Raw genomic sequence first — 51,506 nt, 5'->3', positions numbered from 1 at the left:
GAGGGGCGCCCCCCGCCGGCCCCTCCGCGCCGAGTGCGGCCATCAGCGCATCGGCGTCGATCAGCCGCCCCTGCAGCGCCGCCTCGACGCGCAGCCTGGGCGCCGGCGTGACCGTCAGCGTGCCGCCGAGATCCGACCCGGCGGCCTTCAGCGCGAGGTCGCTGACGATCACCTGGCCGCGGTTGCCCGGTCCGCGCACCCGGCCGGCCGCCGCGAGATCCTTCAGCGGCGGCAGCGCCGTCCCGGCGAGGCGCGAGAGGGCGGCCAGATCGGGCACGCGGAGATCGAGCGTGACATCCGCCGCCGGCGAGGACGAGGCGAGGTTCAGCACCTGGCCCTTCACTGCCGCCTGCGCGCCCGAGGCCGTCAGCGTCACGTCGACGGGCCACGGCCGGTCGGCGCCTCCGCCCGGAATCAGCGCCGCGAGCGGGCCGAGCGTGCCGTCGAGCCGGGTCGGCGTCTCGTTCACCACCACCTCGCCGGCGACCCGGATCGGGCTCGCCGTGTCCGGGGCGGCGACCTCGATGCGCCGCACCGCAACCCCCGGCGCGATCGCCGACAGGTCGCTCTCGCCGAGCCTCAGGGCGATCGCGCGCAGCTCCGGAACGGGCGCGCCGGTGTCGCGGGCGGACACTGCGAGTTCGAGCCCGCGCAGCGCCGGCACCGAGGGCGCGCCGGGCATGGCGGCGGCGAGCCGGGCGAGGTCGGGCACGCGCGCCTCCACCGCGAGGTCGTAGCCCTTGCCGGTCATCGGCTCGGCGATCGTGCCCTTGAGTGCGACGCGCGCATCCGCGAGACGCAGGGTGAGATCGATCGGATAGGGCGTGCGCGCGGCCGGATCGAGCAGTCGGGCGAGCGGGCCCGCGGTGCCCGCGACCGCGACCGCAGTGCCGTCGAGCGCGGCGTCGAGGTCGAGGCGCATCGGCTGCCCCGCCGGGATCGCGGCCTCGAGCCGCGGGATCGACAGCGTCGTGGTCCCGCCGCTCCGGCCGTCGCGGAACGCGACCGTGCCGCGCTCGATGCGCAGGAGATCGACCGCGACCTGCGGCGGCGCACGGCGCTCCCCCGGCGGCGCGCCGGGCCGAGGCGCCGCTGGCTCGGCCGCGCGCGGAGCGACCTCCCAGTTGCCGCGCCCCTCGGCATCCGTCTCCAGCAGGATGTCGGGCTCGACCAGCACGAGCCGCTCGATCGCGATCTCGCCGCGCAGGAGCGGCAGCACCGCGAGCGCCACCTCCATCGCCGCGAGCCGCGCCATCGCCGGCCGGCTGCCCCACTCGGCATTGGCGAAGGTCACGTCCTTGACCTCGAGCGTCGGCCGCAGCGAGGGCTTGAGCCGGATCGGACCCGCGAGCGTCAGTTCGCGCCCGGTCGCGTCGCGCGCCGCCGCCTCGATGCGCGGCTTGTAGTCCTCGGCGTCGAAGGTCGCGAGGAACACCGCCACCGCCGCGACGGCGAGCAGCAGCACGGCGCCGAGGCCGATGAGCACGTAGCGCAGGATGCGCATGGCGGGTCTCCTCTGATGCCGGCTCGCAGAGTAGCGCGGCCGCGGTCCGGGACGTCAGCCGCGCCGCCCCGCCACCCGCGCGGGTTTGATGGGGCGCGGTGCCGCGAAGCCGAACGCGGCGAAGGTCGCGCGCATGTGCGCCGGCAGCGGGGCTTCGGCCCGCAGCACCCCGCCCTCGGGATGCGGGATCGCGATGCCGCGCGCGTGCAGGTGGAGCCGGTCGGGGAAGCCTTCCAGCATCGCCGCCGCGCCGCCGTACTTGGCATCGCCCAGGATCGGGCAGCCGAGGCCGACGCAATGCACGCGGAGCTGATGCGTCCGGCCGGTGAGGGGAGAGAGTTCGAGCCAGGCCGCCCGTCGCCCGGCGGCATCGAGCGTGCGGTAGTCGGTGATCGCGCGCGCGGCATCGTCCTCGTCGTGCCCGGCGAGCGCGACGCGCTCGCCGCGCTGCCCGGCGCGCTTGGCGAGCGGGGCGTCGATCCGCCCCTCGCGCGGGCTGGGCACGCCGACGGTCACCGCCCAGTAGGTCTTCTCCGCGTCGCGCGAGCGGAAGGCGGCGGCGAGTCGGCTCGCGGCCCCGGCCGTGCGCGCGACCACGAGCACGCCGGTGGTGTCGCGGTCGAGCCGGTGCACGAGCCGCGGTCGTTCGTCCGCGCCGAAACGCAAGGCGTCGAGCAGCGCATCGAGGCTCTTGACGATCCCGGGCCCGCCCTGCACGGGCAGGCCGAAGGGCTTGTCGAGCACGATCACGCTCGCGTCGCGGTAGAGCACGAGGCGCTCGAGCTCCTTCGCCTCGCGCGGATCGACCTCGAGGGCGCGCCTCGGCCGCGGCGGGTCGAGTGCACCGAGCGGCGGGATCCGCACCGCCTGTCCGGGCGCGAGCCGCGTGCCGATCTCGGCGCGCCTGCCGTCCACGCGGATCTGCCCGGTGCGCAGCAGCTTGGCGAGCACGCCATGGGGGATGCCGGGGAAGTGGCGGCGGAACCAGCGGTCGAGCCGGATCTCGGCCTCGTCCTCGGCGACGGTGCGGGTCTCGACGGTGCTCATGGGCGCCGTTTCTGCCGGAGCCGATCCCATTCGGCGAGCCGCTCGGCGATCGCCGCCTCGCGGCCGCGCGTGGTCGGGCGGTAGAAGCGCGGGCGCTCCATGCCCTCGGGGAAGTAGTCCTGGCCCGAGAACCCCTCCTCGGTGTCGTGATCGTAGGCGTAGCCCTTCGCGTAGCCGAGCTCCCGCATCATCCGCGTCGGTGCGTTCAGGATGTGCTTGGGCGGCATCAGCGAGCCGGTCTCGCGCGCCGCGCGCTGCGCCGCCCCCCAGGCGACATAGGCGGCGTTGGATTTCGGTGCGCTCGCGAGATGCAGCACGGCCTGGGCGATCGCGAGTTCGCCCTCCGGGCTGCCGAGCCGCTCATAGGTCTCCCAGGCGGCGAGTGCGGCATGGATCGCGGTCGGGTCGGCCAGCCCCACATCCTCGGAGGCGAAGCGGAGCACGCGGCGGGCGATGTAGCGGGGGTCCTCGCCGCCCACGATCATGCGCGCGAGCCAGTAGAGCGCTGCGTCGGGGTCGGAGCCGCGCATCGACTTGTGCAGGGCGGAAATGAGGTTGTAGTGCTCCTCGCGGTCCTTGTCGTAGAGCGCGGCGCGCCGCTCCAGCACGCGCGCGAGCCCGTCGGGGCCGAGCGGTTCCGTCTCGGCGGGCAGCGCGAGAAGCTGTTCCGCAAGGTTGAGCAGGTAGCGGCCGTCGCCGTCGGCCATGGCGCAGAGCACCGCGCGCGCCTCTTCCGTCACCGGCAGGGGATGACCGGCGAGACGCTCGGCGCGGGCGAGCAGCGCCTCGAGCGCCGCCTCGTCGAGCCGCTTCAGCACCAGGACGCGGCAGCGCGACAGCAGCGCCCCGTTCAGCTCGAAGGAGGGGTTCTCGGTGGTCGCACCCACCAGCACCACCGTGCCGTCCTCCACCACCGGCAGGAACCCGTCCTGCTGGGCGCGGTTGAAGCGGTGGATCTCGTCGACGAACAGCAGCGTCCGCTGTCCGGCGGCCCGCCGGCGCCGTGCCTCCTCGAAGGCGCGCTTGAGGTCGGCGACACCGGAGAACACCGCCGAGAGGGAGACGAAGGCGAGGCCCGCACGCGCCGCGAGCAGCCGCGCGATCGTCGTCTTGCCGGTGCCCGGCGGGCCCCAGAGGATGATCGAGGAGAGGCTCGCCTGCGCCAGCATGCGCGTGATCGCGCCCTCGGGCCCGGTGAGGTGATCCTGGCCGACCACCTCCTCCAGCGTCTGCGGCCGCAGCCGGTCGGCGAGCGGGCGGGCAGGATCGTCGCGCTGCGGCGGCGGCGCGGCATCGGTGCCGAAGAGGTCGGCCTCAGCCGGCAAGCGTCGCCTCCATGACCCGACCCTCGCGCCGGATCGCGACGCGCAACGGGCCGGGCCGCCGGCGCTCGAGTGCGCCCTGTGCCGCCTCGACGCTGCCCACCTCCTGTCCGGCGATGCGCAGGATGATGTCGCCGGGACGCAGGCCCACGCGCGCGGCGGGCGAACCCTCGCGCACCTCGATCACGGCCACGCCGCGCTCGAGCAGGTCGAGGCCGAGCTCGTCGGCAAGCGCGGGCGAGAGGTTGCCAACCACCGCACCGGCCAGCGCATGCGGGCCGCGCAGGAGCGTCGCCCGGCGCGGCGGATCCTCGGGTGGCGGCTCGAGCGGCAGGGTGAGCGCGGTCGGCCGCCCGCCGCGCAGCACCGTCACTTGCGTGCTGCCGCGCGTCGGCTGGGTGGCGATGCGGAAGCGCAGCGCCTCGGCGTCCTCGACCGGCCGCCCGTCGATCGCCGTGATCACGTCGCCGCGGCGGATGCCGGCGCGCGCGGCCGGGCTGCCGGGAGCGACCTCGGCGACGATCGCGCCCGAGGGGCGGGCGAGGCCGAGCGCCTGCGCCATCTCGGCGGTGACGGTGTCGGCGCGCAGGCCGAGCCAGGGCCGTGCGAGCCCGCCGCCCGTGAACCCGGCCACCACCCGGCGCACCATGTTCGAGGGGATCGCGAAGCCGATGCCGATCGAACCGCCGGAGCGGCTGAAGATCGCGGTGTTGATGCCGACCAGTCGGCCGTCGGTGGTGACCAGCGCACCGCCCGAATTGCCCGGGTTGATCGCCGCGTCGGTCTGGATGAAGAACTTGTAGTCGCTGATCCCGACGCCGGTGCGCGCGAGCGCCGAGACGATTCCCTGCGTCACCGTCTGGCCGACGCCGAAGGGATTGCCGATCGCGAGCACGATGTCGCCCACCTCGATCTCGTCGGAGTCGCGGAAGGCGAGCGTAGGCAGGCGCTCGCGGCCGGGATCGATGCGCAGCACGGCGAGATCGGTGCGCGGATCGCGCCCCAGGATGCGCGCGGCGAACTCGCGCCGGTCGGCGAGCACGACGGTGATCTCGTCGGCCTCGCCGATCACGTGGTTGTTGGTGACCACCACGCCCGAGGGATCGACGATCACACCCGAGCCGAGGCTGGTCTGCACGCGCTCCTGCGGCGCGAAGGGACCGTCGGGGTCGAGGCCGAAGAAGCGGCGGAAGAACGGGTCGGCGAGCAGCGGCGGCGCGGTGCGCACCACGCGGCGGGTGTAGATGTTGACGACCGCAGGCGCGGCCGCGCGCACCACGGGCGCGAAGGTGACGGCGAGGTCGGCGCGCGTTGTCGGCACGCGCGGGGCAGGCGCCTGGGCGAGTTCCAGCACGGCCGTCCGGGCCGTATCCGGGACAGGCGCCGGCTCGGCCCGCATGGCGGGTGCGCCGGCACAGGCCACCGCGACCAGCGCGGCGACGATCGGGAGAGGCCTCTGCGTCATGTGCCCAAGATAGTGCGTCCGGGCTGCGTGGTCAGGCCGCGACGCCGACGAACTGGGCGCCCAGCCTGGCGAGACGCTGCGCCTGCGGCCCAGCTTGGCGCACCGCCACGCGCAGGCGGCGCATGCGCGCCTCGCCGAACAGCCGGCTGAGCCGCGCCTCCGGCACCGGCTGCAGCGCCGTGCCGTCGAAGACGAGCAGTGAAAAAGGGCCGAGCCCCGGCGGCAGCGGCGGCAGGGCGGGCGTCGCGGTCGCGATCCCGAGCGCCCCGAACAGGGGGGCCAGATCCTGTCCGAACTCGACGAGGCGCTGCGGATTGACACCGGGCGGCATCCCGTCCAGCACCGGTGTCAGTCCCTCGCGCGCCCCGGCCGGCAGGGCGCGGCAGGCGGCAAGCAGGGCGCGTCGGCGCCCGGCGACGGCCACGGTCTCGAAGGAGACCGGCACCGCCCACGGCAGGCGCTCGCCGCGCGCGAGCGCCGTCAGCACCTGCTCGGCGGCCGCGCCGAGCAGGACGAGGTCGGGGTCCGGCAGTCCTGCGGCGTCGCGCTCCTCGGCCAGCGCACGCGCCGCCTCGATCCGCCGCACGAGTTCCGGCGCGAGCGCGGTCCAGATCAGCCCGGTGGCGCCGTCGGGGGTCACCAGCCGCTCCTGCACCATCGCCGGCGCGGCGAGCGCGACCTTCAGTCCCGCCAGCACCTCGGCGCGCAGCGCCGTCTGGCGCGCTGCCAGCCGCTCCATCAGGGTCGAGGCGAGGGTCTCGGGTCCGGGCGGCACTTCGATGTCCTGTGCCGGCACCCAGGCGGCATGGCCCCGGATCTCCGGCGCCACGCCCTCGTCCAGCGCACCGATCAGACGGATGCGGATCGCGCGCGTGATGGCGGCGATGCGGTCCGCTTTTTCGGTCTCGTTGCCGCGCGCGAACCATACCGCGAAGCCGCCATCGGGCGTGCGGGCATAGACGTCGCCGCTTTCGAGCCGACGCTTGAGCACCTGTTCGGCGAGCATCATCAGCCGCGCCTCCACCTGCGGCCAGCGCGCGCCATAGGCCTCCTTCAGCGGGTCGAGCCGGATCAACCCGACCTTGCCCACGACGAGCTGACGCCGCGCCTCGGGTTCCGCCGCTCGGTCATCCTTCCGGTGCAGGGTAACGACACGGAACCGGGTGCCCTCGTACTCCACCGCCACGGCGTGGAGTTCCACCGGCAGCACGCTGCCGTCCTTGCGCCGCAGCGCGAGCGGCATGCGATAGGCCTCGCCCGTCCGGCGCAGTGCGGCGCGCAGCCGGCGTGCCTCGTCGCGGCTCTCCGGCGCGGTCAGGCGATCGACCGACATCCCCTCCAGGTCGCGCTGGCCGTAGCCGGTAAGCGCGGCATAGGCCGGATTGGCGGCCAGAATGCGGTCGTCCGGCAGGATCACTGCGGCGGCGACGTCGATGCTGCGGAAGACCAGCGCCAACACGGCCTGGACGGTGGCCTCCTCGCGCGCGCGGCGGCGCCGTTCGGTGATGTCGCGGCCCATCAGCAGGACGGACGGGCCGGCGTCGGCGACCGCGCCGAGCGGGATCACCGTGAAGCCGAACCAGAACCGCGAGCCGTCGGCGCGCGCCCAGCAGATCTCGCCGCGGAGTTCGGAACCGGCGGCGATCGCCCGATCGAGCGCGGCGAGCGTCGCCGGCTCCGTCTCCGACGTCACGAGCAGGCCGAGGCCGCGCTCGCGCAGCAGCGCCGCGGGATGGCCGGAGAGCTGCGACAGCACGGCATTGCTGGCGATCACCCGCCGATCGGCGCAGGCAATGAGCGCAAGCGCGAGACCGTCGCGCTCGAGCGCAGGAAGGGCAACCTCGAGCATGGCGACGCCGTCCTCCGGCGTGCGGTTCCTCAACGAGGTCGACGGTAGCGCGGATCGCCGCCGCCCGGCCAGGATGGCGCGCGGGCCCGAGACCGACCCGGCGAAGCGCGCGGCCTCGGCTGGCGGAGATCAGCTGTTCGGGCCGCGATCCATCGCATAGGGCTGCCAGCGCTTGAGGCCGCTGCCCGGCAGCACGGTCGGGTTGACGCAGGACATCGGCCAGCGCCCCGAGAGCACGAGCGCGAGCTCCTGGCCGACGCGGCGCTTGCGCGCCGGATCGAAGCGCGAGGAAGCGGAGGCGTTGTGCGGCGAGAGGATCACGTGCGGCATCTTCAGCAGAGGGTTGTCGGGCCTCGGCGGCTCGACCTCGAACACGTCGAGCCCGGCGCCGGCGATCTGTTTCGTCTCGAGCGCGCGGATCAGCGCCGCCTCGTCCACGGTCGGGCCGCGGCCTGTGTTGATGAAGATCGCCGTCCTCTTCATCTGCGCGAAATGCGCATCCGTCAGCATCTTCCGCGTATGCGCCGTGTCGGGCGCGTGCATCGAGACGAAGTCCGACCGCTGCAGCACCTCGGCGAGCGTGGCGGGCTCGACCCCGTAGTCGGACATCACGAGCTCCTGCACGAAGGGATCGTAGGCGAGCATGTGCAGGCCAAAGGGGCGCGCGCGCCTGGCCACCTGGCGCGCGACCCGGCCGAAGGAGATGAAGCCGAGGGTCAGCCCCATCAGGCGCGGGATCTGCAGGAGCTGCGGACGGCCTTCGCCCCAGCGTCCCTCGCGCACCATGCGGTCCTGCTCGATGCAGCGGCGATGGGCGGCGAGCAGCAGCATCATCGCATGGTCCGCCACCTCCTCGATGAAGGTATCGGGGCAGTTCGTGACCGGGATGCCCTTGGCCGTCGCGGCATCGACATCGACGTAGTCCACACCCACCGTGCCGAGCACGATCGCCCTGCACTTCGTCAGCGCATCGATCATGCGCTTCGTGAACTTCATCCCCTTGGCGTAGACCGCATCGGCACCCGGCGCGGCGGCGATGAACCCCTCCTCGGTCGCGGGGCATTCGACGATCGCGGCGTCCATGCCCGCGAGCGCCTCCATCTCGTAGTCGTAACCGCCGCCTGCGGTGGTGAAGGACGCGCCGGCGGGCGTGAGGATGGTGTACTTGGCCAAGGTCGGTCTCCTGGATGGTCGGATGGTCAGACGGTCAGGTGCGGAACGGGCGGACGCCGAGGGCGGCCTCGCCAGGGTCGGGACGCGATCCTGCGCCGCATCGCGGGGCGCGTTCGTCTGCGGCGCGCCGGACCGGCGAGAGGCGATCGGTCATGCGCGCGGGGAGCACGGCACCGCACTGCACCGCATGCGCAGCCCGACGCCTCGGCCGGGCGATCCGCATCCGCTCCCTCATTCCTTCACCGCCCCCGTCAGCGAGGAGACGTAGTAGTCGACGAAGAACGAGTAGAAGATCGCCACCGGCAGCGAACCGAGCAGGCTGCCCGCCATCAGCGCCCCCCACTGGTAGACGTCGCCGGTGACGAGCTCGGTCAGGATCGCGACCGGAACGGTCTTCTTCTCCGAGGACTGGATGAAGGCGAGCGCGTAGATGAACTCGTTCCAGGAGAGGGTGAAGGAGAAGATGCCGGCGCTGATCAGCCCGGGGGTCGCGAGGGGCAGGGTGATCTTGGTCAGGATCTGCAGCCGGGTCGCGCCGTCGATCAGCGCGCACTCCTCGAGCTCGTAGGGGATCGACTTGAAGTAGCCGATCAGCAGCCAGGTGCAGAACGGGATCAGGAAGGTCGGATAGGTCAGGATCAGCGCGAAGGGACTGTCGAACAGGCCGAGCTTGAACACCATTGCCGCGAGCGGGATGAACAGGATCGAGGGCGGCACGAGATAGGCGAGGTAGATCGCGAGCCCGACATACTGGCTGCCGCGGAAGCGCAGCCGCTGGATCGCGTAGGCCGCGAGCGTGGCCGCGAACAGCGACAGGAAGGTCGAGGCGACGGCGATCATCATCGTCGTGAGCAGCCACGACGGATAGGCGGTGTTGAAGAGCAGGTGATGGATGTGATCGAGCGTGGGCGAGCTGATCCAGAGCGGGTTGTAGTCCCGCATGTTGTAGAGCTCGTTGTTCGGCTTGAACGCCGTGATCGCCATCCAATAGAACGGGAACAGAAGGATGAACACGAAGCAGGCGAGCGGCACGTAGATCGTCACCACGCGGCGGGTGCGCGTGTCCCACGACATCATCTCCGGCACGACGGTGGCGCCCTGCTTGCCTTCCACGGCGGCGGCGTCGCTCATCGTCCTCCTCCGGCCCGTTCAGTCGTTGCTCTCGCCCTGCTGCCACTTCCGCCGCGCGAGCGCGAAGTAGCTGAACAGGGTCGCGAACACCAGGAACGGAACCATCGCCACCGCGATCGCCGCTCCCTCGGCGAGCTGGCCGCCCGGGATGCCGCGCTGGAATGCCAGCGTCGCCATCAGATGCGTCGAGTTGACCGGGCCTCCCCGGGTGATCGCGTAGACGAGCTGGAAGTCCGTGAAGGTGAAGATGATCGAGAACGTCATCACGATCGCGAGGATCGGCAGCAGGAGCGGGAAGGTGATGTAGCGGAAGCGCTGCCAGCCGGTCGAGCCGTCGAGGAGCGCCGCCTCGTAGAGCGAGGGCGAGATGGTCTGCAGCCCGGCGAGCAGCGTGATCGCGACGAACGGGATGCCGCGCCAGATGTTCGCGGCGATCAGCGACCAGCGCGCCGGCCAGGTCGAGCCGAGGAAGTCGAAATAGGTGTCGCGCAAGCCCAGCACGTCCACCACGAACCACGAGATCACCGAGAACTGCGCGTCGTAGATCCACCAGAACGCGATCGCCGAGAGCACGGTCGGCACGATCCAGGGCAGGAGCACGATCGCGCGCAGCAGGCTCTTGAACGGAATGTGGTTGTTGAGCAGCAGCGCGAGCCACAGCCCGAGCCCGAACTTCCCGACCGTCGCGACCGCCGTGTAGAACACGCTGTAGAACACCGAGGACCAGAAGATCGGGTCCTCGGCCAGCCAGATGAAGTTCTCGAGCCCGACCCAGCGCCCGTCGCGGCCGATCGTCGCGTCCGTGAAGGCGAGCCAGATCCCGAGCCCCAGCGGATAGGTCAGGAACACCATCAGGAGCCCGACCGCGGGCAGCATGCAGGCGAAGATCAGGAACGGCTTCCAGTCGAACAGCCGGACGAGCCACCAGGGCTGGGCCCGTTCCCTCGTCCAGGCGATCGCCGATGCGGTGGCGTCCATGGTATCCTCGCGCGGCTGGCGCCGCCGGCGCGATGCCGGCGGCGCCCTTCTCGCTTCAGCGGAAGATGCGCCTCGCGCGCCGTTCCGCCTCCTGCACCGCCTGCTGCGGCGTCGCCTGGCCCGCGGCGACCGAGGCGTACATCTGCACGAGCACATACTCGGAGGCGGCGGTGCCGGAAGCCGCCGTGATCGGCCCCTTGTAGCCGGACCAGTAGCGGTAATCGAGGCCACGGCGATAGAGCGCGATCTTCGGGTCGCTGGTCCAGACCGCGCTCGCGTCGTAGGCCTTCAGCGGGTGCGACCAGTAGCCGAGGCAGGCGGTCAGCCAGGGGTTGTACTGTTCGGCCTCCATCATGAACTGGATGTAGGCCTTGGCCGCGTTCGGGTAGCGCACGCTCTTGAACACCATCGCATTGATGATGGTGGCCGACTGCGGCGCATCGGGCGCGAGCCCGCGCGGCAGGTTGGCGTGGTCGGTGTCCTCGGCGATGTGGCGCGTGTTCGGATCGTTCTTCAGCGCGAAGTAGAGCGATACGCCGTTCGGCGTCATCCAGCATTCCTGCGCGGCATAGGCGCGGTTGTTGGTCGGATCGAGCCAGGAGAGCGTGCCCGGCACGAAGGTCGGATAGAGCTCCTTCAGGTACTCGAGCGCCCGGATGGTCGCCGGCTGGTTGATCGCGACCTTGCCGTCCTCGTCGGTCAGGAACGAGTTGAACGACCAGGTGAGCCAGTTCGCGGTGCCGTTGCCGTCGCCCACCGCGTTGCCGAGCGCGAAGCCCGCCGGCTTGCCGATCTCCTTCATGCGCTTGCAGAGCTGCAGGAAGCCGGCGTGGTCCTCGGGGATCTTGTCGAACCCGGCCTCCTTCACCGCCGAGATCCGGTACACCAGCGGCCCGGTCGAGCCGCCGAGCGGGATCGCGATCCAGTTGTTGGTGCGATGGCGCTTGCCGTACTTCTCGGCGAGGAACTGCCAGCCGCCGTATTTCTTGCCGAGATACTCGGCGACGTCGGAGAGGTCGTGCAGCTTGTCCGCGTAGATGTGCGGATCGTCCGACCAGCCGATCACCACGTCCGGGCCGGTGCCCGTGTTCGCCAGAACCGCCGTCTGCGGCCGGATGTCCTCCCACCCGACGAAGTCGACGCGCACCGGCACGTTGAACTGCTTGGAGAACTTCTCGGTATTGGCGCGGAAGAACTCCTCGTCGGGGGCGACGAACCGCGCCGGGCGGATCACGCGCAGGGAGGCCCCGCTCTCGATCGGCAGGCGCGGCGGGTCGGCCGGCTGGGTCGGGATCTGCTGCGCGGCCGCCTCCTCGCGCAGGGCCATCATGGCGGCTGCGCCGGCCCCCAGGGCCAGCGCGCCGCGTCGCGTGATGATGTGGACCATGTCCTCTGCTCCTCCCTTGTTCGCTCTGTTGCCTACTGGATCCGCCGGCCCGATCGCCGGTCGAACAGATGGATCAGCGCCGGGTCGGGCGAGATCGGCAGGACCTCGCCCGGGCGCGCCGAGACGCGCTCGCGGAACGCGCCGATCATGTGCGCCTTGCCGGCGCGCAGCAGCACCTGCGTCTCCGATCCCGTCGGCTCCACCACCTGCACGGTGGCGCGGATGCCGTCCGGGTCGAGGCGGAGATGCTCGGGACGGATGCCGTAGATCGCCTCGCCGCGGTGACGCGCGGCGCCATTCGCCGGCAGCGGCCAGCGCATGCCATCCTCCGCCAGGAAGGCACCGTCCTCGATCCGCCCCGCGATCATGTTCATGGCCGGGCTGCCGATGAAACCGGCGACGAACAGGTTCGCAGGCCGGTCATAGAGTTCGAGCGGCGGACCGGCCTGCTCGACATTGCCGCTGTTCATCACCACGATCGTGTCGGCCATGGTCATCGCCTCGATCTGATCGTGGGTCACGTAGACCGTGGTGACCGCGAGCCGCTGGTGCAGCTCCTTGATCTCGGCCCGCATCGCGACGCGCAGCTTCGCGTCCAGGTTCGACAGCGGCTCGTCGAACAGGAACACCTGCGGGTTGCGCACGATCGCGCGTCCCATGGCGACGCGCTGGCGCTGCCCGCCCGAGAGTTGGCGCGGATAGCGGTGCAGCAGCTGCTCGAGCCCGAGGATGGTCGCCGCCCGACGCACCTCCTGCTCCATCACCGCCTTCGGCGCGCCGGCGAGCTTGAGCGAGAACGCCATGTTGTCGAACACGGTCATGTGCGGGTAGAGCGCATAGTTCTGGAACACCATGGCGATGTCCCGGTCCTTCGGCGGCACGTTGTTCACCACCCGCCCGCCGATCACGATCTCGCCCGAGGTGATGTTCTCGAGCCCGGCGATCATGCGGAGCAGCGTCGACTTGCCGCAGCCCGAGGGGCCGACCAGCACCACGAACTCGCCATCGGCGATGTCCACCGACACGCCGTGCAGCACCTCGGTGGATCCGAAGGACTTCCTCACGTTGCGGATCTCGACCGACGCCATTCTTCCTCCCCGTCCGGGCCGCGCGGCCTTCGGCCTTCAGCGTGCGGCCCCCGCATCATGCAACATCGCTAGGTCGGGCGCGAGACTTCCGTCTCCTTGGCCGTGATGAACTCCAGAAGAGCGGGCACGCCGTTGCGGGTCTGCTCGATCCCGCGCCGGATCGCCGGAACGATGTCCTCGGGCCGCTCCACCCGCTCGCCGTAGCCGCCGAAGGCGCGCGCCATCGCCGCGTAGTCGCCGGAGATGTCGGTCGAACGGTACTTCTCGGTCGAGATCTGCATGATCTTCAGCTCGATCGCCATCGAGAAGTTGTTGAGCAGGATCGACAGGATCGGAATCCGCTCGCGGACCGCGGTCTCGAAGTCCATGCCCGTGAAGCCGATCGCGGCGTCGCCCCAGACGTTGATGCAGAGCTTGTCGGGCCGGGCGAGCTTCGCGCCCATCGCCAGGCCGAGCCCGTAGCCGAGCTGCGTCGTCTTGCCCCAGCCGAGATAGGAGAGCGGCTCGGTCGCGACCCAGAACGGCGAGAGCTGGTCGCGCGGGCTGCCCGCGTCGTGGGTGATGATGGTGTTCGCGACGTCCACCGTGCGCATCAGGTCGCGGATCACGCGATAGGGCGAGAGCGGCACCGCGTCGCTGTCGAGCTTGGCCGACCACCTCTCGAGCCAGGGCCTGCGCACCGCGGCGATCTCCGCGGCCACCGCGGCACCGTCCCGGGCCTCCCTGATCCTGTCCTTCAGCGCCGCGATCAGCGCCTCGAGCGTGAGCGCCGCATCGCCGATCAGGCCGAGCGCGACCGGCACATCCTTGTTGAGGTGGTTCGGATCGAGCGTGGCATGGATGATCCGCTTGCCCTTGGGCATCGGCACCGCGAAGCTCGATTCGGTGAAGCTGCAGCCCACGCCGAGGATCACGTCGGCCGCCTTCAGCACATGCGGCATGGTGGCCGGCGTGGCCACGCCGCCCGATCCGGCCGAGAGCGGATGGGTCTCGGGGAAGGCGCTCTTGCCTCCCAGGCTGGTCGTCACCGGGGCGGCGAGCAGCTCGGCGAGCGCCCTGAGCTGCGGCCAGGCGCGCGCCCAGTGCACGCCCGTGCCGGCATAGATCACCGGCCGCTTCGCCTCGGCCAGCATCGCCGCCGCGCGCTCCACGTCCACCGGATCGGGCCCGTAGCGGGTGGACACGACCGGCGTGTAGTCGAGCGGCTCCGGGACCTCCTCGTTGAAGATGTCGGACGGGATCTCGACCAGGCACGGCCCGCCGCGGCCGTTGCGCAGCCGCGTGAAGGCGCGCCGCAGCACGTTCGGCGTCTCCTGCGGCAGCCAGATCGCCTCCGCCGACTTCGTCACGCTGCGCATCGCCTGGGTCGCGTTGAAGTTCGGCTCGAGCTGCGCCAGCCGCCGCTGATAGCCCATCGGCAGCACCAGCACCGGGACCGACTCGCCGAAGCACTGGGCGACGCCGCCATACGCGTTCTCGGCCCCCGGCCCGTGCTGCATGCAGAACGCGCCCAGCTTGCGCCCCGAGGACAGCCTGGAGATCGCATCCGCCATGTGCAGGCCGATCCGCTCCTGGCGCACCATGATCGGGCGGATGTCGATCGCGGCGGCGAACTCGATCAGGTGATTGACGGGATAGCCGCAGAGGATCTCGATCCCCTCGCGCCGCATGATCTCGGCGATCGCCTGGCCGACCTTCACCGCCCCGTCCCCTCCGTTGTTGTACCGTTTCGACACGCCTGATGCATCAGCCTAGGCACGCCCGGCGCAGCGCCGCAACCCCCCGCGCGGCGCGGACGCCGCACGGCGGCGGCGGACGTTTCGCCTCCGCCGGCGCGCGCGTGCATGGCTGGCCGCGCGGCGGGCAATAATGCGATTGACTCTCATTTGCATTTCATTGATGAAGACCCCGGGGATGCACCTTCCGCAACCCTGAACCACGGCCGGCACGGGAGAGACCGGGCACCGACGCCGAACACGTCCCTCCAGCCCCCGCCGAAGGGGGCCGGCCGCCCCTGACTGAGGTCCAACACAGCCATGACGTCGTCCGCTCCGACCGGCGTGCGCGCCGTCCGCCTGGGCGCCTGCGCGCTCGCGCTCCTTCCCCCCCTCGCCCGGCCGGCCTTCGCGCAGGCCCCCATCGAACCGACGGCGCTGCCGCCGGTGGTGGTCACCGGCGAGCGCATGTTTCCCGAGGCGGCGCGGATCGGCGAGCCGGTGCCCGAGGTCCAGCTCCGCCGCGAGGACTTCACCCGGCTGCCGGCCGACCGTGCCTCCGACATCATCCCGCGCCTGCCCGGCGTCGTGCTGTCAGGCCCGCCGGGAGAGAAGAAGAACTTCGGCCTGCGCGGGCTGACCCCCGACTTCACCCGCGTGCAGGTCGACGGGCTGCAGCTTCCCTCCGGCGCCGGGGCGCGCAGCCTGGAGCCGACCACGCTCCCCGGCTTCCTGCTGCAGTCGGTCGGCATCCTGCGCAATCCCTCCGCCGAGTACGAGGCGGACGGCATCGGCGGGCGCATCCTGATTGAGACCCGTCCCGTGCCGCCGCGCGACGCGCTCGAGTTGCGCGGCGCGCTCGGCGGCAACGACGCGCTGATCGACGGCCGCAACCAGCAGGCCGGGGCGCTGGTCGCGCGCCGCTTCTCCGACGGCTTCGGCCTGCTCGGCGCGATCAATGTCGATCGCCGGCGCATCTGGAAGATCAAGGACTTCAGCGAACGCACCTTCCAGGGCGGGCCGGGCGGTCAGGGCCAGATCGTCGATGAGCGCGATCCCAAGGACTTCACGAACATCGACGCGCTCGGCCAGCTCGGCTGGGTCTGGGACGGCGGCAGGCTGACCCTGCGGCAGACGCTGCTGCATTCGCTGATCGACAATCCGCGACGGCGCGACACCTACCGCCGCGACACCGGTGTGCAGCTGAACCGCCAGCTCGCCGAAGGCGAGGAGCGTCTGACCGTGGCGAGCCTCGCGGTCGGCCTGGAGCAGAGGCTCGCCGAACGGCTCACCCTCGCGCTGGATGCCGCGCTGAGCACGGCCCAGCTCGGCAAGGACGGGCTGACCCGCACCTTCAGCCCCGCCGGCGCGTTCCAGAACGCTTCGGCCGAGGAGAGCAGCGTGCGCGACTGGCAGTGGGATCTGGGCGCGAGCCTCGCCTGGCGGCTCGACCAGCCCTTCGCCACCGAACTGAAGTCGGGCCTCAAGCTGCGGCGTGTCGATCGGCGCAACAATGCCGAGCTCTTCACGGTCGCCGCCAACGGCAGCCGCTCGCAGACCGCGGCGGACATCCTGCGCTCCACGGAAGCCGACTACACCGCCTCCGAGACCTACCTCGCCGGCTACATCCAGAACCGCATCGAGTTCGGTCGCTGGACGCTGATCCCGGGGCTCCGTCTCGAGCACGTGGGCTACGATCTCGACGGCGGCCGCGGCAGTTCGACCCCCGGCTTCACCGATGTCCTGCCCTCGCTGCCGGTCTCCTTCCGCCTGACGGAGGGCCTCTCCCTGCGCGCCGCCGTCTCGCGCCAGGTGAACCGGCCCAAGCTCGAGGAGATCGCGCCCGGCACGACGCGGCGGGGGCCGCGCGTGTTCTTCGGCAATCCCGATCTCAGGCCCGCCCGCGCGTGGTCGTTCGATGTCGGCGCCGACTATGCCGGCCAGCACGTCTTCCTCGGCGTCAACCTGTTCCATCGCAGCATCACGGACGTGATCGACGCCAACGAGTTCGCGCCCAACCAGTTCGAGTACCGCAACGCCGGCGACGGTCGCGTGCGCGGCATCGAGTTCGAGCAGCGGCTGAGCGGCGGCATCACGGGGCTCGACTGGCTGGCGCCGTTCGGCCTCAGGCTCAACCAGACGCTGCTGGAGAGTCGCGTCAACGACCCGATCACTGGACCGCGCCGCTTCTCCGAAGTGCCGCGCTTCGTCGCCAACACCGTGCTGGAATGGAACGACGAGGCGCGCGGCACGCTGGTCTCGGTCGGCGTCAACTACGTCACGACGCGCATCATCCTGAGCAACGAGGGCAACGGCGCGCTGCGCTACAAGGAGCTGGAGCCGACCACCTTCGTCGATGTCTATCTCGAGCAGCGTCTCGTGCCCGGGCTCGCGGTGTTCGCGAGCGGCGAGAACCTGACCAACCAGAAGCGCGACGAGTTCGAACGCACCAACGGCGTGCTGAGCCGCCAAGCCATCATCGACAGCGGCCGCGTCTTCTTCCTCGGGCTGAAGGCGTCGCTGTGATGCGGATTGCGATTGACTCGCAAGTAGGGCCGGTGGCAGAACCCGCCGCGGGGATGCAGAGCCGCAACCCTGAACCGGCCCGGTGGTGCGCGATGCACGCGGGCCATCCATGGACCCCTGACATGACTGTGAGTTCCAACATCGACGCCTTCGCGCGCGCCGAGGTGAAGGCGACGCTGCGCGTCGGCGACCGCGTGTGGCTCGCCACCGAGGCGGGCCTCTGCCGCCGCGACCCGGGCGACATCCTGCGCCCGGCAGGCGCGCTCGCGGACGCCTCCGTCCAGGCGCTCGGTCCCGCCCCCGGCGGCATGGTGGCGGCGGTCGGTCGCGAGATCGTGCTGCTGGACGGCGCCGGGGCCGAACGCAGCCGGCGCGCCGGTCCCGCAGGCGAGAAGATCGCGACCGTCAGTGCCGCCGCGGACCGCATCCTCGTCGGCACCAAGAACGGGCTCTATGCGGCGCAGGAGGATGGCTGGGTGCGCCTGTTCGGCGGGGCCGGTTGCGAGGTGATCGGCATCCACGAGCTTCCCGGACGGCTGATCCTGCGCATCAAGAAGCAGGGCGACCGGCGGCTTCCCGCGCTCGCCGAGAGCGGCGATGGCGGCGCGACCTGGACGATGACCGAGATGGGCCACTACGGCGACGTCCCGGTCGCCGCCGATCTCCGCCACGTGGTGACCCGCTGGCACGGCGCCTTCCGGCGTGATGGCCGTCGCGGCGGCTACAAGAAGCATCCGATCACGGCGGCGGAACTGGCGGCCGACGGCACGGTGCTCGTGCTGGACGGGGACAAGGCCGAGATCGTCGGACCGGGACGTCGGCATCTCGAGGCGTTCCATCCGGCGATCGCCGAGGCCGAGTTCGTCCACCTGCTGCCGGACGGCATCCTCGCCGCCGGCGTACAGGGCGCGATGCTGTTCGATCCGCTCCGCGGGTCGGTCGTCGATCTGGCGGAGGCGGTCGGCGCCGATCGGCGCGCACGGCTCGGCAAGCGCAAGAAGCTCTTCGCGCTCGACCGTGGCGCCGTCCTGGCGACGTGCAGCTTCGGAACGTTCCTGAGCGAGGACGGCGGCGCCACATGGCGGCCCGCGGATGCCGAATGGAACGTGCTCGACGCGGAACATATCGCGCGCGCGCCCGATGGCCGCTGGTTCCTCCTCTGCCAGCGCGGCCTCTTCGTCAGCGCCACGAACGGGGCGCGCTGGGACTACGTCAAGCCGAAGCTGCCGGCCGGCGTGCGGCATTACGGCGAGTTCCGCACCCTCGCCATCGCGGCGGAGAGGCTCTGGCTCGGCACCAAGGGCGGGCTGTTCGCGGCGCCGCTGGCCGATGCCGAACGCCTCGCCCCGGTGGACGCCGTACCCGCGGCGGCGGTCGAGGCGCTCGCACCACGACGCGAGGGCACGCTCCTGGTCGGCCTGGAGGGACAGGGACTGTTCGTGTTCGATCCCGCATCCGGCAGCCTCGCCCCCCTCGCGCCCCAGGCCGTGCACGAGGCGCGCATCGTCGCGGATGGCGACCGCCTCCTCGCCGCCGTCGAGGATCGCCTGATCGCGATCCGGGCCGACGTGGCCGACGCGACACCGGCTGCCGCCACCGGAGCGATCGGGATCGCCGCCAATGACGAGCGCGTGCTGGTCTGGGACCGCAAGCGGGCCTGGATCAAGCGCCAGGGGGAAGGCGACTGGACCGCGCTGGCCGGGTGGCCGGAGGCCGCGCGCAGCGCCGCCCTGCTCGATCGCGCGGTCCTCGTCACCGACAGGACGCGGATCGTGGCGATGGCCCTGCCGGATGCGGCCTGATGTGCTGGGGATGCCCGTCATGGGCATCCCCGTCACGCGCCCGCTCGCGGGCGAGATGGCGGCGACGCTCTGGAGTCTGCGCGGCTTCCTCGCCGCCCTGATGGCAGCGCTCGCCGCCAAGGCCGCCGTCATGCCCGCCTATGCCTGGGCCACGGGCCGCCTGGTCGAGGCGATCCGCGCACCCGAGGCGACGATCCTCGGCGTGATCGCCGCGATCGGCCCGCTCTTCGCCGCGATCATCCTCGCCGTCGCGGTCGTCGAATTCGGCGAGAAGGTCGCCTCCAAGGCGATGGAGGCCCGCCTCCTCGTCGTGCTCCAGCGCATCTTCCTCGCGCGGCGGCAGGTCGAGCACGCGGCGCGGGACGTGAGCCAGGTGCTCTACGGCTGCGACATCGCCCGCAAGGGGTTCGAGGCCGTCTACAAGGACGGCTGGCGCATCCCCGCCGAGGTGATCGGCGTGCTCGCCTGGCAGCTCACGCTCGGCGCGGGCTGGGTGCCGCTGATGCTGGGCGCGCTGGTGCCGGCACTCGGCTGCGTCTGGCTGATCGGCAAGCGGCTCGAACTGGTCAGCCTGCAGATCCTCGGCTGGCAGGCCAGGATCGCCGCGACGACAGGCGCGGCCGAACGCGGCCGATTCACCGAGACGCAGGAGCGGATCTTCCGCGGATCGATCCGCTTCGAGATCCTGAAATGGCTGACCGAGCGTGGCCTCGACGCCGCACTCTGGACCTTCCTCGCCCTCTCCGCGCTCGCCGCCTGGGCGCTCGATCCGCGGCTCTTGCCGGGCGAGAGCGAACTTGCCGGCGCCGCGGTCTTCGCGGTCAACCTGCGCCTCCTCGCCAAGCCGCTCTCGGATGTCGGCAAGGTCTACACCAAGTGGCGCGAGGCCCTGCCGGCGATCCGCGCGGTCTATCGCCCCTCCGAGGAGGCCGTGCCGCGATGATCCCGCTGCCTGCACCGTGGCTTGCCTGGGTGCTGCCGCCTTTGCTGCTGATCGGTTCGAACGTGCTGATGACCTTCGCCTGGTACGGCCACCTGAAGCGGCCGCACTGGAGCCTGGGGCTTGCCATCGTCGCCTCCTGGGGCATCGCCTTCTTCGAGTACTGCCTCGCCGTGCCGGCCAACCGCATCGGCTTCGGCGCCTACACCGCGCAGCAGCTCAAGGTGATGCAGGAGGTGATCACCATGGCGGTGTTCGCCGCCTTCGCCGTCTGGTTCCTCAAGGAGCAGCTCACCTGGAACTACCTCGCCGCCGCCATCTGCCTCGTCGCCGCCGTGGTATTCATCTTCCTGCCCGGCCGCTGACCGCTGGTCCGGCCGCTGCGGTTCGCCCCTCCCCCCATCCGGCCACTCCGCTATGCTCGGTGCATGATTCTCTCCGGGACATCGCGGCTTGCCGGCGTACTGGGCTGGCCGGTCGCGCATTCGCGCTCGCCGCGCCTGCACGGGTTCTGGCTCGAACGCCATCGCATCGACGGTGCCTACCTGCCGCTGCCGGTGCGGCCCGAACGCTTCGCCGATGCCGTGCGATCCCTGCGCGACCTCGGGTTCCGGGGCGCCAACGTGACCATCCCGCACAAGGAGGCCGCCTTCGCCGTCTGCGACGAGGTGGACGCGACTGCGAACCGCGCCGGTGCCGTCAACACGCTGGTGTTTCGGCCCGACGGCACGATCGCCGGCTCCAACACCGACGGCTGGGGCTTCCTCGCAGGTCTGCGCCAGGCCGTGCCCGGCGTCGATCTCGCCGCCACACCCGCCACCCTCCTCGGCGCCGGCGGCTCCGCCCGCGCCATCGCCGCCGCCCTGCTCGACGGCGGCTGTCCGCGCCTCGTCCTCGTCAACCGCACGCGGAGCCGCGCCGAGGCGCTTTGCGCCGCGCTCGGGGGACCTGTCGCGGCCGCCGGCTGGGACGAGGCCGCTGACCTCCTTCCCGCCACGCGCCTCCTGGTCAACACCACCTCGCTCGGCATGCAGGGCACGCCCTCGCCCGATCTGCCGCTCGACCGCCTGCCGGCGGAGGCGATCGTCGCCGACATCGTCTACGTGCCGCGCATCACCGGGCTGCTCGCCGCCGCCGCCGCACGCGGGCTCCGCACCCTGGGCGGGCTGCCGATGCTGCTGCACCAGGCGCGTCCCGGCTTCCGCGCGTGGTTCGGCATCGATCCGGAGGTGGACGACGAGCTCGCCCGCTTCGTCGCCGGCGACGTGCCGGAGACCGCCGAGGCGGCATGATCGTGATCGGGCTGACGGGCGGCATCGGCATGGGCAAGTCGACCGCCGCGCGGACCTTCCGCCGTCTCGGCATCCCCGTGCACGACGCGGATGCCGCCGTGCACCGGCTCTACGCCCGGGGCGGCGCAGGCGTCGCCGCGATTGCCGCCCTCGCCCCGGAGGCCGTGGCGGACGGTTCGGTCGTGCGCGAGGCGCTGCGGCAGCGCGCGCTCTCCGACCCGGCCTTCCTGGCGCGGCTGGAAGCGGCGATCCACCCCCTGGTGCGGCAGGAGGAACGGCGCTTCCTCGCCCGTTGCCGCCGCGCGCGCCGCCCCCTCGCCGTGCTCGACATCCCGCTGCTGTTCGAGACGGGAAGCGATCGCCGGGTCGACCATGTGGTCGTCGTCAGTGCCCCGGCGGCGACGCAACGCGCCCGCGTGCTCCCCCGGCCCGGCATGACCGAGGCCCGGCTCGCCGCGATCCGCGCACGCCAGATGCCGGATACCGAGAAGCGCCGCCGCGCCGATACCGTCATCCGCACCGGGCTGTCGCGCCACCATGCCCAGCGCGCGATCCGGCGCCTGGTGGCGCGGCTTCGCGAGGGCGGGCGATGAGCGACCGCGAGGTGCTGCTCGACACCGAGACCACCGGGCTCGAGGCCGCCCAGGGGCACCGCATCATCGAGATCTGCTGCCTCGAGCTGAGGAACCATGTGCCCACGGGGCGGGTGCTGCACCGCCTGGTCGACCCGGGGCGCGAGATCGACCCCGAGGCGGAACGCATCCACGGCATCACGCGCGCGAGCCTGATCGGCAAGCCCGCCTTCGGCGAGATCGCCGACGAGCTGCTCGCCTTCCTCGGCGAGGATCCGATCGTCGCGCACAATGCGCCCTTCGATATCGGCTTCATCAATGCCGAACTCGCCCGGCTCGACCTGCCGCCGATCGATCCGGCGCGCGCGATCGACACGGTGGCGCTCGCGCGCAGGCGCCATCCTGGCCTGCCGGCGAATCTCGACGCGCTCTGCCGTCGCTTCGGCATCGACATCTCGATGCGCACCACCCACAACGCGCTGCTCGACTGCCAGCTGCTCGCCCAGGTCTATCTCGAGCTGCTGGGCGGCCGCCAGCCGGGGCTGGGGCTCGCACCGGCCGCGCGCGGGGCGGTGCGCGGCGCGCGGGCCGCCGCCCCGCCCACGCGCAGGCCGCGGCCGATCGTGCCGAGCGCGGAGGAGCTTGCCGCGCACCGCGCCTTCATCGCCTCGATCGAGGGTGCGCTCTGGGCTCGGCTCGAACCCGAGACCTACGGCAGCGCAACGACACCGCGCTGATCAGCAGGAGGCGGGCGGAGCGGGCGCGGTGGCGAAGGCGACCAGGCAGGCGCCGAACCGGTCGGCGAACTGCCAGTGCTGCCCGGCGGCATGGCCGGCGAAGCCCTCGGGCCGGTCGATCAGCAGCACCGCCGCCACCCGTCGGCCGAGCCGGTCCCGGATCAGCGCGGCGCGCCCGTCGGGGTCGAGCACGAACGGGTCGTGCGCGAACTGCACGAAGGCGACGCGTGCGGACGGGGCGTCGGCGCGCTCGACGATCGAGCGCAACTGATCGGCCTGCGCGTTGAGGTTCATGCTGCCGCCCTGGCCGTGCGCCGCCGCCGCGATCGCGACCGCCACATCGACCAGCCCCGGCGTGTCGAGCACCTGCAGCGCGTTCCAGGCCCCGCGCGACTGGCCGGCGACGACGATCCGCCGGTATCCGGCGGCGCGCAGCCGCCTGAGCCCGTCGCGCAGCCAGCCGGCGGCGCGGTCGGCGTCGTCGCTGTTCGGGTGGCGGTCGAAGCGCAGCACGTCGAAGCCGGCGAGGTTGAAGTGCCGCACCCAGGTCTGCGGCTGCGTGCCGCGATAGTCGGCGTTGTTGGCACCGCGGCCGTGGCCGAACACGATCGCGCCGGCGGCGGTCGCCGCGCCGCGCCAGAGATAGCGCGCATCCGGCACGATCTCCCAGGCGAAGCCGCCGATGCCGAGGCTTGCCGGCGCGGCCGAGGGCGGGTTCCAGGCCCTGGCGGGATCGACGATCGCCAGATCGACCGCGTAGAGTCGGCAGTCCGTGCCGGCGCGGCGCGCGCAGTTGGCGAGTGCTGTGGCCTTCGCCTGGTCGAGGTCGCGCGCGCCCCACGCCGCTCCGCCCTCGCCACGGGGCCCGATCGCGAAGGCACGGTGCGTGTTGTAGCCGATGAAGCGCGCCCAGGCGGCACGCGTCTCGGCGTTCGCGCCGGGCGGCCCGGCGGGATCGGCGATCGGGACGGGCTGGGCGATGGCCAGCGCCGGCCAGAGCCAGGCGAGGGCGGCGAGCACACCGCCCCGCCGCGATGGCGGGACGGTTCCGCGCGCCCCGGAGCCGCGCGCGGCCCCGCGCGGCATCGCCGCGCCCGACGGATCCCGTCCCCCCCGTCGCCGCATGCGCCTCACCTTGTCCTGCCGCACCTGCGCTGCCATTGTCCGCCACCGTTTCCCCGGCTTTCAACAGGTTCCCCGATGAAGAAGACCGTCAAGAAGGTCGTGCTCGCCTATTCGGGCGGGCTCGACACCTCCGTGATCCTGAAGTGGCTGCAGACGACCTACGGCGCCGAGGTCGTCACCTTCACCGCCGATCTCGGCCAGGGCGAGGAGCTCGGCCCCGCGCGCGACAAGGCGCGCCTGCTCGGCATCAAGGACGAGAACATCTTCATCGACGACCTGCGCGAGGAGTTCGTGCGCGACTTCGTCTTCCCGATGTTCCGGGCGAACGCGCTCTACGAGGGCCAGTACCTGCTCGGCACCTCGATCGCGCGGCCGCTGATCGCCAAGCGCCAGATCGAGATCGCGGAAGCGACCGGGGCGGATGCGGTCGCGCATGGCGCGACCGGCAAGGGCAACGACCAGGTGCGCTTCGAGCTCTCCTACTACGCGCTCAAGCCGGACGTCACCGTGATCGCGCCCTGGCGCGAGTGGGAGCTCACCTCGCGCACGGCGCTGCTCGACTTCGCCGAGAAGCACCAGATCCCGATCGCCAAGGACAAGCGCGGCGAGGCGCCGTTCAGCGTGGACGCGAACCTGCTGCACTCGTCCTCCGAGGGGAAGATCCTCGAGGAACCGGGGATGGAGGCGGACGAGATCGTCTATCAGCGCACCCTGAGCCCGATGGCGGCCCCCGACCGCGTGACCGAGATCGCGATCGACTTCGAGCGCGGCGACGCGGTGGCGCTGAACGGCGAGCGGTTGTCGCCGGCGACGCTGCTGACGCGGCTCAACGCGCTCGGGAAGGAGAACGGCATCGGTCGGCTCGATCTGGTGGAGAACCGTTTCGTCGGCATGAAGTCGCGCGGCGTCTACGAGACGCCGGGCGGCACGATCCTGCTCGCCGCCCATCGCGCGATCGAGAGCATCACGCTCGACCGCGAGGTCGCGCATCTGAAAGACCAGCTCATGCCGCGCTATGCCGAGCTGATCTATTACGGGTTCTGGTTCGCGCCCGAGCGACGGATGCTGCAGGCCGCGATCGACGCGAGCCAGGAGCATGTCACCGGGCGGGTGAAGCTGAAGCTCTACAAGGGCAACGTGATGGTCTCGGGCCGCGAGAGCCCGCACAGCCTCTACTCGATGAAGTACGTCACCTTCGAGGACGACCAGGGCGCCTATGACCAGAAGGACGCCGCGGGCTTCATCCGGCTGAACGCGCTGCGGCTCAGGCTGGGCGCGATGGCGGGGCGCAAGGGCGGGGCGCTGTAGCCCCGCCCGCCAGGACCATCCCTCGCGGGGCACGCTAGCCCAGCGGGGCTTGCCCTGAGAGTGCAAGACCCCCGCGCGAGGCGGGGGTCAGGGGGCGCTTCGTCCGCGGGATGCCCAGCCCGCACCTGTGTGGACGAATAGGTTTTGCCTGCGGCAAGCAGCCACACCAGGCATCGCTACACGAGTGTTACACTACCTCCTTGGTTGCATTCATCCAAGGGGGCATCGTCATGCAAACGATCTGGGGCTTCGATCTCGGCGTGACCTCGGTCGGGTTCGCCGTGATCCGCTGGGACGGGTGGAGCACGCCTGAGGGAAACGGCGAGATCGTCCGGCTCGGCGTGCGCGTGTTTCCCGAAACGCGCGAGATCGACACGCAGGGGCCAGGCGCCCCGCTCAACGCAGGGCGTCGGCAGAAGCGGCTGATGCGTCGACAGGTGCGGCGCCGCCGTTGGCGGCGTGTGCACCTGCGCGCCCTGCTCGCGGAGGCAGGGCTGCTGCCTGACGAGCGTGCGCAGCCGCCGACGGGGCAGGACCCGTATGCACTCCGTGCCCGCGGCTTGGAGGGTGCCCTTTCGGCTGAAGAAGCCGGGTGGGCGATCTTCCATCTCCTCAAGCGCCGCGGCTTCCAGGGCAGCCGCAAGGTCGGCCCGGTCGAGCCAGCCCCCGCGACCGCCGAGGTAGACGACGAGGAGGCCCCGCGCGGGCGGCGCCGGCGCGGCAGGGCGTTGGCTTCTCCGCCCGAACCGGCCGACGAGCGAGCGCGCGAGGAGGCAGAGGAGCGGGCGCGCGGCGAGGCGTTGGCGGCGCGGATGGCGGGGCGGAAGCTCGCGATCTACTTGCAATCGGACGATCATCTGAAGCCCGACGGGACCACACCGGCGCTCTGGGACACGCCACGTCGGCGCGCCGTCGGCCAGACGCGCCCGATGGTGCGCGAGGAGTTCGAGGCGCTGTGGGCCGAGCAGGCGAAACACCATCCGACGCTGCTCACGCCTGACCTGAAGGCACGGATCGAGACGGTCGCGCTGGCCCAGCGGCCGACCTTCTTTCGCGCCCGCACCGTCGGCACGGACGATCTCGAACCCGGCGAACCTCGGGCGCTGAAGGCCGAGTGGCTGACGCAGCGCTTCGAGATGCTCCAGCTCGTCAACGCGCTCCGGCTGGAGCGCGGCAACCAGCGCGAGCTCGATCCGGCCGAGCGGGCCATGGCGATCGCGTATCTCGAGACCGAGCGCCGCCCCACCTGGGCGGGCCTGCGCGCGGCGATCGGGATCGGGCGGAGCGACCGCTTCACGCACGAGCGCGGCGAGAAGGCGACGATCCGCGGCAATGCGACCGAGGCCGCGCTCAGGACCGCCTTGGGCGCGGCCTGGGATGCGCTGCCGGAGGCGATGCGCGAGACGATCCGTGCCGAGATCGGCCGCACCTGGCACCGGATCGAGTATCGGCCGACGAAGGGCGGCGCGATCCTCGAAATCCACGATCACGTTGGGATCGCGGCCGAGCGCGCCGCCCTGGCCGAGCGCGCGCGCACCGAGTGGGGGCTGCCGCCGCAGGCGGCGGAGGCGCTGTCGCGTCTCGACCTGCCGGACGGCGCGGCACGCCACAGCCTCGCGGCGATGCGCACGCTGCTGCCGCTGCTGGAGTCGGGCGTGCCGTACATGACGGCCGTGGAACGGGTCTATGGCGCCCACCGCGACAGCGGTGCGCCGCTTGCCCGGCTGCCGGTGCCGAACCTGTCGGAGCTGGACAAGGTCAAGGACGCCTGGGTGCGCGAGCGCATGGCGGCATTGCTCGCCGGCATCCGCAACCCGACCGTGCTGCGCACGCTCAGCGAGCTGCGCAAGGTGGTGAACACGCTCCTGCGCGCGCACGGCCGGCCCGACGTGATCCGGCTGGAGTTCGCACGCGATCTCAAGCAGTCGGCCGAGGAGCGGCGCGAGACCGACAAGCGCCAGCGCGAGCGCGAGCGGGCGCGCGACGAGGCACGCAAGAAGGTGGCGGAACTCGGCAAGCCGGCGGAGGGGCCGGAGGGCGAGGAGAACGTGTTGCGCTGGCTGCTCTGCAAGGAACAGGGCGGGCGCTGCCCCTATTCGCACCCCGGCAAGACGATCAGTTGCACCGAAGCGCTCGATCCGACGGCGACGCAGATCGACCACATCTTCCCCGTCAGCCGCAGCTTCGACGATTCGCAGGCGAACAAGGTGCTGTGCTTCGCCCGCGAGAACGCGGCGAAGGGGCGGCGCACGCCGTTCGAGTGGCTGTCGGGCGACGCCGACCGCTGGACCCATCTGACGACGATCGTCTGGCCGCAGATGAAAAACGCCGGCTGGCCGGAGGCGAAGCTGCGGCGCTGCCTGAAGGCGAGGCTGGAGGACCCGGAGACCGACGAGGCGGGCTTCACGAACCGCCAACTGGTGGACACGGCGTTCATCGCCCGCGCCGCGCGCCCCTATCTCGGGCTGCTGTTCGGCGGCGGGCAGGCGGGGCTGGATGCGGTGCAGCCGGTGCCGGGACGGGCGACGGCGCTGCTGCGCCGTGCGTGGGGGATCGGCCTCGGCAAGCTGCTGGATCTTGGCGACGACGACGGTCTGAAGGTGCGCGAGGATCTGCGCCACCACGCGGTTGACGCGCTGGCGGTGGCGCTGACCACCCCGCGCACGGTGGCGGAACTGTCGCGCTGGTGGCAGCGCCGTGAGACGGGCCCGCGCCCGCCCGGCTTCCACCTGCCCTGGCCCGGCTTCCGCGAGGACGCCAAGACGGCGGTGGAGGCGATCCTGGTCAGCCATCGCGTGCAGGCGAAGCTGTCGGGACCGCTGCACGAGGAGACGCGGCTCGGCGACACGGGGCAGCGCGAGGCCGCCGGCTCGGCGATCTACGTCAAGCGCAAGGCGGTGGCGGATCTCAGTGCTTCGGAGATCCTGAGCACGCCCGAGGACGGCGGAGACGCCTGGATCGCCGACGCGGGAGTGCGGCAGGCGATCCTCGATCATCTGGCAGCCAACGGGCTCGTCTTGGAGCGGAAGAAGCGCGGCAAGGCAGCAGATGGCACGGCGCAGCGGCGGCTCAAGGCACTGCTTGCGCAGGAAATCCGACTGCCTTTGACGGATAGGGTGCGCAGAAAATGGGCAAAGTTCGGCATCACGGCGGAGCGCGGACCGGTGATTCGACGGGTGCGGCTGCACATGCGGCGGAAGGAGGGCGTGATGCGCGTGCACGCCACGAAGAACATCCATGCCGAGCTCGGGCCGGGCACGAACCACCACATCGCGATCTACCGCGACGGCGAGACCATTCGATACCTCGTCGCGACGAAGCGTGAAGCGCTGGTGCGCGTGCAACGGGGCGAACCCGCCGTGCGGCCCGAGCACCCGGAAGGCGGACGGCTGGTGATGGCGCTGCGACCGCGCGACGTGCTCTGTCGTGAGAATGATGGGCTCCGGCAATTCGCGCTCGTTCGAAAGGTCAATGCGGCAGGGCGCATCTTTTACAAGCCACTTCATTCGGCGAACGAGCCTAAGCCTGAAGTCTCGCTCGGCCCGAGTTGTGTCAACGACGGCTGGCGGAAGATCTCCGTCGATCCGATCGGCCGCTGGAGGCCGGCGCGATGACGCGCACGGTGGAGGTCTCGTCTCCCGCGCGGCTCAGCCTGCGCCACCGCCAGCTCGTGGTGGCGCGCGAGGACGGCAGTGCGCCCACCGTGCCGGTCGAGGACCTCGCCCTGCTGATCGTGGACAACCCCCAGGTCACCTACACCCACGCGCTGCTCGCGGCACTCGCCGAGGCGAAGGTCGCGACGATCCTGTGCGGCCCCGATCACATGCCGGTGGGCGTGCTGCTGCCCTATGCCGCCAACGCGCTTGCCGGCGAGCGGCAGCGCGCGCAGCTCGCCTGCCCGCGCCCGCTCGCCAAGCGGCTGTGGCAGGCGATCGTCGCCTGCAAGCTGCGCCGGCAGGCCGACCTGCTGCGCCGCGCCACCGGGCAGGACGCGGGGCTCGATGCGATGGCCGCGCGCGTGCGCTCGGGCGACCCCGAGAACCTGGAGGCGCAGGGCGCGCAGCGCTACTGGCCGCGGCTGCTCGGCCCGGCGTTCCGGCGCGACCGCTCCGGCGCGGCGCCGAACCCGCTGCTGAACTACGGCTATGCGGTGCTGCGCGCGGCGACCGCGCGGGCCGTCGTCGGCGCCGGGCTGCTGGCCGGCGTGGGCCTGTTCCACGCCAACCGCGGCGATGCCTTCGCGCTCGCCTCCGACCTGATGGAGCCGTTCCGTCCGTTCGTCGACGGGGTGGTGTGGGAGATGGCGCGGGCCGGGCTGGCCGAGGGCGAGCTTGACAGGACGCGCAAGGCGCATCTGCTCGGCGTGCTGAACATCGCGGTGGGGATGGACGGGCAGGCGATGCCGCTCGGGCTTGCGCTGCACCGGGCTGCCGCGTCGCTGGCGGCAAGCTTCGGGGGAAGGCGGATGCTGCTGCGGCTGCCCGAGGACCCGACGGGCCTGCCCGAGCCAGCGGAGGAGCCGGATGAGGGCGCCGCGCCCGCCCCTTCTTGACCCAATCGCCTGGCGCACCGTGTGGGTGTTCGCGATGTTCGACCTGCCGGTGGAGACGAAGGCGCACCGGCGCGCCTATGCTCGCTTCCGCAAGGATCTGCTGGCGGACGGATTCGCGATGATGCAGTTCAGCGTGTATTTCCGGCATTGCGCGAGCCTAGACAGCGCCACGGCGCATATCCGGCGGATGGGCCTGCGGGTTCCGGCGGAGGGGGAGGTGCGGTTCCTGACGGTGACGGACGCGCAGTTCGCGCGGATCCAGGTGTTCGCCGGAAAACGGCGGAAACCCCCGGAGACTCCGCCGGCGCAGCTGGAGTTTTTCTAGCATGCGCCGGCGGATTCGTGTGCCGTTTCAGGCGGTTGCCGGAAGGGCAGTGTAGCGATGCCCGGTGCGGCCGCAAACCGCAGCCCTGGCGCTAGCGAAGTCGCGCGCTTCCGCAGTGTAGCGATGCCCGGTGCGGCCGCAAACCGCAGCGCTAGTGTCGACAAGGATGTGCAACAAGCGAGTGTAGCGATGCCCGGTGCGGCCGCAAACCGCAGCAGCATCGGCTGAGGCACGCTCTCCCACTCGAGTGTAGCGATGCCCGGTGCGGCCGCAAACCGCAGCCACCAGCCGCATGGGCACGTTCATACTCACAGTGTAGCGATGCCCGGTGCGGCCGCAAACCGCAGCGCCGCCGGTGAAGTGTGGCAGGCGCCGCGGAGTGTAGCGATGCCCGGTGCGGCCGCAAACCGCAGCGCAGCGACAACGACCGAGGTGATCCAGCGCAGTGTAGCGATGCCCGGTGCGGCCGCAAACCGCAGCATACAACTCGGTCAGCTTCTTGGCGGTTTCAGTGTAGCGATGCCCGGTGCGGCCGCAAACCGCAGCCGAGATGGTGCCGTTGTGGAACGAAGCGCAGAGTGTAGCGATGCCCGGTGCGGCCGCAAACCGCAGCGGAATGGCACGTTCAAGATCACGCCGGAGGAGTGTAGCGATGCCCGGTGCGGCCGCAAACCGCAGCTCGGTGGCCGCAGGGTCGTACTCGGCGTGCAGTGTAGCGATGCCCGGTGCGGCCGCAAACCGCAGCAAATCGGCGACGCGCCGGCCCGCCAGCGCCAGTGTAGCGATGCCCGGTGCGGCCGCAAACCGCAGCAGAAGCTCAATGCCGGGCGCTATGACGAGGAGTGTAGCGATGCCCGGTGCGGCCGCAAACCGCAGCCGGCATTATATAGGGACAATCCCTATGCGTAGTGTAGCGATGCCCGGTGCGGCCGCAAACCGCAGCCTTGATCGTGACGTCGTGTGCGCTCAACCAAGTGTAGCGATGCCCGGTGCGGCCGCAAACCGCAGCCCCTGGTGTGGGGGCGCCCGACGAAACCAGCAGTGTAGCGATGCCCGGTGCGGCCGCAAACCGCAGCGCACAGCGACCGATGCGCCGCCACCCGTCCAGTGTAGCGATGCCCGGTGCGGCCGCAAACCGCAGCTTGGCGTGCGACGGGATGCGCCTCGCTCATGAGTGTAGCGATGCCCGGTGCGGCCGCAAACCGCAGCCTGGACGGGTTGCCCTGTGCGTCGGTCTCGAGTGTAGCGATGCCCGGTGCGGCCGCAAACCGCAGCTTCGCTGTCGTCCCGGCGCCGCCGCGCGGCAGTGTAGCGATGCCCGGTGCGGCCGCAAACCGCAGCGCACAGCGACCGATGCGCCGCCACCCGTCCAGTGTAGCGATGCCCGGTGCGGCCGCAAACCGCAGCGCTCACCCACGAAGCGATTTATGAGGGCGAAGTGTAGCGGTGCCCGGTGCGGCCGCAAACCGCAGCAACCACAACGTCACGATCCCGTCGGCATCAGTGTAGCGATGCCCGGTGCGGCCGCAAACCGCAGCGTTCGATCCGCAGGACCTCGCGGTGGCGAGGCCCTGCGGATCGAACGGGCGCATCCAAGTCCACGGCGTGAACCGGCGCACACTCAGAACGCCGCCGTGGCGGCAAGCGCGCGGCCGATCTCCATCATCATGTACTCGAACTCGGTGATGAACCGTTCGGTCACGACCACGTGGAAGTAGTCGCCGCCGTTGACGATGTCGTCGCCCTTGCGCGCCCCGAACGGCAGGGTGCGCTCGAAGCCGTGCTTGGCGATGTCCTTGCCGCCCCACTGGTCCAGCACCACCAGCCCCTTCGCGGTCTGGCGCAGGTAGATCGCGGCATGGTTGCCGTGCTTGCGGTTGGGATACCGGCCCGCCTCGTTCCAGCCTGCTGCGATCACCGTGCCCTCGGGCACGGCGAGGTTGCCCTTCACGAGCGGCCCCTTGCGCCAGAACTTCACCTTCGGCGCACCGGAGGCAACCTGCGGCAGGATCGGACACTGGCCGTTGCCCACCTGGGTGGTGCGCGTCTTCCACTTGGCCAGGTTCGCGGCCTTGTGGAACTCGAGCATCTCGGGCTTGCCGGTGAAGCCCTTGTCGGCCTTCGCCATGGCCTGAAGCTCGGCCAGTGTGCCCTTCGGCATCGGCCCGTCCTCCGTTCCGGTGAGGGACCTTGTACTCGGCCATCGCCCCCCGCCGAGTGAGCGGGCTCACGCCCCCCGCTCCTGACCCAGGTCAATGCAACCGGGGCGGGCGCTCCCCATATGAGGGCACACAGCAGGGAGGAGCAGCCCGATGAGCGCCAGGAGACACTGGTCCGGTGCCCTCGCCGCCCAGGTGGAGCGCGCCGCCGCCCAGCACGTGCTCACCACGACCGCCGAAGAGGGTCACGACGGCGCGATCATGCCGCACAGCCCAGCCGCGACGGATCACGCGCTGCGGCTGGTGCGGGCGATGATCGCCGCCACCAAGGCCGACGGCAAGCTCACCGACGACGAGCGCGAACGCCTGCTCGACCGCATCGGGCCGGCGCAGTTCGACCCCGACGTGCAGGACTGGCTGCAGCGCGAGTTCCGCGCCCCGCTCGACATCGAGCGGGTGGTCGAGGGCTGCTGCGACAGCCCCCGCCGGTCGGTCGAGCTCTACGTCGCGAGCCTCATGGCGATCGACCTCGACGCGCCGGAGGAGCACGAGTGGTTGCGCCGGCTCGCCGGTCGGCTCGGGCTCGAGCACCGGCTGGTGGATGCGATCCACGCCAAGCACGGCGCGCCGGCGCTGAACTGGGGCTGAGCGCGGCTACGGGCGGCGGGCGAGTGACTGCTCGATGCGTGCCAGCCGGTCGGCCAGCCGCCGCTGGCCGATGCCGATCGCAGCAAGCGCGAAGAGCGTCAGCGCCGTGACCATGCCGCTGCCAGCGTAGAGCAATCGGCCGGGATTCCAGCCCTCGCCGCCGAGCGGGCTCGCCTTCAGCGCGAGGTCGAGACAGGCGAGCAGCGCCAGCACCGCGACGACCTGGAGCGCGCGCCACGCGATCATGCCAGGCCGCGCCGCGCCTTGGCCGCAATCAGCGTGTTCTCGAGCAGCGAAGCGATCGTCATCGGCCCGACCCCGCCGGGCACGGGCGTGATCCAGGCCGCGCGCTCGGCGGCCTCGGCGAAGGCGACATCGCCGACCAGCCGCCCGTCCGGCCGGCGGTTGATGCCGACATCGATCACGGTCGCCCCCTCGGCGATCCAGTCGCCGCGCACCATCTCGGCACGGCCCACGGCGGCGACCAGCACCTCGGCGCGCCGGCACTCGGCGGCAAGGTCGCGGGTGCGGCTGTGCGCGAGGGTGACGGTCGCATCCGCGGCGGTCAGCAGCGCCGCCATCGGCCTGCCGACGATCGCGCTCCTCCCCAGCACCACCGCGCGCGCTCCGGTGAGCGTCACACCGGCCTCGGCGAGCAGGGTCATCACGCCCTTGGGCGTGCAGGGCACCAGGGCGGGCCGGCCGATCGCGAGCCGGCCGGCGTTCACCGGGTGGAACCCGTCCACGTCCTTGGCCGGATCGATCGCCTCGATCACCGCCTCGGGCCGGATGTGCTTCGGCAGCGGCAGCTGCACCAGGATCCCGTCCACCTCCTCATCGGCGTTGAGCCGGGCGATGATCGCGAGCAGCGCCGCCTCGGTGGTCTCGGCCGGCAGGGCGATGGTGGCCGCGCGGAAGCCCGCGGCCGCGGCGGCCTTGGCCTTGTTGCGGACATAGACCTGGCTGGCAGGATCCTCGCCGACGACCACCACCGTCAGTCCCGGCACGAGCCCGGCGGCGCGGGCCTCCGCCGCCACGCGCGCCCGCACCCGGGCGGCGATCGCCCGACCGTCGAGCGTCGCGGCCGTCATCGCACGCATGCCGCGAGCCTCGCCGCAAGTGCGGCCGTATCGCCCTCCACGCGGATCAGCTTCCGGCGCGAGGCAGCCCCGCGGAGCAGCGTGCAGGCGGAGGGCGCGACGCCGAGGCGGTCGGCCAGCAGCCGCAGCACGGCCGCGTTGGCACGCCCCTCCTCCGGCGCCTCGGTGACCGCGAGGCGCAGGAGCGGCGCGCCGTCCTTGCCCGGTGCCATCCCGAGCACGCCCGCGCGGCGCGCCTTCGGCGTGACCTTCACGGCGATGGTCAGACTCACAGCAAGGCCGGGGCGACGGTGGTGGAGAGGAAGATCCGCGCCGCCTGCAGGAGCAGGATCAGGATCAGCGGGCTGATGTCGATGCCGCCGAGATTGGGCAGGACGTTGCGGATCGGCCGCAGTGCCGGCTCGGTGACGCGCCAGAGGAAGTCGCCGACCGTCCAGACCAGGCGGTTGCGCGTGTCCAGGATGTTGAAGGCCGTGAGGATCGAGAACACCGCGGCGATGATCAGCACCCAGACATAGATGCTGAGCGCGGTGTCGATCAGCCAGAGAAGTGCGTACATCAGGGCTCCGGCGGGGTTCCTGGGGGGCGCGCGGACCCTAGCGGCGAGCCGGCGCCGGGCGCAAGCCGGGCGTCCTTGACTTCCAAGGGGGGCCGGAAGATAACGCCCGCCTCGCGGGATGGGGCTGTAGCTCAGATGGGAGAGCGCCTCGTTCGCAATGAGGAGGTCAGGGGTTCGATTCCCCTCAGCTCCACCACCATCCCCGCCGCCCGGACCGCCGTCGGCTCCGCCGCTGGCGCCGCCCCCGGTCCCGCGGATCGGACCAAGCGGGCGATGCTGCGTGCGAGCAGGCCCTGAAGTCCCCTCCGGCAGGTCGGCACCGGCTCCAGCGCCGGATTGCCGCCGGCCGAGACTGCCTCTCACCGCCATCACGATCGCCTCGACCGCCAGGGCGAGCCCGTCGCGCAGGGCGCGATGCCGCTGCCAATCCGCCCGGATGCCCGATCCGCCGAGGCTCCGCTCGCGCATCGATGATTCCTCTCCCCGTCCGTGCGACGCTGACGCTCACGGCAGCTTGCAAGACCGGCATGTCCGCCGTCGCGGTGCGGGGCGCAGGGGGCAAGGAGGGAGGCGGAAGGAAGCGATGGCAGGGCGCATCAACAGGGCAATCGAGCTGCTCGCGCAAGGCCAGGCGGTCTACTATGCCGGGCATCATACCGGCCACCTGCTGACCGCCGCGCAGGGCCGTGCCGATGGGGGCACCTGGGCCGACTACATCAATATCGGCATGGAACATGGCGCCTTCGACCTGGCCGGCCTCGCCGAGTACATGCGGGGCCTGGTCGATGCCGGACCGACGCGCTCCGGTCACCGCACGCCGGCGGTGATCGTCGAGGCGCCGGTGAACGGGACCGACGAGGCGACGGTGCGGCACAACGCTTGGCAGTTCCGCCAGATCCTCGGCCGCGGTGTCCATGGCGTGTTGCTGTGCCAGGCGGAGTCGGCCGATGCCGTGCGCGCCTTCGTGGAGGCCTGCCGCTATCCGCACCAGAGGCTCGGCGTCGATCCGGCACTGCCCTCGCCGCTTGCGCGCATGCGCGGCACTCCGGCGCCGCGACCTGCGCCGGGCCAGCTCGGCGTGGGCACGCGCGGGCGCGGTTCGGAAGCCACCGCCGCGCCGGTCTGGGGGCTCTCGGAGGAGGCGTATATGCGCCGCTGCGACCCCTGGCCGCTCAATCCCGAGGGGGAATTGCTGCTCGGCGTGAAGATCGAGAGCCCGGAAGGGGTGGCACGCTGCGAGCAGATCCTTGCCGTACCGGGCCTCGGCTTCGCCGAACTCGGACCGGGCGATCTCGGCCTCGCGCTGCTCGGCCTCCTCGACGTGCCGCGCCAGCCCTATCCGCCCGAGATGCAGCAGGCGCGCGCGCGCGTCTTCGCCGCCTGCCGCGCCAATGGCCTTGCCTTCCTGGAAGCCTGCACGCCCGAGACGATCGTTGCGCGCCTGGACGAAGGGGGGCGCGTGATCGCGGGCGGATCGGAGGAGACCGCGCGGATCGGCCGCGCCCATCAGCGTCGCGCCATGCCGGCATGATCCCCCGGCGCCGCTGCGCCCGGACGGGGCTGCCGGGCCGCGAACGGGGATGGTCGCAGCGGCGATCATCCGCTACCCGTTGCACGTCCGGCACCGCGAATGCACCCAGGGAGACCGCGCCTGATGGACTTCGATCTCATCCTCACCGGCGGACGCGTCATCGACCCGTCGCAGAACCTCGACGAGGTCACCGAGATCGGCTTCGCCGGCGGCAAGGTCGCGCGTCTCGGCCGGTCGCTGCCGCGCGCACCCGGCACCGAGGTGCGCGATGTCACGGGGCGCATCGTCACGCCCGGCCTGATCGACCTGCACACCCACGTCTATGTGCACGGCACCTCGCTCGGCATCGATGCCGACACCTTCGGACGCAACTCGGGTGTGACCACGGCGGTCGATACCGGCAGCGCCGGCCCAGGCAACTTCGCCGGCTTCCGCAAGCACGTCATCGAGCGAAGCGAGGTGCGCATCCTCGCCTATCTGCATGTCTCGCATGCCGGCATCTTCGGATTCTCCGAGCGCGTGATGGTGGGCGAGAGCGAGGAGATGCGGCTGATGAACCCGATCGACGCGGTCGCGGTGGCGGACGCCAACCGCGATGTGATCGTCGGCATCAAGGTGCGCGTCGGCAGGCACGCCTCCGGCACGTCCGGCGTGGCACCGCTCGACATCGCGCTGCAGGTCGCCGAGGAGGCGGGCATGCCGCTGATGGCGCATATCGACCACCCGCCGCCCTCCTACGAGGAGGTGGTCGAGCGGCTGCGACCCGGGGACATCCTGACGCACGCCTTCCGCCCCTTCCCGAACGCGCCGGTCACGCCGCAGGGCCGGGTCAAGCAGGTGGTGCTGGCGGCGCGCGAGCGCGGCGTGATCTTCGACATCGGCCACGGCAAGGGCTCGTTCGCCTTCCGCACCGCGCGCGCGATGCTGGCGAATGGCTTCATGCCGGACACGATCTCGTCCGACGTGCACACGCTCTGCATCAACGGCCCGGCCTTCGACCAAGTGACGACGCTGTCGAAGTTCCTCTGCCTGGGCGTCTCGCTGCCCGAGGTGATCCGCGCCAGCACGGTGAACGCCGCCGCGGCGCTGCGGCGGCCGGAACTGGGCAGCCTCCGCCCCGGCAGCCCGGGCGAGGCGACCATCCTGTCGCTCGAGCAGGGCCGCTTCGACTATGTCGATGTGGTGGGCGAGCATCTCGAGGGCGACAGGCGCATCGTCGCGGACGGCGTGGTGCTCGGCGGGCGGCTCTGGCACGTGCGCGAGGGTGTCACCTTCGCCCGCGCCTAGGGCCGGTCCGGCCTGTCGGAACCGGCTCCGGCGTTTTCCTGGTCTGCATCTTCAAGCGATCAGGTGAGTCCGCCTGATCGGGGGCTGCGCTAGCTCCCCTTCAGCGTCTCGATCAGCCGGTGCACCGTCAGGATCTCGTCAAGCAGCCGATGCGCATCCGCCCTGAGGCGCCGGACGCTCCGGAACAGTCCGCCGACCCTGAACTGGTCCCCGCGGCGCGGCAGGAGCAGCAGGAACTGGTCGAAGTCGAAGGCCGCATCGATCCCCCTCCGCCCGGCGGAAGCCGCGAGCCTCGCCATCACGGCGGCAAGGGGGGGCGTGATCACCTGCGCAGCCTGCGCCGGGTCGGTCGTCCAGAGCGACAAGTGCCGCGCGAACGCCTCGTCGGGGATATCGATCCGCTGCATCCCCTCGAGCTGGCCGTCGGCAAGCCGCCACGGCGTGCCGAACCACCGCGGACGCCCCCGCATCAGGATCGGCACCGGAATGCGTCGGGGGATCGCGATCATGAACATCAGGCCGCGGAAAATGGTGTGCGTTCGTGTCGAACGCCCGCGCCTGCCCCTGCTGCTGGCGGTCCGCGTCACCCTCTGCAGATGCAGCTCCATCATGACGAAGGCGATGCCGTCATGCGAGCCCTGGAACACGTCGTCGATCTCGGCCGAGCTGAAGGGCGTGACAAGCTTGGCGCGCCGCAGCCGGTGCACGTCACCGCCGCGGACATTCTCTTCGTGGGTAATCCCGCCGATCGCCTCGCACACCACGGGAGTGACGACGGCGCGGGCCGCCTGGTGGTAGCGCCTGGCAACGTAGGCGGCGTGCCCTGGCCCGAATACCAGCGCACTGAGGCCGAGAAAGATCGCCCAAGGGTCGCCGACCGCGAGGCACAGCCCGCCGAGTACGGGGCCGCCGACCCCCGAGAACAGCGCCCAGCCCCGATAGCGGCGCTGCTTCGCGCGCAGCTCGGCGAGCTTCGGCGCGACACGGTCGTTCAGCAGCTCGTCGAGCCGTTCTCGACGTGCCGCGTCCGCGGCGCGGCGCTCCCGGTCAGCCTCTGCATCCGTCATCGGATCATTCTGCCGTGCCAAAGGACACGGTGTCGAGCATGCGGTCAGTCGCGGCGGATCAGGCTCCAGTAGCGCGGGTGGCGGCCCTCGCGCAGCGCCTTCGCCTCGTAGCGCGTCGCCGGCCAGCCCGCCGGCCGGGCATCCGTGACCGCGACGATCTCGAACAGGCGCTGCTGCGCGAAGGTCTCGGCGACCCAAGCCTGATAGGTCGGATCGTCGGAGGCGATGCGCCACTCCCCGCCCGGCGCGAGCACGCGCGCGATCTCGGGCAACAGCATCGGGTGGACGAAGCGGCGGCGGGCGTGGCGCGCCTTCGGCCACGGGTCGGGGAACATCAGGAACAGCCGCGCCAGCGCCCGGTCGGGCAGGAGCCGCAGCAGGGCGCGCGCATCCTCCGGCCAGAGCAGCAGGTTGGCCGGCGGGAGCGCGGTTGCCTCCGCGCCTTCGGGGATGTAGCGGCCGAGCAACGACACGATGCCGTTCTCGAACACCTCCGAGCCGATCACGCCGACCTCCGGATCGGCCTCGACCAGCGCCGCAGTGTGCTCGCCACTGCCGAACCCGACCTCGAGCCAGACCTCGCGCACGGGCGCGCGGAAGGCGGCGCGCGGATCGCAAGCCGCCGCAGCGGCCAGACGCGCGCGCGGCAGGGTCAGGTCGATCAGGCGACGCTGGCGCGGGCTCAGCGCGTGGCCGCGGCGCCGCCCGTACAGCCGTTCGACCGGCGGACGATCGAGCTTCTTCGACCGCGGAGGGGCCTCGTCGCGCGGAGACGCCACATCACCCCTGGTGAACCGTCAGGTCAGCGGCCGAAGGCGGCCTTGAGAACCGGGACGAGATCGGTCTTCTCCCAGGTGAAGGTGCCCTTCTCCTCGTCCGGCTCGCGGCCGAAATGGCCATAGGCGGAGGTCGGCACGTAGATCGGCCGGTTCAGGTGCAGGTGCTCGCGAATGCCGCGGGGTGACAGGTTGACATGTTCCTGCACCACCTTGGCGAGCTTCACCTCGTCGATGTCCCTGCCGGTGCCGTGCAGGTCGAAATAGACCGAGAGCGGCTTCGAGACGCCGATCGCGTAGCTCACCTGGATGGTGCAGCGGTCGGCGAGGCCGGCGGCGACCACGTTCTTGGCGAGGTAGCGGCACATATAGGCCGCGGAGCGATCCACCTTGGTCGGGTCCTTGCCCGAGAAGGCGCCGCCGCCATGCGGACAGGCCCCCCCATAGGTGTCGACGATGATCTTGCGGCCCGTGAGCCCGCAGTCGCCGTCCGGACCGCCGATCACGAACTTGCCGGTGGGGTTCACGTAGAACTCCTCCTCCGGGCACATCCAGCCCGGCGGCAGCGAGGATTCGACGATCGGCCAGAGCATGCGCTTGATCTCGGACTGCTCGAACGGCTTGCCGTCGCGATGCTCGACATGCTGGGTGGAGACGACGATCGAGGTCGCCTTCACCGGCTTGCCGTCGACATAGAGCAGCGTCACCTGACTCTTGGCATCCGGCAGCAAGCCCTCGACCAGCGGATCCTTGTTGCGCCGCAGCTCCGCCATCCGGCGCAGGATCAGGTGCGCGTAGTGGATCGGCGCCGGCATCAGGTGCTCGGTCTCGGTGCAGGCATAGCCGAACATGATGCCCTGGTCGCCCGCGCCCTCGTCCTTGTTGCCGATTGCGTCCACGCCCATGGCGATGTCGGCCGACTGCGCGTGCAGGTGGCAGGAGACCTCGGCATCCTTCCACGAGAAGCCCGGCTGGTCGTAGCCGATGTCGCGCACCGCGAGGCGGGCGAGATGCATCAGGTGCTCGTGGGTGAGGTGGTCGGGGCCGCGCACCTCGCCCGCGAGCACGATGCGGTTGGTGGTCACCAGCGTCTCGCAGGCCACGCGCGCATAGGGATCGGCCGCCAGGAAGGCATCGACGATCGTGTCGCTGATCCGATCGGCGACCTTGTCCGGGTGGCCCTCCGAGACGGATTCGGAGGTGAAGAGATACTCGCCCTTCGCGCGCATGGCCTTAGTCGTCCTCTTGTCGCGTGGAGTGGGGGGGCTTCGGCGGCGGGGGGGTGTCGCAGGGAACGGCGGCGGGGTCAAGGCAAGGGCGCGCGTGGCTGGGCGGGGCTCAGCGCAGCCCGAGCACATCCTCCATCCCGTAGAGGCCAGGGGGCTTGCCCGCCAGCCAGAGCGCGGCCCGTACCGCGCCCTCGGCGTAGACGCGGCGGTCGAAGCTGCGGTGGCCGATGGTCAGGTGCTCGGTCGCGGCGGCGAAGATCGCCGTATGCTCGCCCACCACCTGGCCGCCGCGCAGCGCGGCGAAGCCGATCGCACCGTCGCGTCGCCTGCCCGTGTGGCCGTGCCGGCCGGACTCCATGTTGTCCTCCAGCGTGATGCCGCGCCCGGCCGCCGCCGCCCGGCCCATGGCGATCGCGGTGCCGGAAGGCGCGTCGATCTTCTGGCGGTGGTGCATCTCGACGATCTCGATGTCGTATTCGGGCCCCAGCGTCTCCGCGGCCCGGCGCACCAGCGCGAGCAGGAGTGCGACGCCCGCGGAGAAGTTGGCGGCATAGACGATCGGCACGCTGCGCGCGGTCTCGGCGATCGCGCGCTCCTGCTCGAGGCTGAGGCCGGAGGTGCCGATCACCAGCGCCCTGCCGTGGCGTTCGGCGAGCGTGAGATGGGTGGCCAGCGCGGCCGGATGGGTGAAGTCGATCACCGTGTCGGCGGCCTGGAACAGGACGGCTGGATCATCGGTGGCGGCGATCTCCCTTGGCCCGATCCCTGCGAGCATGCCCAGATCGGCCCCCACCTTGCCGCCCGGCCGCACCGTGCCGCCGGCGAGCACCGCGTCCCCGCGCCCGGCCACCGCCTGGACCAGGAGCCGCCCCATCCGCCCGGCCGCTCCGGCGATGCCGATCCTCATGCGCCCCTCCATGCCGTGGTCTTGCGAGGGGCACCGTGTGGGGAAGGGCTCGGAACGTCAATCCGAGGCGCGGAGCATCACCGGCAGCACGGCCTCCGGGCACACGGACGCTTGACCGGCCCGGTTTTGGCCGTAGAGCGATGGCACCATCCAGCCGAAGAATGCCGCGCGACGTCACGGAACACCCACGACCGGCGCCGACCGCAGCGAGGAGTCGGCGCGGCCGTTCGCTCCTCGGCGGACTTCTGGCCGTCCTGGCCGGGCTCGTGATCGTCCGGGCCGTGTATGGCGGCCACATCCTGCCGCCCGCGCACACCGGCTGGATCCTGTCGGGCCGGATCGGTCCGGATCCGGTACAGTACTGGCTGGGCTACACCTTCTTCAAGCGCACCGAGTGGGGCTGGCCCCCCGGCCTGAACCCGGGCTGGGGGATGGAGCTCAGCTCCTCGATCTTCTACGCCGACGCGATCCCGCTGCTCGCCTTCCTGTTCAAGGCGCTCGATCCGCTCGTCGAGGTGGCGCAGTACTGGGGGCTCTGGCTCTATGCCTGCGGCGCGCTGCAGGCGCTGCTCGCCTGGCGTCTGATCGGGCTCGGCACCACGGCGATGCTGCCGCGGCTCGCGGGCGCGGCGCTGTTCGTGCTGCAGCCGATGCTTCTGCACCGGATGGGCGGGCATTTCGCGCTCGGCGGCCAGTTCGTCCTGCTCGCCGGACTGCTTCTCTGCCTGACCCGCGGCGCGGGCTGGCGGCGGCTCGCCTCCTGGACCGCGCTCGTGCTCGCGACCGCGCTGATCCACGCCTATCTGCTGGTGATGGTCGCCGGGCTCTGGGCCGCCGACTGGCTCGCCCGCGCCGCCGATCCGCCCCGCCGGTCCGCCCTTCTCGCCGCCGAGGCGCTGGCCGCGCCTGGCGCCGGCCTGCTCGGGCTGTGGGCCGCCGGGTTCTTCGTGCTCTCCGAGGGCTTCGGCGGCACCTGGGGCGGGTTCGGCCGGATGCAGCTCGACCTGCTTGCCCCGTTCGATCCGTCCTACTGGGGCGCCTTCCTGCCCGACCTGCCTGGGCCCGGGCATCTCGAGGCGGGGAGTTCCTATGCCGGGCTCGGCAGCCTGCTGTTGCTGGCCGCCGGCGCGCTCGCCTGGGCCACGCGACCGCGCGCCTTCCTGCACGCCCACTGGCCCTTGCTGCTTGCGCTGGCCGCGTTCCTGGCGCTGGCGGTGACGCACCGGGTCTCGATCGGCGGGCGGGAGGTGGTGCTGTTCGAGCTCTCCGCGGAGGTGCTGCGCTACGCCGATGCCCTGCGCGCTTCGGAGCGCTTCCTCTGGCCGGTCGCCTATGCGGCGCTGGTGGCCGCCGCGCTGACGCTGGTCCGCGTGCTCGGCGGACGCCGTGCGGGCCTCGTGCTCGCGGCGGCACTCGCGGTGCAGATCGCCGATCTCCGCCCGGGCTTCGCGCGGCTTGCGCACTTCTTCGCGCCCGAGCCGGCGGTGGTGCCGCTGCGGCTCGGCGATCCGTTCTGGATCGAGGCGGCCCGGCGCTACAGCCGCATCCGCGTGGTGCCGAACCGCAACCAGGCGGCATGGTGGGAGGAGGTTGCGGTCTATGCCGCGACCATGGGGCTGGAGACGGATGCCGTGTATTTCGCCCGGATCGACCCGCGCCGCGTGGCGCGCGTGAACGCGGCGATGGCCGAGCGTCTGGGCACCGGGCGTTTCGAGCCCTGCACCCTCTATGTGCTCGGCGACGCCGGCGCGATCGCGCTGGCGCGCGCGAGCCGTGATCCCGACCGCGATCTCCTGGAGATGATCGACCTCCTGATGGTCCTGGCACCGGGGTGGTGGGGCGCCGACGATGACGGCTTCGGCGCATCGGCCTGCCGCTAGCGGCTCTGGCGCGATGGCGGCGAGGCGACGATGCTACGGTACGGTCGGCGGGCGTGGCGGAACTGGCAGACGCAGCGGACTTAAAATCCGCGTCCTTCGGGAATTGTGGGTTCGACTCCCACCGCCCGCACCACCCTATCCTGCGCGATAGCTCGCCGCCGGCTGCGGCTCGGCCACGCGTGTCCGGCCGAACGGCTTCTCGCGCAGCGTGCCGGGCCGGCAGCAGCGGGGCGTCGATCGGCAGCGGCACGGCATGGCACGACGATGGCGGACGGCCCGGTCCGGTGCCAAGCCCCGCCGGCGGCCGCGCCACTCGCGCCGCGGTTGTCGCGAACCGGACGCTGTGGCAGGAAGTCCGCGGTGCGGCTGGGGCGCCGGTCCCGCTGGCGCCGAGACGGGTCTCCTCCGCCACACGATGAGGTGCGTTCCGTGCGCAAGCCGCTGAAGAAGGCCGTCCTGCCTGTGGCCGGGCTCGGCACGCGTTTCTTGCCGGCCACCAAGGTGCTGGCCAAGGAGATGCTGCCGGTCGTCGACAAGCCGCTGATCCAGTACGCGATCGAGGAGGCGCGCGCGGCCGGGATCGAGCAGTTCTGCCTGGTGACGGGGCGCGGCAAGACCGCGCTGGTGGAACATTTCGATCTCGCCTATGAGCTCGAGCACACGCTGAAGGAGCGTGCCAAGACCGAGGCGCTGGCGCTGCTCGAGAGCACGGCGATGCCGCCGGGATCGCTGATGAGCGTGCGTCAGCAGGTGCCGCTCGGGCTGGGGCACGCGATCTGGTGCGCACGCGCCTTCGTCGGCGCCGATCCCTTCGCGGTGATCCTGCCCGACGATCTCGTGCTGGCCGAGGTCTCCTGGGTGAAGCAGCTTGCGGATGTTTATGCCGAGACGGGCGGCAACGTGATCGCCGTCGAGGAGGTTCCGCGCGAACACACCAACCGCTACGGCATCCTGAAGGTCGGCAAGGACGACGGACGGGTGGCCGAGGTGCTCGGCCTGGTCGAGAAGCCCAAGCCCGAGGAGGCGCCGTCCACGCTTTCGATCGTCGGCCGCTATGTGCTGATGCCGGAGGTGATCGCCGAGATCGCGCGGTTCGAGAAGGGGGCTGGCGGCGAGATCCAGCTCACGGACGCGATGGCGCGGCTGATCGGACGCCAACCCTTCCACGGCCTGCGCTGCCAGGGACGGCGCTTCGACTGCGGCGACAAGGCGGGTTTCCTCGAGGCGCAGATCGCCTTCGCGCTGAGCAGGCCCGATCTCGCCGGCAGGGTGCGCGGCTTCCTCAAGAGCTACCTCTGACCTCGCCCGAGGAGCGCTGAACCATGCATGTCGCGATGATCGGCGCAGGCTATGTCGGCCTCGTCTCCGGCGCCTGCTTCGCCGAGTTCGGCATCGATGTGACGGTGGTGGACAAGGACCCCGCCAAGATCGAGGCGCTGAAGCTGGGCAGGATCCCGATCTTCGAGCCGGGGCTCGAGGAGCTCGTGACGAGCAACGTCGCGGACAAGCGACTTCACTTCACGACGGACACCGCCGAGGCGGTGAACGGGGCCGACGCCGTGTTCATCGCCGTCGGCACGCCCTCGCGCCGCGGCGACGGTCACGCGGATCTCTCCTACGTGTTCGCGGCGGTGCGCGAGGTCTGCGCCGCTCTCACCGGGCCGACAGTGCTGGTGACCAAGTCGACCGTGCCGGTCGGCACCGGCCGCAAGGTGGCCGCGCTGGCGCAGGAAGCGCGCCCCGAACTCGACATCGCCGTCGCCTCCAATCCGGAGTTCCTGCGCGAAGGCAGCGCGATCGGCGACTTCATGCGCCCCGACCGCGTGGTGATCGGGACCGACAGCGAACGGGCGCGCATGGTCCTGCGCCGCCTCTACCGTCCGCTCTACCTGATCGAGACGCCGATCGTCTTCACCGGGCTGGAGACGGCCGAGCTGATCAAGTACGCCGCCAACGCCTTCCTCGCCACCAAGATCACCTTCATCAACGAGATCGCCGATCTCTGCGAGAAGGTGGGTGCCGATGTGCACGATGTCGCCAAGGGGATCGGGCTCGATGGCCGGATCGGGCGGAAGTTCCTGCACGCGGGCCCGGGTTTCGGCGGCTCCTGCTTCCCCAAGGACACGCTGGCCCTGGTGCGCACGGCGCAGGACGTGCGAAGCCCGGTCCGCATCGTCGAGACCGTGGTCGAGGTGAACGACCGACGCAAGGCCGCGATGGCCGAACGGGTGATCGCCGCCTGCGGCGGCTCGGTCGAGGGCAAGACGATCGCGGTGCTGGGCCTCACCTTCAAGCCCGAGACCGACGACATGCGCGATGCGCCCTCGCTCGCGATCGTGCCGCGGCTGGTGGAGGCGGGTGCCGTCGTGCGCGCCTTCGATCCCGAGGGCATGGACCAGGCACGGCCGCTGCTGCCGCCCGCGGTGGTGTACTGCCGCGACGCCTACGATGCCGCGCAGGGTGCCGACGCGCTCGTGGTGATCACGGAATGGAACGAGTTCCGTGCGATCCCGCCCGACCGGCTGGCCGCGGTCATGAAGGGGCGCGTGGTGGTCGATCTGCGCAACATCTTCGACCCGGCGGCGATGCGCGAAGCCGGCTTCGCCTACAGCTCGATCGGCCGCAGCTGAAGGAAACCACGATCATGGCGTTCAGCCACCGCTTCGATCCCACGACCCTGCGCGAGTACGACATCCGCGGCACCATCGGTCGCACGCTCTCGGCCAAGGACGCCTTCGCGATCGGCCGCGCGTTCGGCTCGCTCGTCGTGCGCGACGGCGGCGGGACGGTCGCGGTTGGGCGTGACGGGCGCCTCTCCGGGCCCGAGCTCGAGGCGGCACTGGTCGACGGGCTCGCGGCCTGCGGACTCACCGTGCTGCGCATGGGCGTCGGCCCCACGCCGATGCTCTACTACCTCGACCGCGCGCGCGGCTGCGCCGGCGCGATCCAGGTGACGGGCAGCCATAACCCGCCCGACTACAACGGCTTCAAGATGGTGAAGGCCGGCAAGCCGTTCTTCGGCGCCGCGATCCAGGCGATCGGCCGGATGGCCGAGGCCGGGGACGTCGTGCCGGAAGCCAAGGGCCGCATCGAGGACGTCGACATCGCCGGCGCCTACATCGCCCGCATCCTCGAGGACTGGGACGGCGGCGACCGCGCGCTCAGGGTCGTCTGGGACAACGGCAACGGCGCGGCCGGGGAGGTGCTGAAGCGCCTGGTCGCCGGCCTGCCCGGGCGGCACACGATCCTGTTCGGCGAGATCGACGGCCGCTTCCCCAACCACCACCCCGACCCGACCGTGCCGAAGAACCTTGCGGCGTTGATCGCGCAGGTGCGCGAGACGCAGGCCGATGTCGGCATCGCCTTCGATGGCGATGCCGACCGCATCGGCATCGTCGACGACGAGGGCGAGGTGCTGTTCGGCGACCAGATCCTGCTGATCCTCGCGCGCGACGTGCTGAAGGCCCATCCCGGCGCGACCATCATCAGCGACGTCAAGGCATCCCAGGTGCTGTTCGACGCGATCGCTGAGGCCGGCGGGCGGCCACTGATGTGGAAGACCGGGCACAGCCTGATCAAGGCGAAGATGGCCGAGACCAAGGCGCCGCTTTCGGGCGAGATGTCGGGCCACGTGTTCTTCGCCGACAGGTGGTACGGGTTCGACGATGCCCTCTATGCCGGCGTGCGCTTCCTCGGCGTGCTCGCGCGCATGGCGCGGAAGCTCTCGGATGTGCGCAAGTCGCTGCCCAGGGTGGTGAACACGCCCGAACTGCGCTTCGACTGCGACGACGTGCGCAAGTTCCAGGTGGTGAAGGAGGTGGCCGCGCGGCTGAAGGCGGCCGGCGCGGAGGTGAACGACATCGACGGGGTGCGCGTGCGCACGCCGGACGGCTGGTGGCTGCTGCGCGCCTCCAACACCCAGGCCGTGCTGGTCGCGCGCGCCGAGTCGATGACCGGCGAGGCGGGGCTCGAGCGCCTGAAGCAGGCGCTCGCCGACCAGCTTGGGGCCTCGGGTCTTGCCGCCCCGGACTTCTCGGGCGTGCATGCCGGGCACTGACCGCGCTGCGCGTCTTCCTCTACGGCACGTTGATGGACCCGGCGGTCGCGCGCCGCGTCGCCGGCGAGGACCGGTTCGTGCGCGAGGCACGCCCGGCGCTGCTCGCGGGATACCGCCGGGTGGCGCTGCGTGGGACGCCGTATCCGACGCTGGTGCGCGACGCGCGCGGCGCGGTGCACGGGCTGGTCGCCGAGGTGACGCCGGCCGTGCTGCGGCAGCTGCACGCCTACGAAGGGCCGCTCTACCGCTTCGTGACAGTGCGCGTGCTCTGCGACGGCGCGACACTCGCCGCGCGCGCCTGGATCGCGCATCGGACGCGCGCTACCGCCCGCGGAACCGCTCGATCGCGGCGAGCAGCGCCGCCCTGATCCCGGGCTCCAGCGCCGAATGTCCGGCATCCGGCACGATCGTCAGCCGCGCGCGGTCCCACGCGGCCGCGAGTGCTGCGGCACTCTCGGGCGGGCAGATCATGTCGTAGCGGCCCTGCACGATCTCGCCCGGGATGTGGGCGATCCGGTCCATCCCCGCGAGCAGCCCGCCTTCGGGCAGGAACAGGCCGTTGCGGAAGTAGTGCGCCTCGATCCGCGCGAGCCCGAGTGCCGTGCGGTCCTCGGCGAAGGAGGCGACGGTCTCCGGGCTCGGCAGCAGGGTCGAGCATGACCCCTCGTAGACGCTCCAGGCGCGTGCGGCGGCGAGGTGGACCTGCGGATCAGGATCGGTCAGGCGACGCCAGTACGCCTCCAGAAGGTCGCCGCGCTCGTCCTGCGGCACGTGGCCTGCGAAGGCGGCCCAGGCCTCGGGGAAGAACCGGGCGAGCCCGTAGAGGAACCAGTCGATCTCGCGCCGGCGGCCGAGGAAGATCCCGCGCAGCACGAATCCTGCCACCCGGTCGGGATGGGCCTGCCCGTAGGCGAGCCCGAGCGTGGAGCCCCAGGAGCCCCCGAACACCACCCAGCGGTCGATGCGCAGCCGCTCGCGCAGGCGCTCGATGTCGGCGATCAGGTGCGGCGTGTCGTTGGCGGCCAGGCTGCCGAGCGGGCGCGACCGGCCGGCGCCGCGCTGGTCGAAGATGACGACGCGGAAGCGGCCGGGATCGAAGAAGCGCCGGTGCACCGCGCCCGCGCCTGCGCCCGGGCCGCCGTGCAGGAACAGCACCGGCAGCCCCGACGGGCTGCCGACCTGCTCCCAGTACATCGTGTGGCCGGAGTCGAGCGGCAGGTAGCCGCTCTCGTAGGGCGCGATGTCGGGATAGAGGTCGCTGCGGGGCATGGTCTCGACGCCGTGGCCACGGCCCTCGGCGGGCAGCGGGCCAGTCCCATTCCAGCCGGGCCGGGGCGGTCAGTTCAAGGGCGGAGACTCAGCGCCGGACCTGGTAGACGGTCCGCCGGACGCGCCGGCGCCAGCGCGTCAGCCACGCCTGCGCCCGCTCCGCGCCCTGGTCCATCTGCTTGGCGTGGCGCGGGAACTTGCGCCTGAGCCAGTCGATCATGCGCTGCGCCCAGGCATACTCGTCGCGCAGGATGTAGAGCCCGACCGCGAGGAACAGGAAGCCCTGCAGGAAGGGCAGGAAGAACCCCGCGATGCCGAGCAGGATGAAGCCCCAGCCCGCCAGGATCTTGGCGCGCCGGGCCCAGCGGCTGGGCGGCCGCGGCGGCAGCATCCGGGGGATGGTGAGGTATTCGCGGCGGCGCGCCATGGCGCGGGCGATATGCCGCGCGGGACGGCGGGGGGCAAGCGTCAGGCCGGCGGGGGGCGGGAGAGCACCGCCCGCTCGACCGGGTAGCCGAGGCCGCGGACGGTCTCGAGCCACTCCGCGATCACGGGCTCGGGCAGGGTGGGGGTGCGAGAGAGCAGCCAGAGATAGTCCCGGCTGGGGCCGGAGACGAGGGCGATCCGGTAGTCCGGATCGAGGCGGATGACGTGGTAGCCGCCCTCGAAAGGCCAGCGGAAGGTCACGGCGAGGCTCGCGGTGTCGCGCGCGCCGAGGAAGCGGGCGGTGCCGGTCACCGACCGTTCCGTGCCGTCGGCGCGCCAGCCGCGGTTGGTGACCGCGATGGTGCCGTCGGGGTTGGCGGCGTAGGTGGCGGTGGCGCTCACATCGCCACGCTGGAAGCGGTGGTCGAGCCGGGCGATCTCGTACCAGGTGCCGAGGTAGCGGTCGGGATCGAAGCGCACCGGCGTGATCCCGGCAGGCGGGGAGGTGCAGGCGGCGAGCAGCAGGACGAGGGCGGCGGCGAGGCGGTGCATGGGCCCGGCGGGTCGGTGTGCGCTTTATCGCTTTACGACTTTATCCCTTTACGCCGGATTTGAAGGGGCCTGCCGGGCGCGGCAGCGGCAGTATCGCGTGCCGCTCCGCCAGACCGTGACGCGGGTCGCGCCGGCAGGCGCAGGGCGGCCGATGCCCCGACGCCCTCTTCCGGGCGCGGCCTGCCCTGCGCCGTCCGCACCCGCCCTTCGTTTTTTTCGTTTGCGCCGCCGACTCGGCGGGCGCAGAAGACGGGACCGCGACGCGCAAGGACGGAGTCGCCGCCACCCGATGCTGACCATCCGGATCATCCCCTGCCTCGACGTGAAGGACGGACGGGTGGTCAAGGGCGTCAACTTCGTCGACCTGCGCGACGCCGGCGACCCGGTCGAGCAGGCGCGGGTCTACGACGAGGCCGGCGCCGACGAGCTCGCCTTCCTCGACATCACCGCCTCCGCCGACGACCGCGACACCCTCCTCGACGTGGTCGCGCGCACCGCCGCCTGCGTGTTCATGCCGCTCACCGTCGGCGGGGGCGTCCGGTCGGTGGAGGACATCCGCCGCCTGCTGCTCGCCGGCGCCGACAAGGCCTCGATCAACTCCGCCGCCGTGGCGCGGCCGGAGCTGATCAGCGAGGCCGCCGCCAAGTTCGGCAGCCAGTGCGTCGTCGTGGCGATCGACGCCAAACAGGCCGGTCCCGGCCGATGGGAGGTGTTCACCCATGGCGGCCGGCGCGGCACCGGGCGCGACGCGATCGCCTGGGCGCGCGAGGCGGCCGCGCGCGGCGCGGGCGAGATCCTGCTCACCAGCATGGACCGCGACGGCACCGGCGAGGGCTTCGATCTCGCGCTGACCCGCGCGGTCGCCGAGGCGGTGCCGGTGCCGGTGATCGCCTCGGGCGGGGTGGGCACGCTCGAACACTTCGTCGCGGGCGCGCGCACCGGGGCCACGGGCCTGCTCGCCGCCAGCGTGTTCCACTTCGGCACCTTCACGGTGTCCGCGGCCAAGGCGGCGCTGGCCTCGGCCGGCCTGCCGGTGCGTCCGGTGGCTGCGCGGGCGGTCTGAGGCGGCGATGGCCAAGACCGCCAGGACGGCCAGGCCACGCCGCCCCCCCGGCGCCACCGAACCCGCTGACGGGACGATCCTTGACCGGCTCTGGGCCACCGTGGAGTCGCGCAAGGGTGCCGACCCCGCACTCTCCCACTCCGCCCGGCTGCTCGCGCGCGGCACCGCGAAGGTCGCGCAGAAGCTCGGCGAGGAGGCGGTCGAGGCGGTGATCGAGGCGACCCGCGGCAACCGCGACGGCGTGATCGCCGAGAGCGCCGACCTGCTCTACCACCTCATGGTCGTGTGGGTGGATGCGGGCATCCGTCCCGGCGCCGTCTGGGCGGAGCTCGAGCGGCGCCAGGGCGTGAGCGGCATCGCCGAGAAGGCCGCGCGCGCCCAGCCTGCGGCGCGGCGGCTGCCGGGAACCAGGAAGGTGTGGTAGGCGAGGCGCTCCGTCGGTTCCACGGAGCGTTCGCCATGCCTGTCAGCGGCCTGCCGCCCTACGATCCCTCGAACGTCTTCGCCCGCATCCTGCGCGGCGAGATCCCGTGCCGGAAGGTGCATGAGGACGAGTGGGCGCTCGCCTTCCACGACATCAACCCGCAGGCGCCGGTGCATGTGCTGGTGGTGCCGAAGGGGCAGTACGTGTCGCTTGCGGACTTTTCCGCCTCCGCCTCGGATGCCGAGATCGCCGGGTTCTGGCGTGCGGTCGGCAAGGTGGCGAAGGACCTGTCGCTGGAAGTGTCGGGCTATCGCGTGCTGACCAACATGGGCGTGCACGGGCACCAGGAAGTGCCGCATTTCCATGTGCACATCTTCGGCGGGCGGAGTCTCGGCAGGATGCTGCCCGCGAAGGATTAGCACTACTTTGGCAGAATAGGGGCGGCTCTACTGGCGAGGCTGCGGCTGCAAAGCGGACATCGTCGGCTTTGCAAGCCGAGCAGATGGTGCTGGATGGCGCGCCTGACGGAAGGAGACGCTCAGGCCGTAGCCGGCATCGGCGAGCACCGTGCCGAAGCGCAGCCCAGCCCCGCGCAGCCGCTCGATCTCCTCGATGGCGATCTCGGGCTTCGTCCGCGCGGCCTGGAACGCCGCCGGAACGCCCGCGCGCCGCATCCTCTCGGGATCGGCGGTCCAACTGTCGGGCAGGAACAGCCGCAACCCGACCGTCACGGG

46 protein-coding genes, 2 tRNA genes, 1 pseudogene and 1 CRISPR repeat array are annotated in these 51,506 nt (G+C 71.6%); of the genes and pseudogenes, 24 read left to right on the top strand and 25 right to left on the bottom strand.

From position 1 onward, the window contains the following. From FK498_RS02560 to FK498_RS02510, 11 genes are all read right to left on the bottom strand, one after another. The coding region (locus FK498_RS02560) for an AsmA family protein (RefSeq protein ID WP_141851240.1) at positions 1–1,504 on the bottom strand (1,504 nt) is incomplete at its 3' end. 54 nt (positions 1,505–1,558) lie between these two features. After that, positions 1,559–2,551, bottom strand: coding sequence for an RluA family pseudouridine synthase (locus tag FK498_RS02555; protein ID WP_141851239.1), 993 nt, complete (start codon positions 2,549–2,551; stop codon positions 1,559–1,561). Further along, entirely contained in the window at positions 2,548–3,876 is a 1,329-nt protein-coding gene (locus tag FK498_RS02550; protein WP_141851238.1) for a replication-associated recombination protein A, read from the bottom strand. The genes FK498_RS02555 and FK498_RS02550 overlap by 4 nt, the downstream gene beginning before the upstream one ends. Next, entirely contained in the window at positions 3,866–5,338 is a 1,473-nt protein-coding gene (locus FK498_RS02545) for a Do family serine endopeptidase (RefSeq protein WP_141851237.1), read from the bottom strand. Before FK498_RS02545 ends, FK498_RS02550 begins: the two co-directional genes overlap by 11 nt. A 31-nt stretch (positions 5,339–5,369) precedes the next feature. After that, positions 5,370–7,187, bottom strand: coding sequence for a PAS domain-containing protein (locus tag FK498_RS02540; RefSeq protein WP_141851236.1), 1,818 nt, complete (start codon positions 7,185–7,187; stop codon positions 5,370–5,372). Positions 7,188–7,316: 129 nt separating this feature from the next. Beyond that, positions 7,317–8,360 carry a C-terminal binding protein gene (locus tag FK498_RS02535; protein WP_141851235.1) on the bottom strand — a complete coding sequence of 348 codons (1,044 nt, stop codon included), beginning with the start codon at positions 8,358–8,360 and terminating at the stop codon, positions 7,317–7,319. A 231-nt stretch (positions 8,361–8,591) separates the two neighbouring features. After that, entirely contained in the window at positions 8,592–9,491 is a 900-nt protein-coding gene (locus FK498_RS02530; RefSeq protein ID WP_141851234.1) for a carbohydrate ABC transporter permease, read from the bottom strand. 18 nt (positions 9,492–9,509) lie between these two features. Further along, positions 9,510–10,469 (bottom strand): carbohydrate ABC transporter permease, encoded by a 960-nt coding sequence (locus FK498_RS02525; RefSeq protein WP_141851233.1) that lies wholly within the window; start codon positions 10,467–10,469, stop codon positions 9,510–9,512. 55 nt (positions 10,470–10,524) lie between these two features. Continuing rightward, positions 10,525–11,856, bottom strand: coding sequence for an ABC transporter substrate-binding protein (locus tag FK498_RS02520; RefSeq protein ID WP_141851232.1), 1,332 nt, complete (start codon positions 11,854–11,856; stop codon positions 10,525–10,527). A 32-nt stretch (positions 11,857–11,888) separates the two neighbouring features. Next, complete coding sequence (locus FK498_RS02515) at positions 11,889–12,944, bottom strand: ABC transporter ATP-binding protein (protein WP_141851231.1); 1,056 nt, start codon at positions 12,942–12,944, stop codon at positions 11,889–11,891. A gap of 68 nt (positions 12,945–13,012) precedes the next feature. Further along, positions 13,013–14,680: a thiamine pyrophosphate-requiring protein gene (locus FK498_RS02510; RefSeq protein WP_237560810.1), complete on the bottom strand. Its 1,668-nt coding sequence runs from the start codon at positions 14,678–14,680 to the stop codon at positions 13,013–13,015. 300 nt (positions 14,681–14,980) lie between these two features. On the opposite strand from FK498_RS02510, the gene FK498_RS02505 reads away from it, so the two are divergent. The 7 genes from FK498_RS02505 (at position 14,981) to dnaQ (ending at position 22,528) form a co-directional block, all read left to right on the top strand. Then, on the top strand, positions 14,981–17,185 hold the full coding sequence (locus FK498_RS02505) for a TonB-dependent siderophore receptor (protein WP_141851230.1): 2,205 nt from the start codon (positions 14,981–14,983) through the stop codon (positions 17,183–17,185). A gap of 122 nt (positions 17,186–17,307) precedes the next feature. Next, the gene (locus tag FK498_RS02500; protein WP_141851229.1) at positions 17,308–18,987 is read left to right on the top strand and encodes a hypothetical protein; all 1,680 of its coding nucleotides are present in this window, start codon (positions 17,308–17,310) and stop codon (positions 18,985–18,987) included. A gap of 19 nt (positions 18,988–19,006) precedes the next feature. Then, complete coding sequence (locus FK498_RS19140) at positions 19,007–19,930, top strand: hypothetical protein (RefSeq protein WP_161988282.1); 924 nt, start codon at positions 19,007–19,009, stop codon at positions 19,928–19,930. Next, complete coding sequence (locus tag FK498_RS02490; protein ID WP_141851228.1) at positions 19,927–20,292, top strand: DMT family protein; 366 nt, start codon at positions 19,927–19,929, stop codon at positions 20,290–20,292. Before FK498_RS19140 ends, FK498_RS02490 begins: the two co-directional genes overlap by 4 nt. Before the next feature lie 63 nt (positions 20,293–20,355). Next, positions 20,356–21,219, top strand: a complete 864-nt coding sequence (locus FK498_RS02485) for a shikimate dehydrogenase (protein WP_141851227.1) — start codon at positions 20,356–20,358, stop codon at positions 21,217–21,219. Further along, positions 21,216–21,812 carry a dephospho-CoA kinase gene (coaE, locus tag FK498_RS02480; RefSeq protein WP_141851226.1) on the top strand — a complete coding sequence of 199 codons (597 nt, stop codon included), beginning with the start codon at positions 21,216–21,218 and terminating at the stop codon, positions 21,810–21,812. The genes FK498_RS02485 and coaE overlap by 4 nt, the downstream gene beginning before the upstream one ends. Next, positions 21,809–22,528, top strand: a complete 720-nt coding sequence (gene dnaQ / locus FK498_RS02475; protein WP_141851225.1) for a DNA polymerase III subunit epsilon — start codon at positions 21,809–21,811, stop codon at positions 22,526–22,528. Before coaE ends, dnaQ begins: the two co-directional genes overlap by 4 nt. Here the strand turns inward: dnaQ and FK498_RS02470 are convergent, their stop codons facing one another. Further along, on the bottom strand, positions 22,529–23,548 hold the full coding sequence (locus FK498_RS02470; protein WP_141851224.1) for a DUF4189 domain-containing protein: 1,020 nt from the start codon (positions 23,546–23,548) through the stop codon (positions 22,529–22,531). A gap of 180 nt (positions 23,549–23,728) precedes the next feature. Here FK498_RS02470 and FK498_RS02465 point away from each other — a divergent pair, with 180 nt between their 5' ends. From FK498_RS02465 to cas2, 4 genes are all read left to right on the top strand, one after another. Beyond that, positions 23,729–24,961, top strand: a complete 1,233-nt coding sequence (locus tag FK498_RS02465) for an argininosuccinate synthase (RefSeq protein WP_141851223.1) — start codon at positions 23,729–23,731, stop codon at positions 24,959–24,961. Positions 24,962–25,191: 230 nt separating this feature from the next. Further along, the gene (cas9, locus tag FK498_RS02460) at positions 25,192–28,575 is read left to right on the top strand and encodes a type II CRISPR RNA-guided endonuclease Cas9 (RefSeq protein ID WP_141851222.1); all 3,384 of its coding nucleotides are present in this window, start codon (positions 25,192–25,194) and stop codon (positions 28,573–28,575) included. Further along, on the top strand, positions 28,572–29,513 hold the full coding sequence (gene cas1 / locus FK498_RS02455; RefSeq protein WP_141851221.1) for a type II CRISPR-associated endonuclease Cas1: 942 nt from the start codon (positions 28,572–28,574) through the stop codon (positions 29,511–29,513). Before cas9 ends, cas1 begins: the two co-directional genes overlap by 4 nt. Continuing rightward, positions 29,485–29,838 carry a CRISPR-associated endonuclease Cas2 gene (gene cas2 / locus FK498_RS02450; RefSeq protein WP_202614715.1) on the top strand — a complete coding sequence of 118 codons (354 nt, stop codon included), beginning with the start codon at positions 29,485–29,487 and terminating at the stop codon, positions 29,836–29,838. Before cas1 ends, cas2 begins: the two co-directional genes overlap by 29 nt. Positions 29,839–29,886: 48 nt before the next feature. Further along, positions 29,887–31,376: direct repeats of the CRISPR family, unit length 36 nt; unit sequence AGTGTAGCGATGCCCGGTGCGGCCGCAAACCGCAGC. 83 nt (positions 31,377–31,459) lie between these two features. Here cas2 and FK498_RS02445 read toward each other — a convergent pair. Continuing rightward, a complete protein-coding gene (locus FK498_RS02445; protein ID WP_202614714.1) occupies positions 31,460–31,999 on the bottom strand; it encodes a BPSL0067 family protein in 540 nt (179 codons plus the stop codon). A gap of 151 nt (positions 32,000–32,150) precedes the next feature. Here FK498_RS02445 and FK498_RS02440 point away from each other — a divergent pair, with 151 nt between their 5' ends. Continuing rightward, positions 32,151–32,645 (top strand): tellurite resistance TerB family protein, encoded by a 495-nt coding sequence (locus tag FK498_RS02440; RefSeq protein ID WP_141851220.1) that lies wholly within the window; start codon positions 32,151–32,153, stop codon positions 32,643–32,645. Positions 32,646–32,651: 6 nt separating this feature from the next. On the opposite strand, the gene FK498_RS02435 is transcribed toward FK498_RS02440, so the two are convergent. Genes FK498_RS02435 through FK498_RS02420 form a run of 4 tightly spaced genes read right to left on the bottom strand, consistent with a single transcriptional unit; the run spans position 32,652 to position 34,304 of the window. Continuing rightward, positions 32,652–32,891 carry a hypothetical protein gene (locus FK498_RS02435; RefSeq protein ID WP_141851219.1) on the bottom strand — a complete coding sequence of 80 codons (240 nt, stop codon included), beginning with the start codon at positions 32,889–32,891 and terminating at the stop codon, positions 32,652–32,654. Further along, positions 32,888–33,736 (bottom strand): bifunctional methylenetetrahydrofolate dehydrogenase/methenyltetrahydrofolate cyclohydrolase FolD, encoded by an 849-nt coding sequence (folD, locus tag FK498_RS02430; RefSeq protein ID WP_141851243.1) that lies wholly within the window; start codon positions 33,734–33,736, stop codon positions 32,888–32,890. Before folD ends, FK498_RS02435 begins: the two co-directional genes overlap by 4 nt. Continuing rightward, on the bottom strand, positions 33,733–34,017 hold the full coding sequence (locus FK498_RS02425; protein ID WP_141851218.1) for a DUF167 domain-containing protein: 285 nt from the start codon (positions 34,015–34,017) through the stop codon (positions 33,733–33,735). The genes folD and FK498_RS02425 overlap by 4 nt, the downstream gene beginning before the upstream one ends. Further along, positions 34,014–34,304 (bottom strand): YggT family protein, encoded by a 291-nt coding sequence (locus FK498_RS02420; RefSeq protein WP_141851217.1) that lies wholly within the window; start codon positions 34,302–34,304, stop codon positions 34,014–34,016. Before FK498_RS02420 ends, FK498_RS02425 begins: the two co-directional genes overlap by 4 nt. A gap of 120 nt (positions 34,305–34,424) precedes the next feature. Here FK498_RS02420 and FK498_RS02415 point away from each other — a divergent pair. The 3 genes from FK498_RS02415 to FK498_RS02405 all read left to right on the top strand — a co-directional run bounded on the left by FK498_RS02415 (position 34,425) and on the right by FK498_RS02405 (position 37,122). Further along, positions 34,425–34,500 (top strand) — tRNA-Ala (locus FK498_RS02415). A 387-nt stretch (positions 34,501–34,887) separates the two neighbouring features. Beyond that, positions 34,888–35,835, top strand: a complete 948-nt coding sequence (locus FK498_RS02410; RefSeq protein WP_161988281.1) for an aldolase/citrate lyase family protein — start codon at positions 34,888–34,890, stop codon at positions 35,833–35,835. 123 nt (positions 35,836–35,958) lie between these two features. Beyond that, positions 35,959–37,122 carry an amidohydrolase/deacetylase family metallohydrolase gene (locus FK498_RS02405; protein WP_141851216.1) on the top strand — a complete coding sequence of 388 codons (1,164 nt, stop codon included), beginning with the start codon at positions 35,959–35,961 and terminating at the stop codon, positions 37,120–37,122. 89 nt (positions 37,123–37,211) lie between these two features. Here FK498_RS02405 and FK498_RS02400 read toward each other — a convergent pair whose 3' ends face one another. The 4 genes from FK498_RS02400 to dapB form a co-directional block, all read right to left on the bottom strand. Continuing rightward, positions 37,212–38,189 carry a DUF3137 domain-containing protein gene (locus FK498_RS02400; protein ID WP_141851215.1) on the bottom strand — a complete coding sequence of 326 codons (978 nt, stop codon included), beginning with the start codon at positions 38,187–38,189 and terminating at the stop codon, positions 37,212–37,214. 44 nt (positions 38,190–38,233) lie between these two features. Beyond that, entirely contained in the window at positions 38,234–38,968 is a 735-nt protein-coding gene (locus FK498_RS02395) for a tRNA (guanosine(46)-N(7))-methyltransferase TrmB (protein WP_141851214.1), read from the bottom strand. Between the two features lie 23 nt (positions 38,969–38,991). After that, positions 38,992–40,194: a methionine adenosyltransferase gene (gene metK, locus FK498_RS02390; RefSeq protein WP_141851213.1), complete on the bottom strand. Its 1,203-nt coding sequence runs from the start codon at positions 40,192–40,194 to the stop codon at positions 38,992–38,994. A gap of 109 nt (positions 40,195–40,303) precedes the next feature. Continuing rightward, positions 40,304–41,101 (bottom strand): 4-hydroxy-tetrahydrodipicolinate reductase, encoded by a 798-nt coding sequence (gene dapB, locus FK498_RS02385; protein WP_141851212.1) that lies wholly within the window; start codon positions 41,099–41,101, stop codon positions 40,304–40,306. A 140-nt stretch (positions 41,102–41,241) separates the two neighbouring features. Between dapB and FK498_RS02380 the strand changes: the two genes are divergently transcribed. The 6 genes from FK498_RS02380 to FK498_RS02355 all read left to right on the top strand — a co-directional run bounded on the left by FK498_RS02380 (position 41,242) and on the right by FK498_RS02355 (position 47,406). Further along, positions 41,242–42,981: a DUF6311 domain-containing protein gene (locus FK498_RS02380; protein WP_370510866.1), complete on the top strand. Its 1,740-nt coding sequence runs from the start codon at positions 41,242–41,244 to the stop codon at positions 42,979–42,981. 47 nt (positions 42,982–43,028) lie between these two features. Continuing rightward, positions 43,029–43,114, top strand: a tRNA-Leu gene (locus FK498_RS02375). A 296-nt stretch (positions 43,115–43,410) separates the two neighbouring features. Then, on the top strand, positions 43,411–44,280 hold the full coding sequence (locus tag FK498_RS02370; protein ID WP_141851210.1) for a UTP--glucose-1-phosphate uridylyltransferase: 870 nt from the start codon (positions 43,411–43,413) through the stop codon (positions 44,278–44,280). 23 nt (positions 44,281–44,303) lie between these two features. Further along, positions 44,304–45,611 carry a UDP-glucose/GDP-mannose dehydrogenase family protein gene (locus FK498_RS02365; protein ID WP_141851209.1) on the top strand — a complete coding sequence of 436 codons (1,308 nt, stop codon included), beginning with the start codon at positions 44,304–44,306 and terminating at the stop codon, positions 45,609–45,611. A 14-nt stretch (positions 45,612–45,625) separates the two neighbouring features. Beyond that, entirely contained in the window at positions 45,626–47,038 is a 1,413-nt protein-coding gene (gene pgmG / locus FK498_RS02360; protein ID WP_141851208.1) for a phosphoglucomutase/phosphomannomutase PgmG, read from the top strand. Next, positions 47,035–47,406, top strand: coding sequence for a gamma-glutamylcyclotransferase family protein (locus tag FK498_RS02355; protein WP_255581446.1), 372 nt, complete (start codon positions 47,035–47,037; stop codon positions 47,404–47,406). The genes pgmG and FK498_RS02355 overlap by 4 nt, the downstream gene beginning before the upstream one ends. Here FK498_RS02355 and pip read toward each other — a convergent pair. The 3 genes from pip to FK498_RS02340 form a co-directional block, all read right to left on the bottom strand. After that, positions 47,360–48,307 carry a prolyl aminopeptidase gene (gene pip, locus FK498_RS02350; protein ID WP_141851206.1) on the bottom strand — a complete coding sequence of 316 codons (948 nt, stop codon included), beginning with the start codon at positions 48,305–48,307 and terminating at the stop codon, positions 47,360–47,362. The genes FK498_RS02355 and pip overlap by 47 nt on opposite strands. An 88-nt stretch (positions 48,308–48,395) precedes the next feature. Continuing rightward, complete coding sequence (locus FK498_RS02345) at positions 48,396–48,734, bottom strand: PGPGW domain-containing protein (RefSeq protein WP_141851205.1); 339 nt, start codon at positions 48,732–48,734, stop codon at positions 48,396–48,398. A 41-nt stretch (positions 48,735–48,775) separates the two neighbouring features. Beyond that, positions 48,776–49,285: a lipocalin family protein gene (locus tag FK498_RS02340; protein ID WP_141851204.1), complete on the bottom strand. Its 510-nt coding sequence runs from the start codon at positions 49,283–49,285 to the stop codon at positions 48,776–48,778. Between the two features lie 289 nt (positions 49,286–49,574). On the opposite strand from FK498_RS02340, the gene hisF reads away from it, so the two are divergent. Genes hisF through FK498_RS02325 form a run of 3 tightly spaced genes read left to right on the top strand, consistent with a single transcriptional unit; the run spans position 49,575 to position 51,191 of the window. Further along, complete coding sequence (gene hisF / locus FK498_RS02335) at positions 49,575–50,348, top strand: imidazole glycerol phosphate synthase subunit HisF (RefSeq protein ID WP_141851203.1); 774 nt, start codon at positions 49,575–49,577, stop codon at positions 50,346–50,348. Positions 50,349–50,355: 7 nt separating this feature from the next. Beyond that, entirely contained in the window at positions 50,356–50,772 is a 417-nt protein-coding gene (locus FK498_RS02330) for a phosphoribosyl-ATP diphosphatase (protein WP_202614713.1), read from the top strand. Positions 50,773–50,807: 35 nt separating this feature from the next. Continuing rightward, positions 50,808–51,191 carry a histidine triad nucleotide-binding protein gene (locus FK498_RS02325; protein ID WP_141851202.1) on the top strand — a complete coding sequence of 128 codons (384 nt, stop codon included), beginning with the start codon at positions 50,808–50,810 and terminating at the stop codon, positions 51,189–51,191. 102 nt (positions 51,192–51,293) lie between these two features. Here the strand turns inward: FK498_RS02325 and FK498_RS02320 are convergent. After that, a pseudogene (locus FK498_RS02320) lies at positions 51,294–51,506 on the bottom strand (transposase); the annotation flags it as partial.

The sequence above is a fragment of the Elioraea sp. Yellowstone genome, from assembly GCF_006704265.1.
Lineage (GTDB): Bacteria > Pseudomonadota > Alphaproteobacteria > Acetobacterales > Acetobacteraceae > Elioraea.
Note: the sequence above shows the minus strand (reverse complement) of the source record. Positions and strands in the feature narration are given on the sequence as shown.

Excerpts from the sequence above, each read along its gene's own strand:
- FK498_RS02555 (WP_141851239.1), bottom strand. The coding sequence starts at position 2,551 with ATGAGCACCGTCGAGACCCGCACCGTCGCCGAGGACGAGGCCGAGATC.
- FK498_RS02545 (WP_141851237.1), bottom strand. The coding sequence starts at position 5,338 with ATGACGCAGAGGCCTCTCCCGATCGTCGCCGCGCTGGTCGCGGTGGCC.
- FK498_RS02540 (WP_141851236.1), bottom strand. The coding sequence starts at position 7,187 with ATGCTCGAGGTTGCCCTTCCTGCGCTCGAGCGCGACGGTCTCGCGCTT.
- FK498_RS02530 (WP_141851234.1), bottom strand. The coding sequence starts at position 9,491 with ATGAGCGACGCCGCCGCCGTGGAAGGCAAGCAGGGCGCCACCGTCGTG.
- FK498_RS02525 (WP_141851233.1), bottom strand. The coding sequence starts at position 10,469 with ATGGACGCCACCGCATCGGCGATCGCCTGGACGAGGGAACGGGCCCAG.
- FK498_RS02520 (WP_141851232.1), bottom strand. The coding sequence starts at position 11,856 with ATGGTCCACATCATCACGCGACGCGGCGCGCTGGCCCTGGGGGCCGGC.
- FK498_RS02515 (WP_141851231.1), bottom strand. The coding sequence starts at position 12,944 with ATGGCGTCGGTCGAGATCCGCAACGTGAGGAAGTCCTTCGGATCCACC.
- FK498_RS02505 (WP_141851230.1), top strand. The coding sequence starts at position 14,981 with ATGACGTCGTCCGCTCCGACCGGCGTGCGCGCCGTCCGCCTGGGCGCC.
- FK498_RS02500 (WP_141851229.1), top strand. The coding sequence starts at position 17,308 with ATGACTGTGAGTTCCAACATCGACGCCTTCGCGCGCGCCGAGGTGAAG.
- FK498_RS19140 (WP_161988282.1), top strand. The coding sequence starts at position 19,007 with ATGGGCATCCCCGTCACGCGCCCGCTCGCGGGCGAGATGGCGGCGACG.
- FK498_RS02490 (WP_141851228.1), top strand. The coding sequence starts at position 19,927 with ATGATCCCGCTGCCTGCACCGTGGCTTGCCTGGGTGCTGCCGCCTTTG.
- FK498_RS02485 (WP_141851227.1), top strand. The coding sequence starts at position 20,356 with ATGATTCTCTCCGGGACATCGCGGCTTGCCGGCGTACTGGGCTGGCCG.
- coaE (WP_141851226.1), top strand. The coding sequence starts at position 21,216 with ATGATCGTGATCGGGCTGACGGGCGGCATCGGCATGGGCAAGTCGACC.
- dnaQ (WP_141851225.1), top strand. The coding sequence starts at position 21,809 with ATGAGCGACCGCGAGGTGCTGCTCGACACCGAGACCACCGGGCTCGAG.
- FK498_RS02465 (WP_141851223.1), top strand. The coding sequence starts at position 23,729 with ATGAAGAAGACCGTCAAGAAGGTCGTGCTCGCCTATTCGGGCGGGCTC.
- cas9 (WP_141851222.1), top strand. The coding sequence starts at position 25,192 with ATGCAAACGATCTGGGGCTTCGATCTCGGCGTGACCTCGGTCGGGTTC.
- cas1 (WP_141851221.1), top strand. The coding sequence starts at position 28,572 with ATGACGCGCACGGTGGAGGTCTCGTCTCCCGCGCGGCTCAGCCTGCGC.
- cas2 (WP_202614715.1), top strand. The coding sequence starts at position 29,485 with ATGAGGGCGCCGCGCCCGCCCCTTCTTGACCCAATCGCCTGGCGCACC.
- FK498_RS02445 (WP_202614714.1), bottom strand. The coding sequence starts at position 31,999 with ATGCCGAAGGGCACACTGGCCGAGCTTCAGGCCATGGCGAAGGCCGAC.
- FK498_RS02440 (WP_141851220.1), top strand. The coding sequence starts at position 32,151 with ATGAGCGCCAGGAGACACTGGTCCGGTGCCCTCGCCGCCCAGGTGGAG.
- FK498_RS02435 (WP_141851219.1), bottom strand. The coding sequence starts at position 32,891 with ATGATCGCGTGGCGCGCGCTCCAGGTCGTCGCGGTGCTGGCGCTGCTC.
- folD (WP_141851243.1), bottom strand. The coding sequence starts at position 33,736 with ATGACGGCCGCGACGCTCGACGGTCGGGCGATCGCCGCCCGGGTGCGG.
- FK498_RS02420 (WP_141851217.1), bottom strand. The coding sequence starts at position 34,304 with ATGTACGCACTTCTCTGGCTGATCGACACCGCGCTCAGCATCTATGTC.
- FK498_RS02410 (WP_161988281.1), top strand. The coding sequence starts at position 34,888 with ATGGCAGGGCGCATCAACAGGGCAATCGAGCTGCTCGCGCAAGGCCAG.
- FK498_RS02405 (WP_141851216.1), top strand. The coding sequence starts at position 35,959 with ATGGACTTCGATCTCATCCTCACCGGCGGACGCGTCATCGACCCGTCG.
- FK498_RS02400 (WP_141851215.1), bottom strand. The coding sequence starts at position 38,189 with ATGACGGATGCAGAGGCTGACCGGGAGCGCCGCGCCGCGGACGCGGCA.
- metK (WP_141851213.1), bottom strand. The coding sequence starts at position 40,194 with ATGCGCGCGAAGGGCGAGTATCTCTTCACCTCCGAATCCGTCTCGGAG.
- dapB (WP_141851212.1), bottom strand. The coding sequence starts at position 41,101 with ATGAGGATCGGCATCGCCGGAGCGGCCGGGCGGATGGGGCGGCTCCTG.
- FK498_RS02380 (WP_370510866.1), top strand. The coding sequence starts at position 41,242 with ATGGCACCATCCAGCCGAAGAATGCCGCGCGACGTCACGGAACACCCA.
- FK498_RS02365 (WP_141851209.1), top strand. The coding sequence starts at position 44,304 with ATGCATGTCGCGATGATCGGCGCAGGCTATGTCGGCCTCGTCTCCGGC.
- pgmG (WP_141851208.1), top strand. The coding sequence starts at position 45,626 with ATGGCGTTCAGCCACCGCTTCGATCCCACGACCCTGCGCGAGTACGAC.
- pip (WP_141851206.1), bottom strand. The coding sequence starts at position 48,307 with ATGCCCCGCAGCGACCTCTATCCCGACATCGCGCCCTACGAGAGCGGC.
- FK498_RS02345 (WP_141851205.1), bottom strand. The coding sequence starts at position 48,734 with ATGGCGCGCCGCCGCGAATACCTCACCATCCCCCGGATGCTGCCGCCG.
- FK498_RS02340 (WP_141851204.1), bottom strand. The coding sequence starts at position 49,285 with ATGCACCGCCTCGCCGCCGCCCTCGTCCTGCTGCTCGCCGCCTGCACC.
- hisF (WP_141851203.1), top strand. The coding sequence starts at position 49,575 with ATGCTGACCATCCGGATCATCCCCTGCCTCGACGTGAAGGACGGACGG.
- FK498_RS02330 (WP_202614713.1), top strand. The coding sequence starts at position 50,356 with ATGGCCAAGACCGCCAGGACGGCCAGGCCACGCCGCCCCCCCGGCGCC.
- FK498_RS02325 (WP_141851202.1), top strand. The coding sequence starts at position 50,808 with ATGCCTGTCAGCGGCCTGCCGCCCTACGATCCCTCGAACGTCTTCGCC.